The organism is Pseudoalteromonas sp. SiA1 (assembly GCF_018732205.1).
In the GTDB taxonomy this organism is placed as follows: domain Bacteria; phylum Pseudomonadota; class Gammaproteobacteria; order Enterobacterales; family Alteromonadaceae; genus Pseudoalteromonas; species Pseudoalteromonas tetraodonis.
This window is the reverse complement of sequence record NZ_CP076084.1, coordinates 1,570,147-1,627,817: the sequence shown is the minus strand read 5'-3', so window position 1 is coordinate 1,627,817 and position 57,671 is coordinate 1,570,147. Positions and strand designations below refer to the sequence as shown.

Below are 57,671 nucleotides of genomic sequence, written 5' to 3'. Positions count from 1 at the left end.
CATCATCATAACCACAGGTTTGGATTTCATTGATGTAGCGCATAATAAAAGCGTGAGCACCGAGCTCGTGCCATTGAACGACATGAGCCAGCTCATGAAAATGCACTCTTAAATTACGCGCAACATGAGGTAATATGTAATAAGTGTTTTTGTAGGTGATCCCTGCTACATCCATGTCAATAAAATCGCTTAAACCAATTTCACGTAAACCAGTAAAGTCAGGCTTGGGAATGTGTTCAACAACCACATAAAATGCAGTTTTCAAAAAATCATGTGGGTAAAAGCCAGCAAATTCGCTAACAAATGTATCACAACATATTCTTTGATCAACATACTCGCTATTCGTTTTATCAATCCATTGTTCTATTTGCGCTAGCATGTTTTCTCCAAAAAATTTGCTTAGTGACTTAATTTAAGCATAAACATTTAATGACGCAGAATTTGCTTTTATCAATAAAAAAGCGCCAATGGTATTATTACTGACGCTTATTAGAATGATAAATACAAAGTAACGCTTTAAACTAACCTTCTTCTTCAACCAATGATTCTAATAACTCATGGATCTCTGATTTTAATTCTTTGTCTTCAATTTTATTTGCACTGATTTTAGCATCTTGCAGATTTTTAATTGCCGCTTCTTTATCACCCAGCTCAAGCTGTAAAGTAGCCATAGAAAAGGCAACAGACGACATATGATCTTTGTTATTAATTTCTATCGACTTCTGTAACGCTTTTTCGTAAGTCTCGATAGCTTCTTCTAGCTCTTCGGTGAAATCAGCCAATGTTTCCCACTGAACAGGGTGATCTTTCGCTGTATTTTCGTTTTCAATACAAATAGCTTTTAGCTCAGCATATAAAGATTCAAACTGTTTAGTATCATTTTTATTAGCCGCTGCCATCAGCTTTTCCGCCAAATCGTGAACCGCTTTGTATACTTTAGTATTCATAATTACTCGCTACCTTATTAACGCGCCTTTTTTGACTTATTAAAGGCATCGTATTCGAAATATATTCCCTAATAGTACATTATTATTAAGCGCTGCGTTGTTACAAAAGTATTATAAGCGATAAAAACAGAGGTTTAATTTAAAAACCTGGATATTACAGTGCTACACTTAACGCTTAATTTAAGTCGCAATAGTAAATACCTACCCTATGCAAAATTGCAATCAATGCGGTAAATGCTGCACTAAATATGGTGCGGCAGATTTAGATACAAATCAGGATGAAATTGAAATGTGGGCGTTATTCAACCCAGAAATATTTCAATATGTTAAAAACGATCAGTTATGGTTTGATCCCAAAACAGGCGAGCAATTAACGCAATGCCCATTTTTAGTACTTAGCAGTAAAAAATATCCACAAGAAAAAGATAAATATACATGCAGTATTTACCATGACCGTCCTCAAGATTGCCGACACTACCCAAGTTTAATTTCAGAAATGATAAACGATGACTGTGAAATGCTTGAACCAATCGATAAACAAAATCCTTTCAAAGCACAAAAAAAATTAGACATACTAATGATAGACAGCCGCTCTTAAGCGAATAAATATAACAAATGCACTGATCTGTAATAATGAGCTGGTAATGTAAATTTAACGCGATTATTTTGCCATTCAACGCAAAATTAAAAGTTATAGTATAACATTGTTGATGATGCCATTTTGTAGTGTTATATTATATCACAACATAACAACCACGATTCGAAGTAATTATGACAAAGTTAACACTCATATCCTCAGCGCTACTGTCTGTTTTGTGTTCTCACTCTGCCCTAGCAGCAACGATTAACGGCACAGTAACAGATTCAAAAAAACAACCTATTGCTAATGCAACTATCCATGTTCATGGAAAGTCACAAAGCGTGAAAAGCAATGAACAAGGTCAGTTTAGCATCGACATAGATGCTAAAAGCCAATTACATATTAGTAAAGATAACTACATCGATTCACGTATATCGCTTGAGAATGTAGACGATACAATTACTGTTACATTAAAGCCGTCTTCGGTTGAAACTGTGGTTGTGTATGCCTCGGCACTGCATAAAAATAGCTTAGAAATGATTTCACCTGTGAGCGTACTATCAGGGGATGAACTAAAAAATAAAGCGAAACCGACCCTAGGTGAAACACTTAAAGGAATACCAGGAGTAAACGCGAGTTATTTCGGCCCAGTGTCTTCAAGTCCGATTATTCGTGGCCTAGGTGGTCCTCGTGTTAAAATTACTCTAAACGGTTTAGATAGCAGTGATGCATCACGTATTGGTCCAGATCACGCGACATCAAGTGATAGCTTAGCCGCTGAACAAATTGAAGTACTACGAGGCCCAAGCACCCTACTATATGGCTCTGGTGCTATTGGCGGTGTAGTAAATGTGGTTGATAACCGTATTCCAACCAATAATATTGACGCACTCTCGGGAGCGGCACAATACACACACGATACCGTTTCAAATGCGAACACCTATGCGGCAAAATTAGAAACAGGCAGCAATAACTTTAATTTTCATTTTGATGGCACCAAACGCAGTGGTGATGACTATCAAACGCCTCGCTTTAACCTACCAGATGAACATGAAGAAGGTGAAGTACACATTGAGGGCGATGAAGAAACAGCCACTTCAGTTGAAAATACTTTTATCGACAGTGAAACAGTGAACTTTGGTACCAGCTATGTCGGTGAGCATTTAACCGTTGGCTTTTCATACGGCAATATTGAAACAGACTATGGCATTCCAGGGCATTCACATGATCACGGTCATGCCCATGAAGAAGAAGGCGATCATGAAGATCATGCGGATGAAGAACATATAGAAACTCCCGTTTATGCTCATTTAGAGCAAGATCGTTGGCAAGGACTGGTAAGTTATGCATTTCATGATAACTGGATTGAATCGATTAATCTTCGTCTTGGCTACACCGACTACACTCACAGTGAAATTGAAGATGGCGCGATTGGCACCACGTTTAGTAACGAAACCACAGAAGCACGTTTAAATGTAGAGCATCAGTTAAGCCAATGGCATGGCATGATTGGCTATCACTATAGTGAATCTGATTACGATGCAATTGGCGAAGAAGCGTTTACGCCTGCAAGTGTCACTACCACCCATGCGTTATATCTACTTGAAGAACGCACATTTGGCGATGTCACCGTAGAGCTTGGCGCCCGCCTAGAAGATTATGATATCAAAAGTGATGTAGATACACATCAGCACAGCCATGATGAACAACCTGTATCGGCAGATGAGACTATTAACTACACCCAAAGCTTTACTAATGTAAGTGCCTCAGCAGGTGCGATTTGGGAGTATATGCCTAGTCACAATCTAGCCGTTAGCTTGTCACATTCAGAGCGTGCGCCACTTTCAGCTGAGTTACTCTCTAATGGTGTGCATGTTGCCACAGGTACTTATGAGCTTGGTTTGGGCTATCATATTGAAGGAGCAGAAGCGCATTTTGAACCTGAAGAAATTAAACAAGAGACCTCAACCAATCTTGATATTAGTTTACGTCGTTTTAGCGGTAACTTTGGCTACACCGTCAACTTTTTCTATAACGATATTAAAAACTTTTATTATCAACAAAACACCGGATTAGTGTTTGATGAGATGGATGGCTTTGAGTCTGCTGCCAATGGACACAGCGATGCAATTGATGTTTATCAATTTACCAGTAAAGATGCGCAGCTTTATGGTTTTGAATTTGATGCACATTATCAAATAAACCCCAGCGCCATGGTAAAAGTATTTGGTGACTCTACTCGCGCCAAACTAAAAGATAATGAAGGTAATTTACCACGTATCCCTGCCAATAAATTGGGCTCAGAACTACAATATACCCTAGGTAATGCGCAATTTACCTTAACAGGAACCCATTACTTTGAGCAAAATGATATTAGTGCTTACGAAACGGCAACGGATGGCTATACATTAATTGATTTACAAGCTAATTATCAGCTTGATTTAGGTGCCGTTGACACGCAGCTTTACCTAAGTGTTGATAACATTACTGATGAACTTGGTTTTGTACATAGTTCATTTATTAAAGATACGGCACCTCTTCCTGGACGTAACTTCCAATTTGGCGTTAGAGGCTACTTTTAAAACGCGCTCATTTTTAATCAGACAATAAAAAACCGCATTCGTAATAATGAATGCGGTTTTTTTACAACTAAATTCTAATTAAAGAATCGCGTGTAACTCAACGTCAAATACTAGAGTTGAGTAAGGTGCGATTGCAGCACCGGCACCACGTTCACCATAAGCAAGCTCATGAGGAACGTATAAACGCCATTTAGTACCTACTGGCATCATTTGTAATGCTTCAGTCCAACCTTTGATCACGCCACCTACTGGGAATTCAGCAGGTTGACCGCGCTCGTATGAGCTATCAAAAACAGTACCGTTTACTAAAGTACCGTGGTAATCAACACGTACTGTAGACTCTGCAGTTGGCTTTTCGCCTTCACCTGTTGCAAGTACTTCGTACTGAAGACCTGACTCAGTAACTGTAATTTCAGGACGTTTTGCGTTTTCTTCTAAAAATGCAATACCTTCAGCAGCCAATACTTTAGCTTCTTCTTCACGACGAGCTTGGATCTCTTCGTTGATTTTCTCAAATGCAGCTTGGATCTCAGGGATCTCTACTTGAAAAGCACTGCCTGCATACGCATCTTTCATGCCTTCAAATACTGAATTTAAGTTTAAACCTTCAAAAGGGTTAGCCTTAAGTTGCTCACCCATTTGTAAGCCAATACCGTAACTTGCTTTTTCAGCATCTGTAGTAAAATTATCTGACATAATGTGTTATTCACGTTTTGTTAGTTAAAAGACCCGTATATGCTATCACAAAATAAAAGCCGTTTGGGGCTAGTTTTTATTGAGTTTTTCTTTAATTAAACCAATAGCAAAGGTACATACAGGTAAACTGAGCAAAATTCCAACAAGTAAGCTCATCGGCAACAATCCGACCACGCCGATCAACAAAAAAGGCACAGCCACCAAACCGATAATGCCAATGTAAAACGCGCCCCACACTGGCCAAAAATGATCGTATTTTGTGATTAAATGCCCGGATAAAAGATTAAACCCGATGCCATATAAGAAAGTCATCATCAGCGCATTATCTGGGTATGCATCAATGGCCATTTTTTGCAATAACGATATGGCACTTTGGTAACAATAACCAAACACAGTCCATAGCAGGATGTGCTTGAGTAAACGTTTAGAAAAGGATAACTCCGGGGACTGTGACATAATAAAGCTCCAGATAGCAAAAAACCGCCAATAAGGCGGTTTTTTAAATAATGGTGGAGAGATAGGGATTTGAACCCTAGAGGGGCTATAAACCCCTGCCGGTTTTCAAGACCGGTGCATTCGACCACTCTGCCATCTCTCCGTACGGCGCGCATAATAAGATCATACGCTTAGCTTGTAAAGCCCTATTTTACTAAAACCGGTTAAATAGTTAAATATTAATCAGGATAGTCATAAACCCTAGTAATATTGTTTAGGTCTGCGGGCAATCCAAGAACATACTAAACACACCAATAAGCTGGCAGTTAAAAATGCAATACTTTGAAATATTAAATCGAAGCGGTTTAAGTCATCACTTGGGATCACAACTAACACAAACGAAGGTAGTACGGTGAATAATAGAACATAGCAGCATATTTTAAAGGCTCTGCCAAAATCAAATCGTCGAGACTGTTGCATCCACCATGTTAGCAGTACTAGCACACCCATCGCAGTTGCAGCAATAAAATGAGCTGCTTGTGTATTCATTGCAACATAAAATGTCGCAAGCGCGCCAACAACACCCCAGATTGACCAAGCAAACCAGTTTTCTTTTTCACGTAAAAATAAATTTCCCATCATTTTCGTCTTCTTTATCGTTATTATTGGTAAGACTTTCCATACATTACCAAAAAACAACCGATTAAAAAACAAACTGAAGAAGATTTATTGCGTATGGTGCTTCCGTGCGCTTCTCGCAGCTACAATATTAACCGCGGTAGTGTAACACGATTAACTTAATGAATTATGACTATATTGAATATAAAAAGTTCATCCTATTGCTACAAAAAACTAAAATAGTTTTCTGGTTTATGGCGCGGTGACTTTTTACACTCAACTGCTGGCGTCCCTAAATACAAATAACCCACTATTTCATCATCATTGTTTAAGTTAAGCGCGTGTTTAACACTGGGGCTTTGTGCAAAGTAACCTGTGCGCCAAATACCGCCAAGCCCTTGTGCAAATGCGGCTTGTTGCATAGCCAGCACGCCACAGCCTGCACTTTGAACTTGTTCTATTCTTGATACTTTTGGATGTTGTTGATATTTTGCAATGGCAATAATGATCATGGGTGCTCTAAGGGGTAACTCTTTAGCACGATTAATTACTTTTTCAGCTTGCTGCTCGGCCAAAGCGCTTTGATAATAAATTTCACCCAACTTATGACGTGCATCCCCTTGAACAATGATATATTGCCAAGGCGCAATACAGCCATGATCGGGAACTCTGAGCCCAGCCTGCTGAATAATGTTTAGTTGTTCTTCATTAGGGCCTGGCTCTGTCAGTTTTGCATCTGACTGGCGGGTTAATAAAAGCTCAATAGCATCCATTATAATTACTCAAAAGACAAAACAATAGCATACCATTGAAACCCTTAGGTTAAAATATAATGGGCACCCCGCTGTTATTATTTGCTTATCAAGAAAGTACCTAGGTTAAAAAAGCACACAAATAATATCGCAACCCAAATAGCCGTGTATTTGTGCCATTACAAAGTGGCGCTCGCCTTTTGCGTGTAAATAATTAGGTCGAACTAATGAGGGGCTTTATAGGTTTAATTTTGCCAGTTAAGCGTTGAAGCCGAGGCACCATTGAAAGTCGCAATAGCGTATTTATTAGCTATACAAGGAATGGGGTAAGGTAAAAAACAACAATATAAGGGTCTGATTAAAAGTTAACTATCTTTAAAAAATAATCAGACCCGTGTACTTACTTAAATTGCATATTAAATACTGCGTGCAACTTGTAAGGCTTCGAATATAGCGCGCTTGGCATCAATAGCCGCTGCTAGTTTAGCGCCACCAATAACATGAACCTTGGCATTCTCTGCTTGCGCCTTAAATAGTTCGTCATTAGACACTTGGCCAATACAAGCAATCACAGTATCAACTGGCAATACTTGCGTTTCGCCAGCAACACTGATAGTTAGGCCGTTTTTATCAAAACGATGGTATTGGCAATTGGCAATTTGCTTAACGCCATGTTGTTTAGCAACTTGACGATGTATCCAACCGGTTGTTTTACCTAAATCACCACCAAAGCGCCCTTCACTGCGTTTAAGCATATAAAGTTGACGATCATCTTTGTGAGGCTGAGCATCGCACTCTATTCCCCACTGGGTTTTAAAGTCGCTGATACTTTGTGATTTATGTTCACTTAAAAATGCCACCATATCAAAACCAATACCGCCTGCGCCTAAAATCGCAATCGAGTTACCAAGTTCAACCTCACCGCGAATGACTTCATCGTAGGCAAAAACACGTTTGTCATCACTACATTCTATAGAGGCTTCACGTGGCCTTACACCCGTGGCAAAAACCACATCATCAAACTGGCTTAGCATACCATCATCAAATGCTTTACCTAATTCAATAGTGACGTTTAAACGCTTAAGTTCATTGGTAAAGTAAGCCAATGTATGGTTAAAGTCTTCTTTACCTGGTATTTGCATGGCCAAATTAAACTGCCCACCCATATGCTGCTTTTGGTCAATAAGCGTTACATTGTGACCTTTTTGCGCTAAGTAACAACTTGAAGAAAGCCCAGCAGGACCCGCTCCAACCACTAATACATTTTTAGCTGTTGCGGCTTTTTCTAGAGGGTAATCAAGTTCAAAACCCGCTTGTGGGTTAACTAAGCAAGTGGCACGTTTACCTTTAAATACGTGGTCTAAACAGCCCTGATTACACCCAATACAAATATTAATATGGTCAGAGCGCTTGGCTTGGTATTTGTTAAAAAACTCAGGATCGGCAAGTAAAGGGCGCGCCATAGAGATTAAATCAGCTTCACCCGCCGTTAAAATATCATTGGCAATTTCTGGTGTATTAATGCGGTTTACGGCAATAACAGGCACGCTAATAACATCTTTCAACCGCTTTGACGCTTCTTTAAATGCGCCTGGGGGTACCATGCTTGCAATTGTCGGTACCCGTGCTTCATGCCAACCAATGCCAGTATTAAAAATATCAACACCTGCTTTTTCAAGTGCAATAGCTTGTTGTGTTACTTCCTCAGGAGTTGAGCCATTCGGAATTAAATCGATAACAGACAGTCTAAAAATAATTAGAAATTTATCTGAAACTTTAGCTCTTACTGCTTTTACAATCTCAACAGCTAAACGCATTCTGTTTTCAAGACTGCCACCAAACTCATCGTCTCGTTTGTTTGTATGCGGTGCCATAAATTCATTAATTAAGTAACCTTCAGAGCCCATCACCTCTACGCCGTCGTAACCTGCTTTTTCTGCTAAATATGCAGAGTGAGCAAAATCTTTAATGGTTTTTTTAATTGAACTTAAAGACATAGCCTTAGGTTTATAAGGGTTGATCGGTGCTTTTATCGCACTTGGAGCTTGATTGAATGGATGATAGGCATAGCGCCCAGCATGCAATAACTGCAGGCAAATTTTACCACCATGTTGATGAACAGCTTGCGTATAAGCACGGTGTTTAAAAACATCATAATAACTATTAAATGATGATGAAATAGGCGTTAACTTGCCGCGAAGATTAGGGCTATATCCCCCCGTAATGAGCATTGCTGTGCCACCTTTAGCACGTGCTTCATAAAAAGCACGTAGACGTTTACGATTATGCCATCCCTCTTCGAGACCGGTATGCATTGATCCCATTACTAAACGGTTACGTAGTTGTGTGTGTTTTAGTTCTAATTTTTGTTCTAACATCCTGTGCCCCAATAACTGGTCTAACCTGTGTGCATTTAGTCAATTCTGCTTTAATGACCAACAATAAGCAATATATGAGCAGATTAAACTTAATAATTTTTTAACTCAAAATCTGTTAACTGCGTTTATCTTGACCAATAGCGTGAGTTAAAAGTAGTGACTACAGCCATAATTTCAGTAATTATTTATTAAATAAACACGTGTTTAATTTCAAGTGTAATTGAATTTATAAATGTTTCGTTACGATTTAGCAGTTAAATTTATTTATATTCTACGCTAAGATGGCAATAACGTTTTAGCTGTACCAATTTAAGGAGCTATTTTGATAGCAAAGGTATTTAAAGGTATATGGACGGGGATCAACTTCTCACGTCGTTTAATACTCAACGTATTGTTTTTATTTTTGGTCGTTATTTTTATCGTATCGGTATCAAGTGACGGTGATAAAATTATTGTCGAAGAGGGCTCTGTTCTTAGACTTAACCTTAATGGCCCTATTGTCGAAGAAAAAACCTATATAGACCCTGTTGAAGCCGCTATTAATGATGCAACGGCCAGTGCTGACTCACCCAGTGAAATATTGCTCGACGATGTAGTTGAAGTAATTAATGAAGCAGCGCAAGACTCGCGTATAAGCGCTATTTTGCTTGATTTACAAGAAATGCCAAAAGCACATTTAAATAAGCTCAAACAAATTACACAGGCACTTGAAACATTTAAAGCAACCGGTAAAAAAGTGATTGCCTCAGGGTATTACTACACCCAAGCACAATATTACATTGCCGCGCATGCAGACGAAATTGCGATGCATCCTTATGGTAGTGTGCTTATTGAAGGCTACGGTATGTACCCGCTTTACTTCAAAGACGCATTAGAAAAATTAGAAGTCACTCAGCATATATTCCGTGTAGGTACCTTTAAATCGGCCGTTGAACCGTTTATCAGAAACGATATGTCAGAGGCAGCTAAAGAAGCAAACCGCGTATGGCTTGGTGCTTTATGGAATGAATATAAGCAAGACGTTAGTGCTGTACGTCCTTTTGATGAGTCAAACTTTGATGAAACAATGGATGTTTATTTAGCTAAAATGCAAGCCGCTAATGGTGATGCCGGTAAATATGCACTGGATAACCAATGGGTTGATTCATTAAAAACCAATCAGCAAATTCGCCAACAATTAATTGAATTGGTTGGAGAAAATGAAGATGGAAAAACATTTAAACAAGTCTCTTTTGGTGAATACTTAAGTTTAGTAAAACCGCCTATTGAGTTTGATAACCCTATGACTGAAAAAGTCGCTGTTGTGGTTGCTAAAGGCACTATTGTTGATGGTGAGCGCCGTGCTGGTGAAATTGGTGGTGATTCAACTGCAGCCCTACTTCGCAAAGCGCGACTTGATGACAAGGTTAAAGCGGTGGTTTTACGAATAGATTCAGGCGGTGGCAGCATGTTTGCCTCAGAAGTAATTCGTGCTGAAGTACTTGCACTTAAAGCTGCTGGTAAACCCGTTATTGCATCAATGAGCTCAGTAGCTGCATCAGGCGGTTATTGGATTGCATCGGCGGCCAATGAAATTTGGGCAGCACCGAGTACAATTACCGGTTCAATTGGCGTATTTGGTACCTTTATGACATTTGAAGATACCCTAGCTAAAATAGGCGTGTATTCAGATGGCGTAGCCACCACAGAATTGGCAGGTTTTTCAATCACTCGCCCACTTAACGAGAAAATGGCTAAAGTTATTCAAATGAGTGTTGAAGAAGCGTATGGACGCTTTTTAGATGTGGTTGCTGAGGCACGTAATATGACCCCAGAGCAAGTTGATAAAATTGCCCAAGGTCGGGTATGGATTGCATCGCAAGCTCAAGAGCTTGGTTTAGTTGATAAACTTGGTAATAAACAAGATGCGATTAAAGCAGCTGCTGAGCTTGCAAAGCTTAACTACTATGACGTTAAAACAATTAAGCAATCGCTTAGCCCACAAGAAAAAATGCTTCAAGATATCTTCGGCAGTGCCGCCGTTAAATCAGTACTTGGGCTTGAAACACAAAAAACAGCAGTATTAGCCAGCCAAGCTAATCTGCAAAGTGTTATTAAACAATTAAGCAGTGAAGTAGAAAACCTAAAAGATTATAACGATCCACAAGGTGTTTATGCCCGCTGTTTAGAGTGTACAGTTGCACAATAGTGCCTTAACAGGCTGTATTGATTAGCAGTTAGCGTTATACTAAGCCCAGTTTTTTTACTGGGCTTTTTTTATGAAACGTAAACGCATTTATATCGCTTACACTGGCGGTACCATAGGAATGAAAAAATCAATTCGCGGCTATATTCCTGCTGAAGGGTTTTTAACCGAAACCGTGGTTAATAACGCAGAGTTTAATCGTGAAGAAATGCCATTATTTGATATTCATGAATACTGCCCGCTTATAGATTCTTCAGATATGTCACCGGCTCATTGGCAACTCATCGCCGATGACATAAAAAGTAAATACCAAGATTACGATGGCTTTGTGGTACTGCATGGCACCGATACTATGGCCTATACTGCATCAGCTCTGTCGTTTATGTTTGAAAACTTAACTAAACCTATTATTGTGACCGGCTCACAAATTCCACTGTCTCAATTACGCTCAGATGGCCAAGTTAACCTACTTAATGCCATGTATTTAGCGGCTAACTACCCCATTGCAGAAGTCAGCTTATTTTTTAATAATCAGTTGTTCAGAGGTAATCGTGCCACTAAAGCCCATGCAGATGGGTTTGATGCATTCGCCTCACCTAACTTAGAGCCGCTTGCACTTTCAGGTATTAATATTCAGCTGATCAAAGGGCAATTAAGCCCGTATGTAGAAAATGAACTCCAAGTTACCCCTATTACACCGCAAGCTATTGGCGTGCTGTATTTATACCCAGGGATCAGCAAAGAAGTAGTAAAAAGCTTAGTTAATGGCAATATTAAAGCCCTTGTACTGCTAAGCTTTGGTGTAGGCAATGCGCCACAAGACCCTGAGTTTTTAGCGATTCTGGATGAAGCAAGTAAACGGGGTGTTATTATTACTAATTTAACCCAATGTTTAAAAGGCCAAGTGAACATGGGCGGTTATGCCACGGGTAATGCGCTGTTAAACATAGGCGTGATCAGCGGTTACGATATGACCTTAGAAGCATGCTTAACTAAGCTGCATTACTTGTTTAGTCAAAACCTAGAAATTGAAACAATTCGCCATTTAATGCAAGATAACCTGCGTGGTGAGCTGACCCGTTAAGTAATCAGTTAAGCGAATAACAAAAAAGGACGCTACTTAGCGTCCTTTTTGATTACTTAGATTTTATTAACGAACTTTTGCGTCAATATCAACTAAGTCAGTTAAATGACACGTTTCACCACTGTGGGTTTTAATGCCATGCTCACCAAAGTAATCACGCTGGGCTTGAACTAAGTGCCCATTACTTGGTGTTGTTAGCGTTGCTAAGTAGGTTTGTGTTGCACTAAGCACAGGAAACGCCAGACCCGTCATAACGGCTTGGCCAGTCACTTTTCGCATCGCTAATGACTCTTGTTCAAGCGTGTCAATAAACTCAACGCCTTGCGCTACACTATCAAGGTAATCAGCACGGATAATACACCCTGCACGCCATGTTTGTAGCGTTTTCGCTAAATCAACTTTCCATTGATGAGTTCGTGAAGCGCCTTTAATTAATGCAAGTCCTTGACGGTATGCCAACAGGCTCGCAAGGGTAAACGCATCTTTTAATTCATCTAAATCAATATCAACTTGCGTGGTATTTTGTGCGCTGTATGTCATTTCTTGTGCGGCAGTGGTATTACACGCATTGGTTAAATGACGAGCTTGTACAGCAGCCACTAGCGACGGTACCGCAATACCTAATTCAAGGGCGTTTTGTGCTGTCCATAAACCGGTGCCTTTTGCGCCTACTTTATTGTCAATTAAATCTACAAGCGGCACATTATGCGAATTTTCAAGTGATAAAATATGGCTTGAGATTGACAGTAAATAGCTATTTAGCTGCCCTTGAGACCATTCGTTAAATATCTCTGCAATTTCTTTAGGTGAGCGATTAGTGCCGTGACGCAATAGCTGATACATTTCTGCAATCAGTTGCATGAGTGCGTATTCAATTCCATTATGAACCATTTTTACAAAATGGCCGCTGGCTGACTGGCCCACACGCGCAAAACACGACTCGCCTTTATAGCTTGCAGCAACCTTTGTAAACCATGGCTCGACACGCTCCCAGCCACCTTCAGAACCACTGGCCATCATAGCTGGACCGTGACGTGCACCCTCGGCACCGCCTGAAATACCCATAGTGGCAAATTCAAACTTATCTTGGTATTTGAGCTTACGGTTAATACCGTCTTTATAATTACTGTTACCACAATCAACAATAATATCACTACACTGAACACCCGCTTCAATAAGCTCGTTGCAAACCGCATCAACTAACTCGCCAGCAGGCACAAGTAATAAAATAGAACGCGGTGCTTCTAAACGCCTAACCATATCCCCTAGATCAGAGACAATGTGAAGTTTATCAGCCATGCCTTGTGATTTAGCACAACTTAGTAATTCTTCACCCGCATTTGGGTTTTTGTCATAAGCGACAAGCGTTATCCCTTTTTCAATCAAGTTCAGGGCAAGATTTTTCCCCATAACGCCTAACCCTACTAATGCAACTTGCATTTAGTGCCCTCCTCGGTAACAACTATTTGGTTAGTAAATTAAAATAATACCGCGTGCATTATACTCAGACCGCAGCCATGAGCAAAGCTACATGCATTTATTACAGCTAAAATAAACGCCGCAATTATATCAAACAACCGCCCTCTCAGGGGAAGAAATAGCAGTGCTATTTAAATTTTTAGATCATTGACGCCCTGTGACACCGGTGTCATAATGATGACATATTCATTTTGTATATAATAGTCGCAATGTTATAAAAATTGCATAAAACTAAAGATTGCTCTTTATTAGTAATCGCTAAAAACAAAATAACCGTCAACTTGCTTAAAAAAAGCACACAGGAGAATTTAATGTTAAGACGTACAAAAATAGTCGCGACACTTGGACCTGCAACAGATAGAGATAATAACTTAGAAAAAATTATTCGTGCAGGCGCAAATGTCGTTCGATTAAATTTCTCACACGGTGTTGCACAAGATCATAAAGACCGTGCACAAGCTGTTCGAGATATTGCAACTAAACTTGGTAAGCACATCGCGATTCTCGCTGACTTACAAGGCCCAAAAATTCGCGTTTCAACCTTCAAAGAAGGCAAAGTGACCTTATCTGTTGGTGCAAAATTTATTCTTGATGCCAAAATGGAAAAAGGCCAAGGCGATATTAACGCCGTCGGTATTGACTACAAAGAGCTACCACAAGATGTTGCCCCTGGTGATTTATTGCTATTAAACGATGGCTTAATTCAACTCACCGTAGAAAGTGTTGAAGGTAACTTAGTTCATACCATTGTGACTGTTGGCGGCGTACTTTCTAATAATAAAGGGATTAACCGTTTAGGTGGAGGCTTAACAGCACCTGCATTTACGGAAAAAGATAAAGAAGATTTAATCACCGCTGCTGAAATTGGCGTTGATTACATTGCCGTTTCTTTTCCTCGCAGTGGCGATGATATGCGTTATGTGCGTTCATTAGCGGAGGCTGCAGGCTCTAATGCACAGCTTTTAGCTAAAATTGAGCGTGCTGAAGCAGTAGAAACACAAGAAGCAGTTGATGACATTATTTTAGCGTCTGACGCTGTTATGGTTGCCCGTGGCGACTTAGGTGTTGAAATTGGTGATGCTGCACTAATGGGTAAACAAAAACTCATTATTCGTCGTGCTCGTTCATTGAACCGTACCGTTGTAACCGCTACGCAAATGATGGAATCGATGATCGATAACCCTATGCCAACACGTGCAGAAGTTATGGATGTTGCCAATGCAGTACTTGATGGCACAGATGCAGTGATGCTTTCTGCTGAAACAGCCGCTGGTGATTACCCGGAAGAAACCGTTGCTACTATGGCGCGTGTTTGTTTAGGTGCTGAATCACAAAAAGAAACACACGTTTCTAAACATCGTTTAGACAGCCGTTTTTCTTCTAATGCCGAATCAATTGCCTTATCAGCTATGTATGCAGCTAACCACTTAGACTCTGTTAAAGCGATTATTACCCTTACTGAGTCAGGTAGTACGGCAAAATTGATGTCGCGTATTAGCTCTGGACTGCCTATTTATTCACTTTCACGTCATGCAAGTACATTAGGTCAAACAGCACTGTATCGTGGTGTTTACCCTGTATTTTTTGACTCTACAAAATGTGAAAAAGATAGCATGGTTAAAGATGCATTAAGCACACTTGTAGCCGCAGGCTCTTTACAAGCAGGCGATACCGTGATTATTACCCACGGTGATGCGATGGAAACGATTGGTGCAACCAACACGATGAAAATAGTCACGGTTTCGTAACTGTAACGCGCATAAAAAAACGCGAGCTAAAAGCTCGCGTTTTTTTATGCTATTTATTAAAGTTAGCTAGCTAATGCTGCTTTTACTTTATCACGGTAACTTCTACTTACTTTAAGCTCTTGTCCGTTATCTAACACTAATAAATATTCACCACTAACCTGAGTTACCAACTTGCTAATTTGTTTGGTGTTAACAATCGCGCTGCGATGAACACGTACAAATAAGCTTGGATCTAATTCTTGTTCAAGCTCTTTCATGGTTTTACGTAATATATGCGTTTGCCCATCTTGGCAATGCAGACACATGTAATCACCTGCCGCATCTACCCACTGTATAGTAGCAACGGGTACTCTGACAATTTCGCCCTGCTCTTTTACGGCCAATGACTCAGGATAACGACGATCCGTAAGGGTATCGCCTGTGGCTAATTTCTTTAAAATTTCTTCGCAGTTATTGCCTGTTATCCCTGCTACGAAGCTCGCTAGTTTTTTCTTATGGGCGTTATCCTGCTGAGTTTTTAAATAGGTATGCACTTTTTCTACCGCCTGTTTTAATCTGTTATCATCAACGGGTTTTAAAATGTAATCTAAAGCATGAATTTCAAATGCTTTAACAGCAAAGTGATCAAACGCCGTAACAAACACAATGGCAGGTAAATCTTTACTGCTTTCACTTAAAGCACGTGCGACTTCAAAACCGTTCATACCAGGCATTTGAATATCAAGAAAGACAAGATCAATTTTTTCGTTTTTACAACTTTCAATCGCATCAAAACCTGAACTACACAGTTTGATCACTTCAATATCAGAAAACTCTTCAAGCCTGACGGCTAAACCTTTACGTGCTAATGGTTCATCATCAACAATAAGCGTTTTTATTCTTGTCATTTCTTCACAGCCTTCTCAAACGGGACTCGCAGATTAACTTTTAATCCACTTGGCGTATTATGTGATAATACAAACGAGTAATTATTTTCGTAGAGCGTTTTTAATCTGTCTCGGGTGTTTGCTACCCCTACGCCTTGTGCATTAACTAACTGACCATTTTCAATATCAGTGCCAGGCCCATTATCGCCCACTTCAAGTAATAATTCATTAGCAAAAACTTGCGCTTTTATATCAATAACACCACCTTCTGACATATGGGCAATGGCGTACTTAATGGCATTTTCGATGATCGGTTGTAATATTAAGCTCGGCACTAATGCTTGTTTGGCCTGCTCACTCACGTCCACATTAACTTGTAAGCGCTCATCAAAACGTACACGTTCAATTTCTAAATAGAGCATTAATGCATGTAACTCTTGCTCCAGCGGCACTTTTTTAATTGGATCAGTATTAAGCGTATAGCGTAAAAAGTCACTCAATTTAGATACCATCAAGTTAGCATCTTTATTTTCTTTTACCAAAACTAAGGTTGATATTGCATTGAGCGTATTAAACAAAAAATGAGGATTTAGCTGGTATCTAAGCATTTTTAACTGCGCTTCGTGCGCCATTGTGGTCGCTTTTAAGGCTTTTTGACGTTCACTTTGTAATAACTGGTAATACTTAACCCCAAAGTACAAACCACTCCAACACAAAATAATATAAACAGAATCAAGTCCTTGTTGTAAATAATAAAACCATTCTTCAGGACGGTATCCGTGGCGATAAATTTCCCACAGGTTAAACTTTTGCACCACGGCCCATAATGTACCGGTTATATAAGAGGCGCCAAATACAACAATAATTAATACCCAAGGTGAGGCATTCCAAATTTTGCGATAAATATAACGCAGAGGCACAGTCATTAAACAGCCCGCATAGGCGTTTAGTAAAATAACGAATACGTAAATATCACGCATTTCGAATACTTTAGAACCAATATAGTTAACTAACGCATAACCTATCCAGCCTGCAATTTGCAAAAGCCAGAAAAAACGTTGTCTGTTATCAATTAAAGACTGCCAATTCAAAATTAATTATTACCTTGTAAATTTGTCACTATTATATCGATTTATCGTCGGGTATAGCACTACCAACTGTCTTACTTTTTAATAGCCCTATCGCAAACAATAAATTAAATAAATACAGGATGGATGTTCAGTTCTGGTTTAGTTGTTACGTTAAACAGGCTAAAACTCGTGTTGCAATTACCCCTTGCGGATGGTTTAAAGCGCATAAAAAAAGCGAAAGGCATCCACCTTTCGCTTATCAATGTTTACTTTTATTTTTTAAGCAAGCTTATCTGAAGCAACTTTATAAGTCGGATCTTCAATTACGTTCACTTCAACTAAGTCACGTGCTTTATGAAGTAGTTCTGTACAGTCTTTACTTAAGTGACGCAAGTGCAGCTTTTTACCCGCTTTATTGTATTTGTCAGCTAAGCTGTCGATGGCCTCAATCGCACTATGATCCGCAACGCGACTGTATTTAAACTCAACAATCACATCTTTAGGGTCATTCTTAACATCAAATAAATCAGCAAAGTTTTTAACCGAACCAAAAAATAAAGGCCCATGTAGCTCGTACACTTTTGAACCTTCTTTATCAATATAGTTAGTTGTGTAAATATGTTTTGCATGCTGCCATGCAAACACTAACGCAGAGACAATAACACCTACACACACCGCAATCGCAAGGTCGGTAATAACCGTTACACCCGAAACTAATACAATTACAAAAGCATCAGATAAAGGCACGCGTTTCATCATTTTAAAACTCGCCCATTCAAACGTACCCAGCACCACCATAAACATAACCCCAACTAATGCCGCCAGTGGAATCATTTCGATTAAGCTTGAAGCGAAGATAATAAATGCAAGTAACATCAATGCGGCACTAATACCTGATAAACGCGAACGCCCACCTGAATTAATGTTGATCATAGATTGGCCAATCATGGCACAGCCACCCATTGCACCAAAGAAACCACATGTGACGTTGGCCGCACCTTGGCCAATACATTCTTTATTAGAATGGCCACGGGTTTCTGTAATTTCGTCAATCAAGCTTAGCGTTAACAGCGATTCAATTAAGCCAATTGCTGCAAGAATAAGCGCATATGGAAAGATAATTTGTAGTGTTTCTAGGTTAAAAGGGACCATAGGAATATGAAACTGTGGTAAACCACCGGCAATGGTTGCAGCTTCATTTCCTGTCATGCCTTTTAAGAAATCAAGTACTGTACGCGCTTCTAAATCAAGACCAATCACTAAACCCGTTACAGTAACAATAGCAACCAGTGATGAAGGCACTGCGGTAGTTAATTTTGGTAAAAAGTGAATAATTGCCATCGTTAGCGCCACTAAACCTAACATGATGTAAAGCGCACTGCCCGACATCCACATTTGGCCGCCAGCACCATCAGGCACTTTAAACTGTCCAAGCTGGGCTAAAAATATAACAATCGCTAAACCGTTAACGAAACCGAGCATAACAGGATGCGGAACCATACGAATAAATTTACCAAGCTTAAATACCCCAGCCAATATTTGTAGTAGTCCCATCAGCAACACAGTGGCAAATAGGTATTCCACTCCGTGATCAAGTACTAAACTTACCATCACAACCGCTAATGCACCGGTTGCACCCGAAATCATACCCGGACGACCACCAAAAATAGCCGTAATTAAGCCCACAATAAATGCGGCGTATAAACCAACAAGAGGTTCTACATTTGCAACAAAGGCAAATGCAACAGCTTCTGGGATCAAGGCAAGTGCCACTGTCAATCCAGAGAGAATATCGTTTTTAGCAGAGCTTGGCGCTCTGCTGAGTAAGTTAAACATTGAGTTCCTCAGTTTTATTTCGCTAACAAAAAAAGCGCTAGATTTTATCAAATTAGCGCTCATTTCACAATTATAGTTAATTCAGCCTGTGTGTTTTTAGCTGCTTAGTAAAGTTTAAAGTGGCAGTGCCGTGCTTCGTTTAACACACGTCATGGTCACATTAGAATGAACCTCTTGCACATATTCTAAGCTAAGCAAGTTATCGCGTACAAAGTGCTCATAACCTTCTATGCCTTGAGAAATAATACGCAACATAAAGTCCATAGTGCCAGCCATGGTGTAACATTCAGTCACTTCATCATAGCTAAGTATTAATTTTTCAAACTCAGCTAAATTCTTTTTACCATGGTTTGATAAACGTACATGGGCGTAAACCAACATATCAAAGCCCAGCTTTTTTTCATCAAGCAATGCGACTTTACTTTTGATGTAGCCATCTTGTTCTAATTTAGCAATACGACGCCAACAAGGAGACTGAGAAAGTCCGACTTTGTCTGCAATCTCAGCAGTTGATAAACTTGCATCTTGCTGTAAAAGTGCCAATATTTGGCGATCTACGTGATTTAGAGACATTTTATTTCTTATTTATCTAATAAATTGGTTAAATTATACAGCCTTTTTAAAAAGCAGTCTGCTTATTTTTAACAAATATGCACATCAACCAAACTGGCCACTTACAAATGGGTTAGTAGCCTGTTCATGAGCAACATGGGTGTTGTCACCATGGCCACTTAAAATTGCAGTGTTCGGTGGTAATGTCATGATATGTTGCACTATAGAGTCGACTAGCTGCTTGCTGTCGCCTTTAGGAAAGTCGGTACGCCCTATTGAACCTTTGAAAATAACATCCCCGACGATAACCGTATTGTGTGCTTGTTGATAAAACACAACATGCCCTGGCGTATGTCCTGGGCAATGAAGTACTTTAAATTCAAGCTGCCCAACCTTGATACTATCACCATGGGCTAACCATTCATCAGGATAGAAGGAGTTGATCGGTTTAAAGCCAAACATAGTGGCTTGCATCGGTAAATTGTCGAACCAAAAACGTTCATCCTCATGAGGCCCAATCATCTTTACCTTGTGTTGCTCGCGTAAATTATGCGCAGCGCCTACATGATCTAAATGCCCATGGGTTAACCAAATCGCTGCTAATGATAAATTATGCTGCTTAAGTGATGCATTAATTTTTTCAGCATCACCGCCAGGGTCGACCACGACAGCTTGCTGGGTTTGTTCACATACTATAATGCGGCAATTTTGCATAAACGGGGTTACGGGAATAGTGATTATTTTCATCTTATATTTCTTTATCTTTTTGTGCTGGAATAACTATATTCTCTTGGTATGACATTAAAACTGGGTATTTCAAATAAGCTTGATCATAAAATGGGCTATGCTCATATAACCAATTTAAACGTGCTTCAGCGTTCTTAGCAAAGTCTTTATCCTGGTTTACTTTTTTATCAAATTCTTGGGCTAATTTGGGGTCATCAGCAAGCATTTTTTCAGCAAACGGTATCAAAGCATAATTTTCCATATATTCAGTGCGCTGAAAAATAGTATTAAACTCCCCCCAAGCAAAAAATGAATCTGGTGCTTCAGGATGTAGCAAGTGGACAGCTAACTCTCCTGCCTTTTGCTGCGTACTCACTTCAAACCAACCATCTAAATCCACATTTGTAGCTGGTACATAATCAAAACGTGCCGACACTCTAAAACGCCCTTCAAATGGCGCTTTATCAAAACTATATTGCGCTACTTTTGCCATTTTTAATGGCTGAGTGTTGGCACCACTGAGCTTATTAACTGACACCCCATGCAAGGCTAATTTCTCAATAATATCGGTGTAAACAGGTGGAATAAAAAATGATTTTGGTACTTCAACCGTGTGCTGCACCTCTTTTTGCCAAAAAATAGGCAGCTTGTCATAATCCTGTTTTTTACCCAAATAGCTTACTTCTTGTTGATTTGACAATGGGCTCAGGCTTTTAGAATAAGCAATACCTTTAAACGCGATATGATCAGGCTGCTCAGAATAACCACGCTTAACAATTAATTGCTTAGGAACAAATTCTTGTTCTTTTTTTACTGCATTAGCGAGTTTATCTTTATGCGCTGATAATGCTTCAATAGCACCATCTATAAACACATAAGTCCCTAACACGCGTTGTTTGTATGGCTTTAAAGAATGGTTTTCAACTAAAATGGTAGGCAATGACTTTAAATCACCCCACCCGTTTGAAAACCGCGGTGTGGCAACCCAACCGGCCAGCCCTGATTTAAATTCTTGCTTATCCATAACAAACACTAAAGGGCCCGGAATATGGCCTTGCTCAGTGAGGGTTTGATCAATCATTGGTTTAAAATAACGGTTAAGCGCATCTGAAATGGCAGGCGACTCGCTAGCAAATACCGGGTTATAGCCATAGGTTACATCGTATTGGTAATCAGCCCCATCAGTCACGTGTACGTCAATATACAAATTCGGATTATAGTCATTAATTACTTTAAGTACGCTTTTAACCTCTGGCGTATCAAGCTTAGTGTAATCACGATTTAAATTAAGATTATTTGAGTTTGTTCTAAAACCCATTTTGACAGGGCCACGCTGATTAATACGATTAAACGCACTACTACGCTCGTGACCATCAACGTTTAATATTGGGATAAATAAAATGTTTACCTTTTTTAATATATCGCGTCGTTTACCCGTAGCAATATCTCTAAGCAGCATAAACATCGCATCTTTACCATCAATCTCACCAGCGTGAATACCAGCCTGAATAAGCACGGTTGGTTTGGTGCTATTGGCCATTTGACCCGCATTAAAAAAACCTTGTTCGCTGGCAATCAACATTTTTATTGCTCGTTTACTATTACTATAGCCAATCGTTTTTGATTTAAATTGAGTGGGATTCGCCGCCACTAATCTATCAACAAATGCCATGGTATCAGCATAATTGGGAGACGAGACTCCTGCAGAAATTTCAAAGTCTGTGGTTAAGGGTCCCTGTTGTTGCAATAGTGAGGTACTACTACCTTCCCATGGTAATAATGGCGGTAAATGATTGCTATTTGCCATACTTGCAGATAAAACCAATAAACTTATAAACATATACTTCTCTAACAAACCCATTAATTAAGAAAATTATAGCAATTAAACTTTTCTAGTTGCCAAAACTGCGGTGGTTCAACAAAAAAATACAGCCAACGGCATTTTTAGTTGCAGCCCAGCCACGCTATCAACATCTACTGAATAAAAAGGGCTAATAAGTACCTAAAAAAACGAACACACAACGGTAATAAATAAAGGAAAAAGCCTACAAGCGCATAAAAAAGATAATAAATTACAGGCACAAAAAAAGGAGCCATGGGCTCCTTTTCATTACTTATACAAAAACTTAAGCTGCCGCTAGGCCTTCTTTTGCTTTTGCTACAAGCGCTGCGAATGCAACTTGGTCGTAAACAGCGATATCTGCAAGGATCTTACGATCGATTTCTACAGATGTCTTTTTAAGACCATTGATAAAACGGCTGTAAGACAGACCATTTTGACGTGAAGCAGCATTGATACGTGCAATCCATAGTTGACGGAAAGTACGTTTCTTAGCACGGCGGTCACGGTAAGCGTATTGACCCGCTTTAGTAACAGCCTGGAAAGCTACGCGGTAAACACGTGAACGTGCTCCGTAGTAACCTTTCGCTTGTTTTAAAACTTTTTTGTGACGTGCACGTGCGACAACGCCGCGTTTAACTCTTGCCATTTCTAAAAACCCCTATTAAGCGAATGGTAACATACGTGAAACTAGACCATGGTCATTTTTATGAACCATCATCTTAGGACGTAGGTGTAACTTACGCTTAGAAGTTTTCTTAGTCAGAATGTGACGAAGATGCGCTTGTTTACGCTTGAAACCGCCAGAAGCAGTCTTTTTGAAACGCTTAGCTGCGCCTCTGTGACTTTTTAGCTTGTAAGCCATTGCAATAACTCCAATTGTATTGCTTTAAATTTAGTAAGAAGGCGTGAGATATATTGCTATAGCTCCACTTTAAAGGCCTAACTTACTGCTATGTTCCGGTGAAAACCCGATATAAATACCGCAGTTTTACTTTAAAACCGGTTAACTCAGGTGGACATTTTCACATCACTTGCAAACCTGAGCTAAATTCGGTGCGTATTATCGCCTAATTATTACTTTTTAGCAACCGGTGCCATCATCATAACCATTTGACGACCTTCAACACGATTTGGGAAAGACTCAACAACTGCTAACTCTTCTAAATCGGTTTTAATACGGTTTAATAATTCGATACCAATTTCTTGGTGAGCCATTTCACGACCACGGAAGCGGATAGTTATCTTAGCTTTATCGCCAGCTTCTAAGAACTTACGTAAGTTGCGCAGCTTAACCTGATAATCGCCTTCATCCGTTCCCGGACGGAATTTGATTTCTTTAATCTGGATTTGCTTTTGCTTCTTCTTCTGCTCTTTTAGTTCTTTGCTTTTTTCAAAGATGAACTTACCGTAGTCCATAACCTTACAAACAGGCGGCTCAGCGTTTGGACTGATCTCTACAAGATCAACACCCGCTGCATCAGCCATAGCTTGCGCGTCTTTTAATGACTGAATTCCAGCTTGTTCGCCGTCGATGTCGATTAAACGAACTTCTAGCGCTGTAATTTCTTCGTTAATACGATTTTTTTGAGCTGTTTGTTGCCCTTTCTTGCCGCCTCTAATGGTACGTTCCTCCAAGAATATCAATAATATAAGCGTGTAGTTGGCTGTTTGTGATTGCCCTACACGCTCGATTTTTACTGTCGATTTTTGATTTCTTCACTGATTTTAGCGATAAAATCATCGACATTAAATTTGCCTAGGTCTTCACCTGTGCGAGTTCGTACTGCTACTTCTTGTTGTTCAACTTCTTTATCGCCAACAACCAGTAAGTAAGGAATACGCTTAAGTGTATGTTCTCGGATTTTAAAGCCAATCTTCTCATTTCTCAAGTCAGCAGCGGCTCTAATTCCAAGTTTATTTAATTTTTGTACAATTTCCTGCACATAAGGTGCTTGTTTATCGGTGATATTCATAATCACCACTTGCTTAGGCGCAAGCCACGTTGGGAATAAACCAGCGTACTCTTCTGTTAAGATACCGATAAAGCGCTCAATAGACCCTAAAATAGCGCGGTGTATCATAACAGGTGTGCGACGTTCGTTATTTTCAGCTACATAAGTAGCGCCCAAACGACCCGGTAATGCAAAATCTAGTTGCACTGTACCACACTGCCACGCTCTGTCTAAGCAATCGTACAAAGTAAATTCAATTTTAGGGCCATAAAACGCCCCTTCACCTGGTAAATAATCAAATTCAATGTCATTTGCTTTGAGTGCGTCAGCAAGTGCAAGCTCTGCTTTGTCCCACATTTCATCTTCGCCAATACGTTGCTCTGGGCGAGTTGAAAGTTTAACAACAATTTTTTCGAAACCAAATGTTTCATAGGTATCGTAAACCATTTTAATACAGGCCGATACTTCATCCATGATTTGCTCTTCTGTACAAAATACATGAGCATCATCTTGGGTAAAGCCGCGTACACGCATTAAGCCATGAAGCGCGCCTGATGGTTCATTACGGTGACAACAACCAAACTCTGCCATACGCAGTGGTAAGTCACGGTACGATTTTAAACCTTGGTTGAAAATTTGTACGTGGCCTGGGCAATTCATTGGTTTAATTGCGTATTCACGCTTTTCAGATTCAGTGGTAAACATTGCCTCTGAATATTTTTCCCAATGCCCTGATTTTTCCCACAAAGAGCGATCCATCATCATTGGACCTTTCACTTCTTCGTATTGGTACTCACGTAATTTTTCACGCACAAAGTCTTCTAGCTCGCGGTAAATGCTCCAACCATCGTTGTGCCAAAATACCATACCTGGCGCTTCTTCTTGCCAGTGCCATAAATCGAGTGCTTTACCGATACGACGGTGATCGCGCTTCTCAGCCTCTTCTAAACGCTTTAAATACGCTTTAAGTTGCTTTTTATCGCCCCATGCTGTGCCGTAAATACGCTGTAGCATTTTGTTTTCAGAATCACCGCGCCAGTATGCGCCGGCCACTTTCATAATTTTGAAGTTTTGACAAAACTTCATGTTTGGCACATGAGGACCACGACACATATCGATGTATTCTTCGTGATGATATAAACCTGGACGGTCATCTTGTGCGATATTTTCGTCTAGTATTTCAATTTTGTATGTTTCGCCACGCGCTGCAAAAGTGTCGCGCGCTTCTTGCCAGCTAACGGTTTTTTTCACTACGTCGTAGTTTGTTTTTGCAAGCTGTAGCATACGTTTTTCAATGGCATCAAGATCATCTTGAGATAACGAATGTTCCATATCAATATCGTAGTAAAAACCGTTATCAATTGTTGGACCAATCGCCATTTTTGCATCAGGAAAAAGTTGTTTAACAGCATGACCAATTAAGTGCGCACACGAGTGGCGAATAATCTCTAGACCATCGTCGTCTTTTGCGGTAATGATCTCAAGACGAGAATCGTCACTAATTAAATCACACGCATCTACGCGTTCGCCATTAACACGACCCGCAATGGTGGCTTTAGCAAGACCAGGGCCTATATCGTTTGCTACATCAAGAGTGCTTACAGGGTTTTCAAAACTACGCTGACTACCGTCAGGAAGAGTAATAACTGGCATTATAAATCCTTACATACAGTGGTGACACCTACAATGTATCACGTGTATTTTTAATTAATTAAATGAGAATGACTCGACAACGCTTTTACGAATAAGCATTGACTATTTTTCGCCAAAAATGGCTAATGTAGATGCTGAGTCTGCTCAACTACAAGAGAGTTATTGTCGCGTGCTGCAGCATTAATTACAAGTTTTAAGCTATTAAAAACCACCCTATTTTACCATAAAAGTGCAATTAATAACGTTTAATAAGAGTCTGTTGGCTTTCTTTATTAGGATTTGTTCAATCTAGGGGCGATTTAGTTAAAGCCCGGGAGCTATCACCTGGCGCTAAGTAAAAAATTGAGCAACGCTCACACCTATTTAAAGTAAACAAACCATAGCGCTGTCTTAGCTAAAAAAAGGAGGGCTGCACATTTAGCCGCAAAGATAAACAGACCTTGTTACATCAAAATGACGAGTGGACGTTAAGCGCTAACAAAAACACCACTGTAAGTGCTTAAACTCGCATTTTAATGCGTGTTGCGTATAATAACGGGTAATTAAGTTATAGTAGAGATTAGCAATGAGAACATGTGGTGTAGAAATTACCGGTAGTGATGTACTACTTTGTATTTTAAGTAAAGATAATGACGTTTTTGATATTCGTGATGTGCGCCAAACACGCTTTACCTTAGGTAACGGTAACGACACTGAAGTAATGCGTAAGTTTCAGTTTGATTTTGCCAAGTTAATGCAAGATTACCAAATTGATTCGGTTGCCATTCGCGAACGCCAACCTAAAGGTAAGTTTGCTGGTAGCGCTAAAGGATTCAAAATGGAAACCGCTATTCAGTTAATCGATAATCTCGATGTACGCGTGTTTTCAACCACCGAAATAAAAGAACAAGTAAAACGTAATCCGATACCTATCGCGTTTGAAGACACCGGTCTTAAAAAGTATCAAGAAAATGCATTTGTTAATGCTTACGTTTACATCATGAAAAAAACGTATCGCAGCGACGAAATGTAAATTAATTACATCCTTATAAAAACGCGTATTCGCTAGAGAGTACGCGTTTTTTTGTCTTTAAATTCTACATAAAAACAGTAATACCAATTCGCTTAACTAAGTGATCTAATTTGAGGGAGGAAAATCGTGTCGATATCAAAGCAAAAATTTCGTTAGTTAGTTGTTCTAAATGAGAAATTTTTAACACAGCTAGCGTCTGATTTGCCCCCTCAAATGATTTAGTATTATTGCCGATTGGTATAATACATTAGTCTAACCCTCTTTCTTTTGTCGACAATTCGTGTTTATTTAAACAGCAGGCCTCTCAAAAATAAAAACATGGAGTATGTCATGAAAGCGACACAAAAAGTGATAAAAGAAGTAGAGCAAATAAACACTATACCGCTATCAAGCAGCTATTTTAAAGGAATTCAGAGCACACCATTAGTAGAACAAACCATAGGCGATTACTTTGACGCCATTGTCGACAATAACCCAGACGCTCTGGCCGTAGTCGTTGCCCATCAAAATATACGTTTAAGCTATAAGCAATTTCAACAGCAGATTAATCAACTTGCTATGGGGTTACTGTCTTTAGGGGTAAAACCTGGTGAACGGGTCGGTATTTGGTCACCGAACAATATACAGTGGTGCTTAACACAATTTGCCACCGCTAAAATAGGTGCCATTATGGTATGCATTAACCCAGCTTACCGCCCTAGTGAACTGCAATATGCACTAAACAGTGTGGAATGCTCTACGCTTATAACCGCCACTGAATTTAAAGGCAGCCACTATATTAATATGCTGCAAAATTTAGCTCCTGAGCTTAGCGGTTGTAACAAAGGTGAGTTAACCGCAGTCAAATTACCCACTTTAAAAAATGTAATTTGTATTGGTGATGAACCCGTCGATGGGATGTTTTCCTTTAATGAGGTTATGAGCATGCCCACCGATGCACATAAATTAGAACTGCAAGCGGTGGCCAAAACCCTCGATTGCAATCAAGATATCAATATTCAATTTACCTCTGGCACCACCGGAAACCCTAAAGGGGCTACGTTGACGCATAAAAATATATTGAATAATGCGCTTTTAGTCGCACAAGCTATGCACTTTACTGAGCGCGATAAGCTCTGTATTCCTGTTCCGCTATATCACTGCTTTGGCATGGTATTAGGCAGTTTATTGTGTGTCAGTAAAGGGGCCGCTGCAATTTATCCAAGTGATTCTTTTGATCCAAAAACTACATTAGAGGTGGTACAACAAGAAAAATGCACCGGCCTTCATGGTGTACCCACTATGTTTATAAGCGAGTTAGAGCTTAATAACTTTAACGAGTATGACTTAAGTACACTGCGAACGGGTGTTATGGCAGGCTCAACTTGTCCTGAACAGGTGATGCGTAAAGTACAAACACTCATGAATATGAATCAGGTGGTAATTGCCTATGGGCAAACAGAATGCAGCCCAATTAATAACATTACCGAAACCGACTCTTCTATTGAGCGTCAAGTCACTACGGTTGGCCGAGCACTTGCACACACCGAAGTAAAAATTATTGATGAGGTTGGTGACATTCAAAAAATCGGGCAGCCTGGTGAAGTATGTAGCCGTGGGGCCGGCATTATGCGTTGCTACTGGAATGATGAAGAGAAAACCAAAGCAACCATTGACAATGAAGGCTGGCTGCACTCGGGCGATTTAGGGGTAATGGACAGTGAGGGCTTTGTCAGCATTGTTGGCAGAATTAAAGACATGATTATTCGTGGTGGTGAAAACATTTATCCGCGTGAAATTGAAGAAGTGCTTTACACCTATCCGGGTATACAAGACGCCGCTATTTTTGGCATTAGTGATGAAAAATTCGGTGAAGAAGTCTGTGCTTGGATCCAGCCTAAAGAAGGTGAAGTGCTTGATGAGCAAGCAATTCGTCTGTTTTTAAAGGACAAACTCGCCTACTTTAAACAACCTAAATACATTCGCTTTGTTGAAAATTACCCGATGACGGTAACCGGCAAATTGCAAAAATTTAAAATGCGTGAACAAATGCAAGAAGAGCTCGCCGAGTCTGCATTTTCGTAATCCGATTCAATGCGAAGCACTATCAGCTTAGTGCTTTGCATTGTCTTACTCAATTTCAGGTTGTTTAGGGTCAACAAAATCGGTAATACTGATATTTCGTCCTGCATTTTTAGCTTTATAAACCCCTACATCAGCTGTTGCTAACAATGATTTTATTGAAGGTCTGTATGTCGTGTATTGATCAATTGCAATACCGGCAGAGACAGTAATACGGTTAAAAGGTGAATATTGGTGTGCAATGGGGTCGTCTGCGAAGCGCTTAGGTAAGTCACTTAACCAATCTAGCTCATTCGCTTGCAATGTTTTTACCAATATGAATTCTTCACCACCAAAGCGCACCACAATATCAGCGTCACAATGTTTTAATCGGTTTGCTACTGCTATTAGTACGTTATCTCCCTCTAAGTGGCCGTAGTTATCGTTATATTTTTTAAAATAGTCGATATCAATCATGGCTAACCCTAAATATTGTGATGGCGCTAACTTGTTAATTAATGCTTTACAGCGCCGATCAAAACTATGCCGATTATGCATACCTGTTAACTGATCGGTGTTAGCTTTTTCCGTTTCAAATAACTCCGCTTTATATTGCTTTCTTAATAAGGTATCTAGTTGATATTGCACAATAGCCAATACAATCACCATGCTAAAATAAAAATAAAGTGTCCATACAATCGAAGTAGAAGAAAAAAGCTCAATAAATATCAAGGCAATGCCGATTATTGACCATAAAACCAGTTTATGTCCTAAGTGCAGCATCGGTATGGCTATAAATGCAGCCGCTACAAGCATAGGCCCTCCCTCTTTCAACTCACCGTAACGCTGAACATATACCCAGAAGAAATAACTAAATAAAAAACAAAATAAAACCGCATAAATAAAAAAGCGCGAATGTAAGTACTCTGAACTTAGTGTTTTATTTATAATAATCAGAACTATCGATAGCAATACCATAACTACACGTAAAATTGTTATGGTTGAATTAGCAGGCTCTTGTTGATTAAACCAAGCCATAAAAATAAAAGACAATAAAAAAAGTGTTACAAGGTAGAGTGATGCATCAGCAAGACGCATTGAGCTTTTATTAAGTTGATTTTGGAAGTCGTGCTCTGTCGCACTTGAAAAATAAAAAATTGCGGGAATAAGTCGCACCTGCACTCTCCTTAATAAGCTCACTGATCCTTATCCACACTATAGTTTATTGTTATTAATTAGCGAGTTAAATTTACCTTATTAAATAATATTATACGTTATTTTTGCTATATCCTGAACAATTCTTATTCAGGATATAACGAATAAAAGTAGAGAGTTAATTAAATAGCCGAGGCGCTACTATACAACGCCTTGTTCAATCATTGCATCGGCTACACGTCTAAAACCAGCGATGTTAGCGCCTAGTAATAGATTACCGGGCTGATCAAATTCTTTTGCGGTATCGCTTGCTGTTGTGAAAATATCTTTCATTATTTGCTTGAGCTTTTCATCAACTTCTTCAAACGTCCAGCTTTGCATACTGGCATTTTGCGCCATTTCTAGTTGGCTGGTTGCCACGCCACCGGCATTAGCCGCTTTACCCGGGCCATAAGCTATTTTTGCTTCAATGAAGCAATCAATCGCTTCTTTGGTTGAGGGCATATTGGCACCTTCGCATACTAATTTACAGCCATTATCAAGTAGCGCTTTTGCATCCGCTTCGGTCAATTCATTTTGCGTGGCGCAAGGGAATGCCGCATCCGCACTGTAGCGCCATACCGTATGACCATCCTCTGGGTAGTCATCGCGAGGCGTATACTTGGCTTGTGAATGACTATCTAAATAGTCACTTAAACACCCTCTTGATTGCTCTTTGAGCTGTTTTATCAGCTTTAAATCAATACCATTCTCATCATATAAAGTGCCTTTAGAGTCACTACAGGTAATTGGCGTTGCACCAAGTTGATATAACTTTTCCATGGCATAAATAGCCACATTACCAGAGCCTGAAATTAAACAGCGCTTACCTGATAAGCTATCGTTACGCTCTTCAAGCATATTATTAGCAAAATAGGCAGCGCCATAGCCTGTGGCCTCTTTACGGGCAAGCGATCCACCCCAAAGTAAACTCTTACCCGTTAGCACCCCTTCATAACGCCCTGTTAAGCGTTTGTATTGACCAAACATATAGCCAATCTCTCTGGCACCTACGCCAATATCGCCGGCAGGTACATCGGTAGTCGGGCCAATATGGCGGTATAGCTCGTTCATAAAGGATTGGCAAAAACGCATAATTTCGCCATCAGAGCGTCCTTTAGGATCAAAGTTCGCACCGCCTTTTCCCCCACCAATAGGCAAACCTGTTAGTGCATTTTTAAAAATTTGTTCAAAGCCTAAAAACTTTATAATGCTGGCATTTACACTCGGGTGAAAACGTAAGCCGCCTTTGTAAGGCCCTAACGCCGAATTAAATTCAATACGGTAGCCTTTATTTACTTGAATATTGCCCTCATCGTCAACCCAAGGCACACGAAACATTAGTTGGCGCTCTGGCTCTACCATTCTTTGAATAATTGCTTGTTGTTGGTAATGACTTGTTTGCGCAAATACAGGTTCAAGTGAGTCAAGCACTTCTTCCACTGCTTGATAAAACTCACATTGCGCAGGGCTCGTTTGTTTTAACTGCGCAATGGTTGTGTGTATATAATTCATATTTATTCTTCCATGTAGGTATTTTTTAATTTGAAATAGGAAAAATGATCAATGCTATTGTTAGTGAAGAAATTAATTATCCGATCATTATTTTCACACTTTAACATCATAGATAAACTGGATGCACGTGTTTGATGTTGAATTAAATTGTTGTTTCTTTTGTATAAAAACTCATTAAAAAAGAATTTATATGCTAAAAACACCCATTTTAATGAATAACACGTTAAAAGTATTAAAAAAATAGTAAAACAAAATACGACTCTACATTTTTACGAGAGCGACAAAATAAACTGCTTTATGAGACTGAAGTTGTAGAAGGATAGACTGATAATTGAGTAAATGTGGAGAGGTCAAAATGGAGGTTGTATTCAACCTCCATAAAATGCATTAAGCTTTTTCGCCATCTGGGCGAAAAGTACGCTGTACACCGGTTAAAAATAAACGCAATATTTGATCGTTACACACACGGTAATGCTTGTTTTCAACTTTACGTGAAAATGCGCTTAGCTCATGTTTACTTAAATCAAAATCAACCAACGCCAAGGTCGCGATCACGTCTTCTGCTTTCATGTTTAAAGCAATACGTAACTTCATAAAAATAATATTGTTGTTCAATTTACTTTCAGGCTCTGGCTGCTCACCTTCACGCTTGCCGCGCTTGGTGTTTATAAAGCCATTTAAAAATACCGCAAATTCAGTGTCACTTATTGGGGTATACCCAGGCTCGCCCTCTTTAGTTAACCATGCAATCACCTGCTCAGTGCTTACGCTCTGCGCTGCTGCGGCGAAAACATCAACCATAGCTGAATCAGTTAAATCAAAGGTGTAGCGAATACGGCGTAAAATATCGTTATTTGTCAAAGTAAATCCCAAGGTAAATAAGCGCTCAGCAAACAAAAGCTGTTTAGTAGCGGCGCAGTTTATCAGAGTTACACTAAGCACCCTATTAAATACTGTGTTTAATTACCCAATACCTTTGCCGGATCTACGCGTGTTGCTTGCCATGCTGGATATAGCGTCGCCAATATCGCAAGCACAAAGGTGGCTATAACGGTCAACACAATATCTTGCCAAACTAATTTACTGGGCAAAAATTCGATAAAGTACACACCTTCTAGCGGGTTTTCACCCAGTAACAAGCTCAGCCAAGTAAATAGCTCACTAATATTAATTGCTAAAATCACGCCAACAATTGAGCCTAAAAGTACACCCACAAATGCTTGGGTTAAGCCTTGCATGACAAAAGTAGCCAATATGGTACTGTCTTTGGCACCCATGGTTTTTAAAATAGCAATATTGCCTTCTTTTTCACGCACTTCCATTACCAGTGAAGACACAATATTGAAACTCGCCACCGCGATAATTAAAAACACCACAATATAAACAATCGTGCGCACCATTTGAATATCTTGATATAAGCTACCTTGCGTTCTAAGCCAACTCGAAATATACACATAATCGGTAATAGTCTGGCCAACACGAAGCGCTATTTGATGCGCCGAAAACACATCATCAACACGCAAGCGTAATCCTGTTACTTGGCTTTGATCGTAGCCTAAGGTTTGTTGTGCTTTGTTAAGATGAATAAAAGCAGCGCTGCTGTCGATTGGTCCGCCCATTTCTATAATGCCCGCAAGCGTGAGGGTAACGCGTTTTGGGGCAAGTAATGACTGGCCTTTTTCACTAATTTGTGGGATTAACAAGGTCACATTATCACCTAATGCGATGTTAAGTTGCTTAACAATTTGCTTGCCTAAAATAACATCATCACCAGCTAACTGGCTGACTAATTTACCTTGTGTAAATTGGTTAATGGCTGACACATCACCTTCCAACGAAGGCTCAACACCTCGAATCTCAACCGCTTTTAATTGGCTTTTAAATTGCGCCATACCATTAACGGCAATAAATGGGGCTGCGCCTGTTACGTGTGGTTGCTGTTTTAACTTTTCGACTTTAGTGGGCCAATCGGCAATTGGCCTACTTGGGGCAACATATTCAACTTGCGGCACTACACTTAATAAACGATGCACTAATTGCTGCTCAAACCCATTAATCACCGATAACGCCACAATTAACACGGCAACACCAAGTAAAATACCGATAGTGGATGCTTTGGCTATAAAACTTACAAAGGCATTTTTTTCATCTTTATGGCCTGAATAGGCTCTAAAGCGTTTACTAATAAAGGCACTAAGCAACATGGCTAGACTCTTTTATTGATAGTTTACCATCATCTAAGTACGCTATCTTACCCAGCTTATCAGCCAGCTCTAAATCATGAGTAACCACCACAAAGCTGGTATTTAAACTTTTATTTAACTCATTAATTAAATCGTAAATTTTAATCGCATTTTGCTTATCTAAATTACCCGTTGGCTCATCAGCAAGCACCAGCGCAGGCTCTGTCACTAAAGCGCGTGCAATGGCAACACGCTGACGTTCACCACCAGAAAGAGCCGAAGGCTTATGGCTACTTCTATGTGCAAGGCCTACCTTATCTAGCATGTTAAGTGCTTTCTTATTGGCTTCTTTTGCGCTCAACCCTTTTATGAGTAATGGCATGGCAACGTTTTCAACCGCACTAAATTCCATTAATAAATGGTGGAACTGATAAATAAACCCTAAGTTTTTATTTCTGAAAGCCGCTTGCTGCGAGCGAGATAACTTAGCAACGTCTTGGTTTTTTATTTTTGCACTACCCGCACTGGCCGTGTCTAAGGTGCCTAAAATATGTAACAAGGTGCTTTTACCTGAACCTGAGCTGCCTACAATTGCCAGCATTTCACCTTGCGTTAGGGCTAAATCAACGCCTTTTAATACCTCAACCTGATTTTGCCCGTCTTGGTACACTTTACTTATTTTTTCACAACTAATTACTAAATCATTCATAACGTAATACCTCTGCTGGGTTTACTTTAGCGGCTTGGCGTGCTGGGTATAAAGTCGCTAAAAAGCTCATTGCTAAGCTTAAAACGGCAATAACACTTAAACTAACCACATCAAATTTGACGGGGAGTGAAATTCCCGATAGTAAATTTAAACCAACCAAAGCCAGTAGTTCATTTATATATAAACTTAATAAAAGACCTAAAAAAGCACCCACGGCCGTGCCAATTACTCCGTTATAGAGCCCTTGTACCATAAATACGGTTTGCACTTGGCTTGGTGTGAGTCCTAATGTTTGCAAAATTGCTACTTCGCTTTGTTTTTCACTGACCATCATGGTCAGTGCCGATACAATATTAAATACCGCCACCAGCACAATTAAGCCAAGGAGCATAGACATGATGCGTTTTTCCATCGCAACGGCGGCAAATAAAGTGCCTTGACTGCTTCTCCAGTCGGTGAGTTTAAAGTCATTGAGTATGTGTTGGCTGTCTTGCATAAATTGGTCAAGTGCAAACGGCTCATGAAGTGACACGCTTAAATTAGGTACCGTATTGTTGCTAAGTTTTAAAACCCGTTGTAGTGATACGCCACTGGTAAATGCCAGTCCCATGTCTATTTCGGAGCCAGTTTCATAGATAGCAGCAATTTTAAATAAACGTTGGCTTGGCATGCGCCCAAGTGGGGTGTACGTAGATGCGTTAGGCATAATTACACGTAACTTATCACCTAAGCCAACGCCAAGTTTGCGGCTTAAATAACGACTTATTGCAATATTATAATTATTATTTAGTACGCTTTGCCAATTGCCTTGCACTATTTTGTCGGTGATTTTATACAGCGAGCCGTTATTGTCGTAAAGCCCTTGTAATAACACCCCGTGAAGATCTTTATTGGTTTGTAATATGGCTTCACCGTGGCGGTACAAACTAACATGATCAACATACGGTGATTGCTCAAGCGCAGATTTTAACGAATTCATTTGCGCTTTGGAGTGATCTTTGGCTTGCACTTCAACGTGTGGAATAAGCCCCAACATATTTGATTTTAAACTACTCTCAAAGCCGTTCATTACACTGCTGACCGTAAAAAGCGCCATTAAACCAATCGCTATACCTGCAATAGAAAAAAACGAAATGAACGAAATAAACGCATTGCCTTTAGAGGAGCGGCTATATCTGAGTCCGATAAACAGGCTAACAGGTTGAAACATATTAATTAAAACATTAATGCCAAAAGTGTGGCGTTATAGTAGCACGAACTCAGCGCAATTGAATATCACCATAAATGTAAGAAATAATTTATAAATCTGATACTTGGCTATATTTTAAACAAGCCAGTAAACCCTGCTAAACTTTCAGCCCTGTTACTAAGTAATCAAGTAATACCCGCACATTAGTAGCCACAAATTGCCGTGGCGGATATAGACCCCACACGCCCTCTTGTTGTGGTTGGTATGCAGTTAATATAGGCACTAAATGACCGGATTTAATTTCATTTTCAATATAGTAATCAGGCAACTGAACAATACCCAAACCTTTTTTAGCGCCGTCAACCAGTGCCCAGCCGCTATTACAATGCAATCGCCCTGCTACCTTAATATGTTTATCACGATTATTTTCATTTACTCGCCAATAACTACTATTTCCAATTAAACATTGATGATTATTAAGCTCCCCCAAAGTGTGAGGCTCACCAAAACGCGCTAAATATGCAGGTGAAGCACACATAATAAATCGTCGCGAGCTCAAGCGCCGCGCTTTTAAGCTTGAATCTTTTAAATGGCCTAGTCGAATGGCTAAATCAAAGCCTCCCTCTAATAAGTTTTCTTGCTCGTTAGAGAGCGTTGCGATTACTTCTACCTCTGGGTGATCATGCATAAATGAATGTACAATGGGCATAATAAAACTTTCACCATACATAACCGGTGCTGTTAATTTAATTTTACCTTTAGGTGAGGTTTGTACCGATGCTAATCCTTGAGTGGCCTCGTCCATTGCGTGCTGTAAATGTTTAACTTGGTGTAAAAACTGCTCGCCCTCTTTGGTTAAAACAACCTTGCGAGTAGTACGTGTTAATAATTGCGTATTTAACCGTTGTTCTAGCTTTGTAACATGGCGGCTAATATGAGCAACCGATAAACCTAACGTCTGTGCAGCTTGGGTAAAACTTCCCTCTTCGCCAACAGCAATAAACTCATCAATACCTTCCCAACGCATAATTATTACCATACTGTAAAAGTGTTTTATTAAATTGAAGATTATCATTGTCTGAGAAACAAATACAATAACCTCATCACCCAAACAGTATGGGTCTACAATTCATATTCAAACCACTACAAAGGATATACACATGTCTGAATTTATAAAATCAAAAGCAGCGATTGCCTGGGGCCCTAATCAGCCTTTAAGCGTTGAAGAAGTTGATGTGATGATGCCTAAAAAAGGCGAAGTAATGGTAAAAATCACTGCCACTGGTGTGTGCCATACAGACGCTTTTACTTTATCAGGTGAAGATCCTGAAGGTATTTTCCCCGCTATTTTAGGTCATGAAGGCGCGGGTGTGGTTTATGCTGTGGGCGAAGGTGTTTCAAGTGTAGAAGTTGGCGATCACGTTATTCCTTTATACACCGCAGAATGTGGTGAATGTAAAATGTGTACTTCAGGTAAAACAAACTTGTGTTCAGCAGTGCGCGAAACACAAGGTAAAGGCTTAATGCCAGATGGCACCACTCGCTTTTTCAAAGATGGCGAGCCTATTTACCACTATATGGGTACATCTACATTTTCTGAATACACAGTATTGCCAGAAATCTCATTGGCTAAAGTAAACAAAGAAGCGTCGTTAGAAGAAATTTGTTTATTAGGCTGTGGTGTTACTACCGGTATGGGCGCTGTAACAAATACGGCTAAAGTAAAAGCGGGCGATACGGTGGCTATTTTTGGTTTAGGCGGTATTGGTTTATCTGCCATTATTGGCGCTAAAATGGCTGGTGCAAGCCGTATTATTGGTATTGATATTAATACCTCTAAATTTGACTTGGCGACCAAACTAGGTGCTACCGACTTAATTAATCCAAAAGACTTTGACAAGCCAATTCAAGAAGTCATTGTTGAGATGACCGATGGCGGTGTTGATTACTCATTTGAATGTATTGGTAATGTTGATGTAATGCGCTCTGCGCTTGAGTGTTGTCATAAGGGTTGGGGAGAGTCTGTGATTATTGGTGTAGCTGGTGCTGGCCAAGAAATTTCAACTCGCCCGTTCCAACTTGTTACTGGCCGTGTATGGCGTGGTAGCGCATTTGGTGGTGTTAAAGGCCGCTCACAACTTCCTGAAATTGTAGAGCGTTACATGGCGGGTGAATTTGCGCTAAACGACTTTATCACTCATACCATGAGCCTAGAAGAAATTAACGATGCCTTTGATTTAATGCATGAAGGTAAAAGTATTCGTACTGTAATTCATTACTAATACGCTCATTTCACTTAATTACCATCACAAGCCGTTGCTATTAAGTAACGGCTTTTAAGGATTGTTATGTTAGAAAATATTTCAACAGCGAAAGTGGCTGGCGGATGGCATAAGCAATACAGCCATAGCGCTTCAAGCACTCGTTGCACTATGCGTTTTGCAGTTTTTTTACCGCCAGGCGCCAGTGAAACCAATAAGGTGCCGGTACTGTACTGGTTATCAGGTTTAACCTGTACCGATGAAAACTTTATGCAAAAAGCAGGCGCATTTAAAAAAGCAGCGGAGCTGGGTATCGCCATTGTAGCGCCAGATACGAGCCCACGTGGTGATAACGTGCCAAACGAAGACAGCTATGATTTTGCACAAGGTGCTGGGTTTTACCTTAATGCCACAAAAGCGCCCTACAACACCCATTTTAATATGTATGATTACGTTGTTAATGAGTTACCGGCACTAATTGAGCAACACTTTCCTGTTACAGATAAAAAAGCAATTAGTGGTCATTCAATGGGCGGGCACGGCGCATTGATGATTGCACTTAAAAACCCACAATCGTACACCAGCGCTTCGGCATTTAGTCCTATTGTTAATCCTATGGCGTGTCCGTGGGGTGTAAAAGCATTTACAGGCTACTTAGGCGACGACAAAACAACGTGGACACACTACGATACTTGCGAATTAATGCAACAAGCCGAGCAAGCTAACTATTTACCTATGCTGGTAAGCCAAGGTGATGCTGATAACTTTTTAGAAGAACAGCTTAAGCCGCAAAATTTGGTCGATATCGCTAATAAAAAAGCGTATCCGCTGCAGCTCGAAATGCACGCTGGCTACGATCATAGTTACTTTTTTATTAGTAGCTTTATAGACCAACACTTATTATTTCATCATCAGTTTTTATCGGCTTAGATTCATTACTGTGTAGAGTAGATTTATCTACTTCTACACATTCTTTTAAGACTTTAGGGTCTGTTGACCTTTGCGGATTAAAATTTGTTCAAACTAGGGGCGGTTTAATTGCGGCGCGAGGTTTGTAACCTAGTGGGCTAAGTAAAAACCGAGTAACAAAGAGTAAATCGCCCCTAGGCAGAACCCTTCGGGCAGCGCCTGATTAGCATTTATTCTGCGTTATCGCCTATTTATGGGGAATAACCACACCACATAGGCTCTGCCTTGCCTAAATACCAAACAGACTGCTGTAAATTTAACCTTGAAAGGTCAACAGACCCTAGTAACCTGCCTACATTTTTTAATCACACCGTTATCTTCTTTTATAAATTCAATTATGGCTTTATCAGTTTCGTAACCAAGTTTGCTAAAACTAAAACTATCTTTATCCTTTACAAAATTATTAGTGCTATTGATGTTTAACTTGGATCTCGCCTTTTCATCCAGAAATATACCCATTACTGTGCAACCACTTAATACATTTAAAAAGATAATAATTAATAAAATGCGCATGTAAACTCTCGTTGCAAATAAGCCAAATTATATACGACTTAAAAAAGGAGTGTTGTAAAAATATGTAAGCCCCACAATTTTACATAATAGAGTTTGCTTGTGTGGTACGCAGCTGAAATTCATTGCTGGGTAAAAACGCACTTTATTGTGTAAATATTGCTAACGCCACTCATCCCCCTCGATAAAACAAAGGTAACACAATGATTTTATTTAAATTAATACCTTGGTTCAATTTTTGCTACTTATTTAAAATTTATCCGTGGAAATAGCAATGGAAATTGATCTACAGTGGAGAGACATTATTGATAACTTGATTCATCTTGGCATGGCGTATTTACTTGCCCTGCCAATGGCATATGATAGAGAGCATAGCCATAATGGTGCAGGTCTGAGAACGTTTCCTTTAGTTGCCGTCGCATCATGTGGTTATGCACTGATTGCTATGTCAGTTTTGGAGGGCGCAGAGGCGCAATCTAAAATGTTACAAGGTATTATTACTGGTATTGGTTTTATTGGTGGCGGCGCTATTTTAAAAAATAACCAGTCTACATCTGGAACAGCAACAGCTGCGAGTATTTGGAATATGGGTTTAATTGGTATCGCTATTGCGTACAGCCGCTATGAAATAGCTATTTTGTTGGCAGTAATAAACTTCATAACGCTTAGGTATGTTAAAAAATTTAAATAATGAAAATTATAATTAATTGCATAGCGCTGACGCGATCACTCTGTTAAATTCAATCTTCAAACTCGCCTTTTGATATAATATAACATATAATCAAGTTCATTTTTTCATTCTTGTTAATTGTATTTTATGTCATTATCTTTATCGCAAAGTCGCTTGCATCATATTGATCTATTACGCGGCATTATCATCATATTTATGGTGATAGATCACGGCATGTATTATTGTCTAAATTATTCAGTAACTGATCCCATGACCATACCCGGAACAGATGCGCTTACTTTTTTCACACGCTTTATATCGCATTTCTGTGCGCCATTATTTGTATTTTTAGCAGGCCTCTCTGCCGCTATTACAGAGCATAAATACGCGTGTACTCGTCAGTTTGCTAACGCTTTAATAGTTCGAGGCTTAGTGCTTATTTTATTTGAGTTTACAATTGTGTCATGGTCATGGAGTTTTAACCCTCTTTTCCCGATGTTATATGCTCAAGTAATTTGGGCGATTGGCTGGGGCTTTGTGGTGCTTGGCTTGCTTCGCTTAACAGGTATATACCCTGTATTTATAGCTGGCTTATTACTGGTATTTGGTCATAACTTACTTGATGGCATTACCTTTGAAAGTAACACCATCGCGCATACACTGTGGTCTATCGTTCATCAAAAAAATGTATTAGCACTGCCGTTTGGTTTTTCTATTAGAACGACATACCCCGTTGCGCCTATTGCTGGACTCATGTGTTTGGCTTATTGTGCAGGTGTATATTATAAATCTCAGCATTATAGTAAAAAAGTGATGAATTACGCGTTTATTATGGGTATGAGCTGCCTAGCACTTTATTCAATACTACGCGGCTTTAATTTATACGGTGATATGTCACAGTTTTCTACACATACAGCTCCACTGCTGACTATTATGTCGTTTTTAAATCCGACTAAATATCCGTTGTCGTTACAATTTATGTTACTTACTGTAGGGCTTGGTTTAATTGCGCTAAAACTGTTGAGCCACTTAAAGGCTAGTTTTTCGCAAAATTTTCTGCAAGTACTAGGTAAAACCAGCATGTTTTCCTACCTCACTCACTTGTATTTGCTACATGCTATCAGTTGGCTTTTAATACCTGCTCTTGGTTTTAACTTTAGTGATATGACCTATGGTGAAACCCTTGTTGGCTTACCATCAGGGTATGGTATGAGTTATATTGCAACCATGGCGATGATAGCTGTAGTGGTTGTGCTTACCGCCCTACTCGCTAAGCGCTACTTAAACTGGAAATATCGTAATAAAAACAGCCTGATTGCTAAATATATTTAGTAATCGCCCCCACAATATATTGTGGGGGAAATACTCGATAAAATGTTTCGTCACTTTATCAGATATATTAATTTAATTTTTTGAGTGCTTTTTTTAATGCATCATAATCGACATTTATAAATGATAACGCTTTGGTTCGCTCTTGTTGTTAATTGAACTCTGAATTACTCCAGACCCTAACGAAATCTACTAGCATGTTAGCCTCAAAATCATCACTGATATTCTTTTCATTACCATCCCAACCACCTACTTGTAACGATAAAATAATATAAGAAGGTAAACTTCCAACTCGGTCGTCATAGTGCTCCCAGACTTTTTCACCATCTATATACATACCGACATAACCAGGCTGCCAATGCATGCCATATATATGGAAACCATCTGAGGAATAATTATGATAAAGCTCGCCGGAATTTACTGACTTATGTTGGCTACCGTAACCATCCCAATGCAGAGCTGAGATACTGATGTCTTCCCCCCAGATACCTAAACTCTCCATAATATCAAACTCCATTCCCTGATCGAATGTAGGTGAGGTATCTCCCCAAGTGTCTTTAATTAAAAGAAATGGTTCTTGACCATAATTAGTATCTGCATAATTACCTCCACGCACAAAAGCATCTTCAGTCGGGAATAAACTTTCTTCATTTACAATTAAAGCGGGCCTATCAGAAATATTATTCGCTTCACTGCTAAAAATTTTTATAAGCTGGCTACGCATATAATTGTCAATCAATGCAAAGCTCGCCTCTTTACCAGAACTTTTTTGCTCTCTTATATAACTGGTAACATCCACTTCAATTATGTTTCCCGTAACCTCTCCATAGCTATGACTAAACCATAAGGGATCAACCTGCGGTTTAGTATTCCAAGTTACAGTATCTTGGGACCAATCTGCGGAAAGTGTTTTATGCACAGCTATGCTGCTTTGAGTGTTTGCTTCAGAGATCTTAAATCTTAATAATGCAGAAGAAATAGTAGTAGATACATCATCAAGATTAAATTTTAATAATGACTGCCTCCTATAAGTATCGTTACCATAAATGCCTTTGTCAGGTAGTAACCAAAATGCAGGCCAAGCACCATGTACTGAGTCATACTTAATTTTGGCTTCAAAGTAACCATATTTTTGTCTAAATTTACGAAAAGTACTTACCTCAGCGGCTTTATAAAAGTAACGTTTGGTTCCTTGATTTAATGTGTTTTTTTCTGCTTCAAACCGTAACATTTCATTTTCAATGCGAATAGTTTCTCGCCCAGCATTACCTGCGATACCACTCATTCCTAGATATTGCTTTCCAACATGCCAATTATTAGGGTTTAATAAAGTTGAATTAAAAGTATCTTCAAAAGTCAGCTCCCAATTACCAGCTAACGGCGGAGAAATGTTATTATCTGGCTCTCCCTCAACAAAGGAAACCGAGTCCATGTAAAATCTACCTGTTCCAAGAGGGCCTTGAATACCAATAGCCAGGACTTTCTCATTTTCATCAAGATTAAAGCCATTGAGATTGATTCTAATCGTGTGCCATGTATCGTCTGAAAAATTATTATGGCCAGGCAAACCATCCAATGTCCAAAATTCGTTATTGGTTTCATCAAGATTTATTTTTAATGAATCGTTACCGCGACGAAACATTAAAGTGCCCTTATTTCCTGATTTTCTGTATATTTTTTCCTCAAGTATTGAATTTTTAAAAGGAGGTACTTGAGCAATACGTAATCCTGATTGAGTCCAGTAGTGTGCCTGCATTAATATAGCTCTTTCGCCATCAGCTACAGGCTCACCAATTTTAGTTAAAGTCGATTCACTAGATGAGGTTGACCACAATGAAGTACCATTACGTGGTTTGTCATCAAATAAAATAATAGACGCAAAACTAAGTTTAGACAGAAAGAGTAAAGTACATAAAGTGAGACTTTTTTGCCCTATAAGCCAGCGTTTTAATGGTATTAATTTCATCACTACTCCTAAAGTAATTAATAAAATTGAGTATTTAACCTATCTGAGCAAAAATTATAGTAACTATTTATAAAGTTCTTGATGCATAATAAATAATACTTTTTAACTCAATAAAATAAATAACATACTACTAATTAATTATTATATTGTATGCAACAAACCTAATATTTTCAATTTATCAAGGTGCTTTATTTTTAATGCGGAAGAAGAGATTAGTAATTTGAAGTATTTGCAAAGAGGTGAAGTTTTAATATTTTTGTTAAGGAACTAATTAGCGCATTAGTTAAACTACAATATGGGTTCATACATTAAAAAAGGCGCTTAAAAAGCGCCTTGCTAACAAGTATGTGTGCTTAGAACATATCTTGATAGGAATGTGTTGTATTGAATATAATTGCTTTTTCAAAGCCTGGCAGCTGAATGCTGTGCTCATCAATAACAATGTCATTTTCATCAATCAGCCCATCACCAAAACGATAAACTAGCGCGTATTGACCTAAATCTGCTTGTTGTTGATAGTGCTGTTGTGCTTCTTTTACCGCTGCATGTTTGCTGGTATAGAGCCCCATCATTTCATCGCCATATCGCTTAGCAAGCATCTGCATCGTTACTTTTGCTGAAAGCACTGTGGCTGTTGCATTATTACCACCAAACCCTTTAGAATTTATAAATGCAATATCCATATCACCACAATCATAGTGACTGTTACGAATATCTAAATGATCTGCATAAACATCATCAGCCACTTTATCTATAGTGGTAATACCCGGCATAATATTATGACTAAATACACCTAAGGCAATGGCAAGCTGATCGCCACTGGCAGGTGCTATAGTATGGCCAACATACGCTTTAGGGGCGGTTACTTTCCAATTATCTATTGCAAATGTTTGCGCTACTTTATGATAAATTAACGACTCAGTTACGCGGTTTTGTGGTGTGCTTGAACCATGGGCTAAAATAAAGCTACGTTGCTGTAATGCCTCTTTACCTAGTAAGCTACTGGCAAGTGCAGCCGATTTTGCCATGGTAATGTAGTTACCAGGCCCAGGTGAAGTAATTGATTTTTTTACTCCATCGGCGTTAACAAATACATCAGGCACACAGCCCATAATGTCTGCACCTAGTTCAAGTGCCAGCGCATCATCCATTAATATAGCCACTTGTGCGCCTTCACCTAAAGTAAAGCCACAGTTTTCGCCAAATGGGCGGCTGCTTCTACGATAATCAGGTTCATCGTCATTACTTAAATCATCTAAGCGGCGCAAACCTTCAATATTAGCCAGCGCACTCATATTGCCAAAGCCTTCAACCACTTCAGGGGTAATTGCACATTCTACACTTGCCACAATTGCAACACGTGTGCGCCCTGCTTGTATATCATTTACTGCTGCGCGCAAGTTGTATAAAAAAGTAGCACACGCACCCGATGTAGAAAAAGTAGTCCCTACATTGCCCGTAACATAGGCATTGATAAAATCGGTCGACATTGTATTTAAACCCAGTGCTAGCTGCTTAGTGCTGACGCGATCACCCTGCTGGCGCGCTTTGACTAACCCACCTAAGCCTTTATCGTCCATTTGGCCAATAACCGATGCTGAATAGGTACCAATTTTATCAGGCTCAACACTATTCATAATGTATTGCCAATCAAGTCCGGTTGATTTTATTGCATCGGTGGCAGCAAAAATAGTGGCTTGTAAACCACGAGGTTGGTAGCGGCTATTGTACATAATTGACGGATCAAACCCTGTGGGTAGTTGCCCAGCAGATTTAATTGGGTTATCACGAGTAGAATCATGTTTAATATCAAATTGAGCCGCAATAGTTACTTTCACTTTTTTATTTTCAAGCTCTTCTACGTGCCAACTTTCAGGAACTGGCGAAGGTAAATCACGACGGCGTGTTTCAAACACAATCGCGTTTTCATCCGATGCGGTTAACGTCATTTTTTGCTGCCATGGCGTGGCATCTACATCAAAATGTTGTTTTTCAATTTTACGAATTAATGTACCTGCAATAATTTGCTCACCAAAACGTGCTTCTATGTCGCTTTGCTCAACATTATTGCCTTGCATGTCTTGTAGTTGTCCATTCACAACACTCACTAAATTCATTAATGTGGCAAGGCCTAAAAATGTTTCTTGGCGAGCTTGAGACTCTAAGCTATCTAACACGATACGACGATAACCTTGATGAAAAGAAGTACGGCCAGCGGCATTAATGCCTCCCATGCCGACAATGACGGGTAATGCGGTCATAATTTACCTTTAAAAAAAACGTGTTATAAGAATATGGAGTCAGTTTAAATGGATTACGCACACAACTTTGTGCTTTAATAGCCAAATATTAAGCATAAAAGGCCAAAAACAACTGGTCGGAGCATTTGAATGAGCAATAACCCAACAAATCCACCATTAAATATAGCTATTGCTGTTTACTCGCATCTACTGGTAACTAGTTTAACCTTGCCAATTGAAATGCTCAGAGCAGGTGAAGCGTTCGCCAAAGGGCACACTAGTAAAAAAAACTTCAGAGCACTGAATATTCATTTAATTGCAAAAAATATGGCTCCTATTGCAACCAGAACAGGTTTAGCCATCGTGCCTGATTGCAGCAGTGATAACGCCCCCTATTGCGATTTAATCATTGTTCCGGGTATTTGGCGTAATCCACGGCCTGTTGTTAAAACGAATCAACCAATAGTTAATTGGCTCAATGAGAGTTTTACCATGGGTAGCCATATTATTGGTGTTGGTACCGGCAATTGTTTGCTCGCAGAAGCCGGTTTACTTGATGGTCACCCTGCAACCACTCACTGGCATTATGCCAAGCAATTTTCTCAAGATTATCCAAACGTTAGCTTAAAACCTGATTTTTTTATTACCCAATCAGAGCGTATGTATACGGTAGCCAGTTTAAATGCCTTAGCTGACGTTATTGTTCATATTATTAGCCAATACTATGGTAAAGAAGCGGCGCAGCATGTTGAGCGGAACTTTTCACATGAAATACGTAAACCCTACGAAGATCAACGCTACTTAGAAGGCGCCGTTAACCGACATGCTGATGAACTTATTGCACAAATACAATTTTGGTTAAAAACTAATTTATCTAGTGAGTTAGATTTACAAGAAGTCGCGGCACAATTTAGCTTAAGCTACCGCACGTTTACACGCAGGTTTCGACTTGCTACAAATCAAAGCCCTATAGAGTACTGGCAGCAGCTACGTGTTGAAGGTGCAAAAGAATTACTGGCCTCATCGAACTTATCAATTCAGGAAGTCGCGTTAGAAGTTGGTTATAACGATCAAGGGCATTTAACCCGTGTGTTTAAAAAGGTATTGAGCCAAACCCCGAGCGAATACAGAAAAGTAGTCAGACGAAAGTTATTTGGTTAATGTTTCTTTGCCCTTGTTTGATATTTTAGTCAGGCCGTTGACAACGCAGTTTCGACCGTTGTTTTTAGCTAAATATAAATAATTATCGGCTAATCTTAAAATTTCACTCAGGTGAGTATGCTCAAGTGCATCAATACCGACCAAGCCAATACTGATAGTGATGTTTAACGTGCTCTGCATATAAGTAAATTGATGATTTTGTATGTCAGTTCTTAGCTTATCCATTGTGATTATAGCGACCTCTATGTCGTCATTTACCACCAATGTAAATTCTTCACCGCCAAAACGATAAACATGTTCATCGCCTAAATGTTTTTTAAATAACTGTGTTAATTGTACCAGCACTGCATCACCGGCATCGTGCCCATATTTATCGTTTACTTTTTTAAAAAAATCCAGATCAGCTAAGGCAAAACAATAGGGGTTAGAAAAGTCGATATGGTTATGAAAATGGCTTTTAAAAGCACGCCGGTTATAAGCCTGTGTTAAGCTGTCGCGTAATGCTAAATTAATAATTTCCTCTTGATTAGAGGCTCTCATCGATTCAAAAACATGTGAAACACCCCACACAATAATATACGTCAGAGAAAGATTAATGATGAGCTTAAAATTTATTTCAACTAACCGTTTGTCGATAACATAAAACAGCAGTAACAACGTAATCAAAAAGCCAAAGCTGCTTATAAAGCCATGCTTTTTTCCAAACAATAAGTAAACCAATACAGGAAGAGTACACACCCAATGCGATATGCCAGTCTCTAAGTTAATTGCGGTGATAGCAAGCAACACAACCGCAAAGTAAATATAAATAACAGCATAGCGATGCCATAATTTAGAGCGGTTTGTTCTCGTTTGGTGATAGGTATAAATACAAAAAAAAGCTAATGCAAGTTCAATAAAGCCCAAAACATAATTTTTACTCATAAACACATTAACGTAAGCGACAACTAAAGCAACTAATGTAATTATTAAGCTTATATTTTTGAATACGGTTAATCTGACTGATTCTGTTTTATCAAATGAATGCTGATGCATTAATATCCCTTTAAATTATTACCTCCCATAAACTTCAAGCATATCAGCCTAGGATTAAAAAATAGATAATAACTACAACTTATATGTAAGCCTACTTACTATAACAGCTAATATTAGCCTAAATTTAAATATGCGTGAACAAAGATTGATAGGCCTTGATTAGATCTTTTTATATATATAAATTATAGTATTACTCATTAGGTGTAGTGGTATTAACATAGGGAGATAGCCGATGGATGAATTAACCAATTTGCTTGTCGAACAACACAACAATGCATCCATTAAGGCTAAACTAGCTAACTTACTCACTTTGGTTCGTAAACATTTAGATATGGATGTTGCTTTTATATCTGAATTTATTAACGATGAGCGTGTTTTTAAAGTGGTCGATAACCCCTCTGAAAACCAAATTGTTAAAGTGGGTAATGCCGATCCGATTAATGAAACGTATTGCCAACAAATCACCGACAACAAGCTAAGCCCTATTATTACTAATACCAAAGCAAACCCAATAACCAAAGCGATGCCGGTTACAAAAAAATTAGGTATAGGGGCATATATAGGTGTACCTATCAACCTGTCGAACGGGAAATTATATGGTACGTTTTGTTGTTATAAATCACACCATGATGAGAGCTTAAATGAGCGCGATTTATCTTTTTTAAATATTATTTCAGAAATAGCGACCGGATTAATTCAAAAGAGTTTAGATAAAAGCGTATCGTACAACCACACAAAATCAACTATTGAGCAAATTATTAGCGATAATGATATTAGTATCTATTTTCAGCCTATTTATAGTCAACTAAATAATAAAGTTGTAGGTTTTGAATCGCTTGCACGTTTTTTTACCACCCCTTATAAAACCCCTGATATCTGGTTTGAAGAAGCGAGTAAGGTGGGTTTAAGTGAATCATTAGAAATGCTGGCCATTAAAAATGCAATAGCCAATATGGCAAAGTTTAATAATACAACTTACATTGCCATTAATTGCTCGCCTTCGCACATTCTTAGCGGTGCACTTGAACGAACATTACAACAGATTGACTGCACTAGGCTGGTATTAGAAATTACTGAACATTCGCCAATTTCTAATTACGAAAAAATGCGAGCTCCACTTAGGCCTCTCAGAAACAAAGGTCTGCGCTTGGCCATTGACGATGTAGGCGCTGGCTTTTCCTCATTTCAGCACATACTAGAGCTTGAGGCCGATATTATAAAATTAGATATTAGCCTGACTCAAAATATAAACACAGACGATCGTAAATTTTTACTGGCAAAAGCATTGTGTGGATTTGCAAAAGCAATCGACTGCACCATTGTTGCCGAAGGGATCGAAACCGCAGAAGAACTAAACTCGTTAAGAATACTCAATGTAGACAGTGTACAAGGTTATTTTACTGGCCGCCCCGCACCAATTGAAGATGCGCTTAGCTTCCAAAACAAAGCACTACCCGCATAAAAACGCCACTAATTAGTGGCGCTCGGTATCAATACTGTCTTTTCGATAATAGCGTTTATGATAACTTTTCACTTTAGCATGCACACCTTTACTTAAGCTTTTAAACTTAGCTTCTAGCACGTCAACGCCGTATAAAATACCCACCACAAGCACCGAGAGCTTAATAGCAGCCCCGAGGTTTTCGGTTGCTATCATCACGCCAATGGAAGCCAGTACCCAAATGGTGGCAGCAGAGGTAACCCCGACTACCGCACCGTCTTTTGCGAGCATTACGCCTGCGCCTAAAAAGCCGATGCCGGTAATTATTTGCCCGACTACGCGAGAATGATCAATCACATCCCCTTGTAAATTAAACGCAGTCGATAAAAACAAGTAAGTACCTAAGGTGATCAGTGCAGAAGTACGGATCCCTACAGGTTTGCCACGCAATTGCCGTTCTATACCAATAATAGCCCCACAAAAAGCCGCCGTACCAATAGCTGCCCACGAGTATGGGGCTACATCGATAAAATCTAAAAATGTCACTTAAAATCCTAATCTATTATTTTTTACCAATAGCAACTGCCGTTCTAAGCCTTTGACTACCAAAAGCCGACATTTTACTAAAATCGCTGCGTGCAATTGGCACATATTGACAGTCAATCGCTAATTGATTGTCGTTACCTGGTTCGCAAAACGGGTCATGTACGTACACACAGTGCGCATCTAAATGAGTAACACATACCCAATGCGGTGATTTTTTTCCATCAAACCGATAAGTGCTTATTAACAGTAACACACTAAAACCTTGGTTTAACCACGTTTCTATATCAGTTAGTTCAACATCTTTATAGGTAACAGGAATATTAGCCGAGGCTATGCCTTCAACAAATTGCTGATGTACTGTCGCCAGCACCGTTTTTTTATTATCACTGCGTACCCCATCTAAAAATAATGGCTCTGAGGTATTAACAATGACCTCACTTTTAAATCCCCGTTTATTTGCAGCCAGTGCCAAACCAAACGGATGACAACCGCCATGTCCCGAGGTCATAAAAATGGTGGTGCCTTCACGCCATAAAGCTAATTCGTGTGACTGACTCAGCTCTGTGCTGTTATCAAGCGAGCCCATTGCCATTAATAATGCCGCAGGCCCACAGGTAAACTCGGTAGTTTGCTGATACCATGGCGTTAAACGCTCAACTTGCAACTCGCTGGTTTGACGGATGTTTTTTTGCATGCGCAAGGCATCACTGTGATCATCGTAATAATCACTGTACTGACCAAAAACACGATACCCTACACTTTTATAAAGCCCTATGGCGCTGTCGTTATTTACTGCCACTTCTAAACGCAAATAAATACGCCCACGCTCACTAGTGGCTTTTTCAAGGGCTTTAAGCAGCGTTTTAGCGATTCCTTTGCCCTGCATCGTCGGTAATACGGCTAACGAATACAAACGCGCTAACCGCGTGCCTTTATGGCACCACACCAAACCGTAACCACATAATTGCGCATTGTGCTCGGCAACTAATAAAATCCCATGTTTAGCACTAAGCCAGCGCTTTAAACTTCGCGCACTAAGCTTATCGTTACTAAAGCAGGCATTTTCAAGCGCCACTAAGGCGTTTAAATCACTCGCGCTTGCAGGGCGAATACTAATATCCGCCCCTGCAAAAATCGTTATATCAGACAATGCGTTAAGCATTAGCCGCGACCTCGTGCTTCAAGGCGCTGTTTAAACTCATCCATAATGATCATGTATAACTCATCACCTAAGTAACCATCTTCTACTTTGTGATCAATACTTGGGTTATCGTTTACTTCCAACACATACGCACGGCCTTGATGCTCTTTTACATCCACACCGTATAAACCCTTACCCACGGTTTTACATGCTTTTAAAGCAGCATCCAGTACAGCTTTAGGTAATTCAAACGTAGGTAATGTTTCAAAGCCACCCGAGAAAAACCGTTTCGCGTCATGGTTATATATTTGCCAATGGTTACGCGCCATTAAATAACGACACGCATAAATAGCACGACCATTAAGTACCCCTACACGCCAATCATATTCTGTGTACATGTACTCTTGCGCCAGAACTAACGCACTTAAAGCAAATAATTCACTAAGCTTAGCTTCTAATTCATCACGATTAGCAACTTTATACACGCCTTTTGAAAACGACCCTTCTGGCATTTTTAATACCAGCGGATAAGTAAACGACGCTTCTAATTGCTCAATTGTGTCTTTTGATTGATCTGCCACCACCACGGTTTTTAAACTCGGTACTTTTTGATAATTGAATGCATCATGTAAGTACACTTTATTACAGCATCGTAAAATAGACTCCGCATCATCAATCACCACTAAACCTAGGCTTTGCGCTTTACTTGCAAGGCGGTACGTTGGGTGATCAATCGCTGTTGTTTGGCGAATAAACAACGCATCAAATTGGGCAATATTGTCTATTTCCTCAAAGCTGAGTGCTTTTGCGTTAATACCATGTTTCGCTGCTGCTTTTATAAAACGGGCTATTGCATCTTTATCACTTGGCGGTACTTTTTCGTTATGATCAACCAATATCGCCATATCCCAACGAAAACGGCGCTCAACTTTACCAATACGCCATTGCGTTTGGGTAAACTCATTTAGCTTTTCAATAAACGCAGCATATTGCTGCTCGCTTAGGGACGCTAATGATCCTTGTTGTAATAGGCCTTGCTCATCAACAAATAAAATAGGTGCCGGATATTGTTTAAATACCGATTTAGCGGCTTTAGCTTGTTGATCATTTCCCGCATGACCAAAATAAACAGCACCATCAATATGGCCAATATTTTGTAATGACGCTTGATTGCTTCGAAGCGCGTTAATTGTTTTTACACTCGGTAATACTTGGTGCTTGCGCGCCTCAGCAAGTAACGAACAGTAATAGCCTTTACTTAAATACTGGCTAGCATCACATAGATTTATTATGCGGGTTTTTGGTTCGTTGCGTTTTGGGTAGTCACGCAAATAGGTGTTAAAGGTAATGACATTTTCAAATGAAAGAGCAAGCGTTTGCTCATTGTTATCAACCACAATTAAGGTTTTAAACACGACTTTTCCTAGTTAAGTCAAAATATACAAAGCAGCCTTGCTAATCAGTTAGCTCAGCGAATAAAACAGCAAATAGAAACACCTATCGCACTAAGTGCAGCATTTAGCAAATCACTTAATACGATAGGTGCTTTAACGAATATCTACTATAAACGTTAGCGCTTAAATTGCTTAAGCGACAGGTGATTTATATGCCCTTTTTTAGATGCGCACAAACGAGATATTTTTAGCGTAAAGATAAAAATTTTTGATGAACTTTTTTATTGCTAATTTGTGTTTTAAAATAGCCAAAATTTAATACTAAAAGTGATCATCATGTCTCTTCCCGCTTGTCCTAAATGCCAATGTGAATACGTTTACGAAGACCAACAGCTGCTTATTTGTCCAGAATGTGCCTATGAGTGGAACCCGAATGTTACTAATGACGAAGACGCTATTTTAGTGAAAGACGCAAACGGCACTTTACTTGCTGATGGCGACAAAGTAACCGTAGCTAAAGATTTAAAAATTAAAGGTAGCTCACAAGTTATTAAAATTGGCACCAAGGCCTTAGTAAGACGTGTACTTGATAAAAAAGATCATGAGCTTGACTGTAAAGTAGATGGCATAGGTGAAATGATGGTGACGGCTAAATTTGTTAAAAAAGCCTAAACCCATTGAAATAAACAATTAAATACAGCAATAACCTGCGTAATCTTGGCGCTTTATTGCATTAACAAACTGACATCCACTTTAACTAATTGATTTTCATCGCCTTTTAAAAATTGAAAATCTAAATTAAGTTCTCAAAGTGGTGTGTTAGTTGTCTAGTATTACTACTTCTGCTTTGTGAAAGTGTGTTTTTGCGCTTTGCAAAACATCGGCAGTAAACTTTGAGTTTGGCACTGGTATATCAATAACATTGCCACTTTTACAAAATAAAGTAACGGTATTTGACGCTAGCTGTATTTTAATTATCGCCCCTTTAGGAATAAGCTGCATTCTACTTTTATTATTATTGAACCAGTGAGGTTTTTTGCAAAGTAGAACGTTTTCTCCAATATCAGAAAAAACACGCTCAGGCCTAAACGTTAAGTACTTTATAATTAAAGCCGTGAGTAAAACACCCGTAATTGTGACGGTAAAAATCCCTATCTCCATAATATTCCTTTAAATTTATGTCCTTTATTTAACTGCTTATCCGTTAATGATTATCAGACTCAAGCAAATCTTATAAGTTCACGCTATAAATGCCTTAGTTGTGATTGAGTGAAACCGGCTAACATCGAGTTATAAACACTCCTTAACTAGTTTATTATATTAGCTTATTAGATAACACAGTTAATGTTTCATCGTAAGCGCGTTGATTAAAATTATTCGAATGCGGGTTCATAAAACCATGCAAATAATCAACACACTTAGCGGAAACATTAGGCTTTGTTGCCAACTTAGCCTGAAGTGCTTTCACATCAAAATGTTGCTCATAGTGAGGAAAAATTAACTCTATTTCAAATGCCGGGTTTAGCTCAGTATGGTGCCTAATTTGCGAGCTGTAAAAACAAATGCCCTTAGCTATCGTTTTAATCGCCGGATGTGCAGACATTGACCAAATTGCCGATGCGCCAACACTAAAACCAATCAATATGATGTTACCAGCGAGTGGTTTAATCGTTTTTTGTAAAATAGCTACATACTCATCAAGGCCAGTATGCTGACTAAAATACTCATAGGCCTGCTGTTCACTGTTAAATGCCATATCCACCCCGCCATAGGGATCGACAATAGACTGAGCGTTTAGTTCTTCAGCTAATGCTTTTAAAGCCGCTGTTTTACCAAATATATCACTAACCAAAACTAAGTTCATAAACGGCTCATCTTTAATTTTATTCTTTAAGTTTCAGGCAATTATTTAACAAAGAGGCCTACGAGATGCTGCGTCTCAGCGTAAGAGACAAATAAATACTACATTCAAAGCACTTTAACCACATCGTAACTATGTTTTACATCACCGAGTGTTAAACTAACTTCATCATCGACTTGTTTACCTAATAACTGTTGGCCTAATGGTGCACCAGAGGTAAGTACTTGAATAGTTGTGCCTTTAATATCAACGGTTAATCCACCAGCTGCTGGGCCTAAATAAAACCATTTTTGTGTGCCTGCATCATCTTCTAAACACACCAATGAACTGACTGCTATTGTGCCTGTAACGACGTCGTTGTAGATGGCTTCAAATAGTTGTATTTCTTTATAACACTCATTCACCCGATCAGCGTGACCTTGCGCTAAATACGCAGCTTCAAGCCCGAGCGTATCATATTGAGTTTCTGCAATGCTTTCTTCGTGGGTCGCGGTATCGTGGGCTGTTTGAGCTGCAATTTTCGCAGTATTAAGCTGCTCTTCTAAGGCAAAACGCAGGTGCTCTGTAACATGGGCTTTATTCATTTGGAAATTCACTAAATACGGTAAAATAATTTTGCCATTTTAGCATTGTTGCTACACCTAACACTATCCCTTTACTGTGTAACAACAATGCTGATTTAAGCCTATGGCATATCCATTAATGCCTGCGTTTGCTGATCCACTTGCTTATCGTAGTTTTTAGCACTTAACCCAAGTAGCTCGGGTAATGTTGCAGCAATACAAATGGACGATAACGTGCCTACGACTATTCCTGCAAACAGAGCAATTGCAAATCCCTGAAGCGGAGCCCCTGCTAACAGCCAAACACTTGCCACCGTTGCGAGCGTAGTCCCGGAGGTAATAAGCGTACGAGTTAAGGTGCTTTTAATAGCACTGTTGATAATACTGCTTGGTTTGAGTGTGATGTTTGTTGGTATGCGCAACAGCTCGCGCACCCTATCTCCAACTATTATTGAGTCATTTAGTGAGTAGCCAATAATCGCCAACAAACTGGCTAAAACAGTTAGGTTAAACTCTATTTGTAACCATGAGAATAAGCCAACCACCAGCACTAAGTCATGAAATAAAGCCACCACAGAGCCTAATGCCAAACGCCATTCAAAACGAACAGCTAAATAAATCATTACCGCGACCATCGCAGCAAATAATGCTAAGCAGCCTTGTTCAAATAGTTCATCACCCACTTGAGAGCCAATATAAGCCGATGATAAAACCTCAGCATTTATAGTTGGGTTTTGGCTAATAGCCGTTTTCCAGTCATTGTTATTGCCTGTATTATTGGGGCCTTGTGTTAGTTGAAAATGATTATTGCCCTGTGCTGTTAGCTCAAATTCACCCTGATGATTTTTAGCAATAAATTGCTCAAGCTGTTTTAGTTCAACACCTTGGCTGGTGGTAAACTCTGTTAAGTATCCACCCGTAAAATCAAGGCCAAAGTTTAGCCCTTTTTGTGCAATGGTGAATACCGACAACATCACAAATATGGCGCTGATCAGCATGCCTGTATAACGTATACGAGACCCTGCCTCACATTTTAAAAAAGAATTAAGCATGCGCGTTTACTCCTGCTTTTTTACCCAGCTTTAAATATAAGCTTTGGCTTAAATATTTCGATACATACACACCAGTAAATACCGATGTGATAAGTCCCAGCGCAAGCGTTATAGCAAAGCCTTTTACAGGGCCATAACCTATACCATATAAAATAATCGCGGTGATCATCGTGGTAATATTGGCATCTAAAATCGTATTCGCAGCTTGTTTATAGCCCTCTTGTATCGCTTGATATGGAGGGCGTCCTTTGCGGCGCTCTTCTTTAATGCGTTCAAATATAATCACGTTAGTATCAACTGCCATTCCTATGGTTAGCACCAAACCTGCAATACCAGGAAGTGTTAAAACCACCCCAGGTAATAATGACATTAACCCCACTAAAGACGTTAAATTTAAAACTAACGCAACATTTGCAATAAGCCCTAAACGACGATACCACAGCGCCATAAAGGCAAGCGTTAACCCCATGCCTAACATTAACGCCGCCAATCCATTGTTAATGTTGTCTTGGCCAAGGCTTGGACCAATAGTTTGTTCATGTACTATGGTCACTGGCGCCGTAAGCGATCCTGCACGTAGTAATAGCGCTAAATCGGCAGCCGCTTGCTGGCTTTGCATATTGGTTATACTAAAGCGTGAGCTTAAATGCTGGGCTATATTCGCTACATTAATGACTTCGCTTCTTTTAACCACTTCACCTTTAGCATTTTGTGAATACTCTGAATAGAGCGTTGCCATCGGCTTGCCTATATTCGCTTTAGAAAACGCCGACATAGCATCGCCACCTTGGCTATCTAGGCTCAGTTGTACTAAAGGTTTACCCCAGTCATCACGGCCAATATTGGCATTATTAATGTGCTCACCAGTAAAAATAGGCACAGGGTCGAGCTTAATAGTCCCACCCGATTGCAAATTAAATGTTTGCCCGCCAATCTCTTTAAGTTGATAAAATCCAAGTGACGCGGTAGCACCAATAATACGTTTTGCCTCGGCTGGGTCTTGGACGCCGGGTAGCTCAATGCGAATGCGCTGCTTACCTTGGCGCTGTGTAACCGCCTCGGTAATTCCTAACTCTTCAATGCGTGAGCGAAGCGTAGTGAGTGTTTGGCTCATGACTTGTCTATCAAATGCGCTGCGCCCTTGCTCAGAATAACTCACTTTAACGACCTGTAAGTTGCCATGAGTTGATGTGGTTATAGTTAGATTTTCAAAGCGGCTTTTAAGGTCGCTAATAACTGAGGTTAGCTTTTCAGCTGCATTTTCTAATGCACTTATTTCAAAGCCTTGGTTAGTTTGCTTTGCTTTAACACCATAGGCTTTTTGTTTAACAATAATGGCTTTCGTTTGCTGGTAAGCACTGAGTAATTGCTCATCAATGGCTTTATCTAAATCAACATCAAGTACAAACAATACCCCGCCGTTTAAATCAAGACCCAGCTTTATGGGCGATAAACCAAACTCTTGTAACCAAACAGGGCTGGTTGCATGTTCTACAATTTTAACTTGTGTATTTGGGTAATTCGATTTTATAGCCGCTTGAGCTTGGGCACTTTGCGTAGGTGTATTTAAAAGCACATTAATTGTTGCTTGGTTTTCTACCCCTTGGCTGACCTCAAAACCTTGGCTATTTAAAAAGCGCACTATGTTTTCAGTACTTGGTATTGCTTGTGTTTTAACCTCAGGTGCGGCACTAATATGCAACCACGA

General features: G+C 39.5%; 50 protein-coding genes and 1 tRNA gene (2 of these 51 only partly in view). 14 read left to right on the top strand and 37 right to left on the bottom strand.

Annotation, left to right across the window (positions count from 1 at the left end):
* A protein-coding gene (locus KK487_RS07480; RefSeq protein WP_036956452.1) for a hypothetical protein crosses the window boundary here: on the bottom strand, positions 1-379 show its 5' portion. 95 nt of this gene lie to the left of the window's left edge; the window shows 379 of its 474 coding nt (coding positions 1-379); it begins with the start codon at positions 377-379; its stop codon lies beyond the left edge, outside the window.
* A gap of 142 nt (positions 380-521) precedes the next feature.
* Complete coding sequence (locus KK487_RS07475) at positions 522-947, bottom strand: tetratricopeptide repeat protein (RefSeq protein WP_008112472.1); 426 nt, start codon at positions 945-947, stop codon at positions 522-524.
* Positions 948-1,155: 208 nt separating this feature from the next.
* Here KK487_RS07475 and KK487_RS07470 point away from each other — a divergent pair, with 208 nt between their 5' ends.
* Both KK487_RS07470 and KK487_RS07465 read left to right on the top strand, forming a co-directional pair.
* Positions 1,156-1,545: a YkgJ family cysteine cluster protein gene (locus KK487_RS07470; protein ID WP_008465669.1), complete on the top strand. Its 390-nt coding sequence runs from the start codon at positions 1,156-1,158 to the stop codon at positions 1,543-1,545.
* Positions 1,546-1,718: 173 nt separating this feature from the next.
* The gene (locus KK487_RS07465; protein ID WP_036956451.1) at positions 1,719-4,109 is read left to right on the top strand and encodes a TonB-dependent receptor; all 2,391 of its coding nucleotides are present in this window, start codon (positions 1,719-1,721) and stop codon (positions 4,107-4,109) included.
* A gap of 78 nt (positions 4,110-4,187) precedes the next feature.
* Here KK487_RS07465 and bamJ read toward each other — a convergent pair whose 3' ends face one another.
* The 6 genes from bamJ to KK487_RS07435 all read right to left on the bottom strand — a co-directional run bounded on the left by bamJ (position 4,188) and on the right by KK487_RS07435 (position 8,988).
* Entirely contained in the window at positions 4,188-4,805 is a 618-nt protein-coding gene (gene bamJ, locus KK487_RS07460) for a BamJ family beta-barrel-assembly machinery protein (RefSeq protein WP_008112467.1), read from the bottom strand.
* 69 nt (positions 4,806-4,874) lie between these two features.
* Positions 4,875-5,198 carry a hypothetical protein gene (locus tag KK487_RS07455; protein WP_036956450.1) on the bottom strand — a complete coding sequence of 108 codons (324 nt, stop codon included), beginning with the start codon at positions 5,196-5,198 and terminating at the stop codon, positions 4,875-4,877.
* A 114-nt stretch (positions 5,199-5,312) separates the two neighbouring features.
* Positions 5,313-5,403 (bottom strand) — tRNA-Ser (locus tag KK487_RS07450).
* 98 nt (positions 5,404-5,501) lie between these two features.
* Positions 5,502-5,879: a hypothetical protein gene (locus tag KK487_RS07445; RefSeq protein WP_024601029.1), complete on the bottom strand. Its 378-nt coding sequence runs from the start codon at positions 5,877-5,879 to the stop codon at positions 5,502-5,504.
* Positions 5,880-6,082: 203 nt separating this feature from the next.
* Positions 6,083-6,631 carry an NAD(P)H nitroreductase gene (locus KK487_RS07440; RefSeq protein ID WP_036956449.1) on the bottom strand — a complete coding sequence of 183 codons (549 nt, stop codon included), beginning with the start codon at positions 6,629-6,631 and terminating at the stop codon, positions 6,083-6,085.
* Between the two features lie 395 nt (positions 6,632-7,026).
* Positions 7,027-8,988: an oxidoreductase gene (locus tag KK487_RS07435; RefSeq protein WP_036956448.1), complete on the bottom strand. Its 1,962-nt coding sequence runs from the start codon at positions 8,986-8,988 to the stop codon at positions 7,027-7,029.
* 322 nt (positions 8,989-9,310) lie between these two features.
* Between KK487_RS07435 and sppA the strand changes: the two genes are divergently transcribed.
* Positions 9,311-11,176, top strand: a complete 1,866-nt coding sequence (sppA, locus tag KK487_RS07430) for a signal peptide peptidase SppA (RefSeq protein WP_008112457.1) — start codon at positions 9,311-9,313, stop codon at positions 11,174-11,176.
* Positions 11,177-11,246: 70 nt separating this feature from the next.
* Positions 11,247-12,257 carry an asparaginase gene (gene ansA / locus KK487_RS07425; RefSeq protein ID WP_024601031.1) on the top strand — a complete coding sequence of 337 codons (1,011 nt, stop codon included), beginning with the start codon at positions 11,247-11,249 and terminating at the stop codon, positions 12,255-12,257.
* A 66-nt stretch (positions 12,258-12,323) separates the two neighbouring features.
* Here the strand turns inward: ansA and gnd are convergent, their stop codons facing one another.
* Positions 12,324-13,697 carry an NADP-dependent phosphogluconate dehydrogenase gene (gene gnd, locus KK487_RS07420; protein WP_036956446.1) on the bottom strand — a complete coding sequence of 458 codons (1,374 nt, stop codon included), beginning with the start codon at positions 13,695-13,697 and terminating at the stop codon, positions 12,324-12,326.
* A 350-nt stretch (positions 13,698-14,047) separates the two neighbouring features.
* Here gnd and pyk point away from each other — a divergent pair, with 350 nt between their 5' ends.
* On the top strand, positions 14,048-15,484 hold the full coding sequence (gene pyk / locus KK487_RS07415; RefSeq protein WP_036956445.1) for a pyruvate kinase: 1,437 nt from the start codon (positions 14,048-14,050) through the stop codon (positions 15,482-15,484).
* A 62-nt stretch (positions 15,485-15,546) separates the two neighbouring features.
* Here pyk and KK487_RS07410 read toward each other — a convergent pair whose 3' ends face one another.
* The 10 genes from KK487_RS07410 to thrS form a co-directional block, all read right to left on the bottom strand.
* Positions 15,547-16,371, bottom strand: a complete 825-nt coding sequence (locus tag KK487_RS07410; protein ID WP_008110464.1) for a LytR/AlgR family response regulator transcription factor — start codon at positions 16,369-16,371, stop codon at positions 15,547-15,549.
* Entirely contained in the window at positions 16,368-17,441 is a 1,074-nt protein-coding gene (locus tag KK487_RS07405; protein WP_008110465.1) for a sensor histidine kinase, read from the bottom strand. Before KK487_RS07405 ends, KK487_RS07410 begins: the two co-directional genes overlap by 4 nt.
* Before the next feature lie 258 nt (positions 17,442-17,699).
* Positions 17,700-19,256 carry a SulP family inorganic anion transporter gene (locus tag KK487_RS07400; protein WP_033103251.1) on the bottom strand — a complete coding sequence of 519 codons (1,557 nt, stop codon included), beginning with the start codon at positions 19,254-19,256 and terminating at the stop codon, positions 17,700-17,702.
* A 114-nt stretch (positions 19,257-19,370) separates the two neighbouring features.
* Entirely contained in the window at positions 19,371-19,829 is a 459-nt protein-coding gene (locus KK487_RS07395) for an Lrp/AsnC family transcriptional regulator (RefSeq protein WP_008110469.1), read from the bottom strand.
* 84 nt (positions 19,830-19,913) lie between these two features.
* The gene (locus tag KK487_RS07390; RefSeq protein WP_036956444.1) at positions 19,914-20,555 is read right to left on the bottom strand and encodes an MBL fold metallo-hydrolase; all 642 of its coding nucleotides are present in this window, start codon (positions 20,553-20,555) and stop codon (positions 19,914-19,916) included.
* A 1-nt stretch (position 20,556) separates the two neighbouring features.
* A complete protein-coding gene (locus tag KK487_RS07385) occupies positions 20,557-22,374 on the bottom strand; it encodes a M14 family metallopeptidase (RefSeq protein WP_036956443.1) in 1,818 nt (605 codons plus the stop codon).
* 286 nt (positions 22,375-22,660) lie between these two features.
* The gene (rplT, locus tag KK487_RS07380) at positions 22,661-23,023 is read right to left on the bottom strand and encodes a 50S ribosomal protein L20 (protein ID WP_008110477.1); all 363 of its coding nucleotides are present in this window, start codon (positions 23,021-23,023) and stop codon (positions 22,661-22,663) included.
* Positions 23,024-23,038: 15 nt separating this feature from the next.
* Positions 23,039-23,239 carry a 50S ribosomal protein L35 gene (gene rpmI, locus KK487_RS07375; protein ID WP_004587840.1) on the bottom strand — a complete coding sequence of 67 codons (201 nt, stop codon included), beginning with the start codon at positions 23,237-23,239 and terminating at the stop codon, positions 23,039-23,041.
* 212 nt (positions 23,240-23,451) lie between these two features.
* Positions 23,452-24,012, bottom strand: coding sequence for a translation initiation factor IF-3 (gene infC / locus KK487_RS07370; RefSeq protein ID WP_008110479.1), 561 nt, complete (start codon positions 24,010-24,012; stop codon positions 23,452-23,454).
* Positions 24,013-24,071: 59 nt separating this feature from the next.
* On the bottom strand, positions 24,072-25,982 hold the full coding sequence (gene thrS, locus KK487_RS07365; RefSeq protein WP_024601037.1) for a threonine--tRNA ligase: 1,911 nt from the start codon (positions 25,980-25,982) through the stop codon (positions 24,072-24,074).
* A 565-nt stretch (positions 25,983-26,547) separates the two neighbouring features.
* On the opposite strand from thrS, the gene KK487_RS07360 reads away from it, so the two are divergent.
* On the top strand, positions 26,548-26,994 hold the full coding sequence (locus KK487_RS07360; RefSeq protein WP_008110482.1) for a DUF3010 family protein: 447 nt from the start codon (positions 26,548-26,550) through the stop codon (positions 26,992-26,994).
* Between the two features lie 330 nt (positions 26,995-27,324).
* Entirely contained in the window at positions 27,325-29,058 is a 1,734-nt protein-coding gene (locus KK487_RS07355) for an AMP-binding protein (RefSeq protein WP_215522113.1), read from the top strand.
* A gap of 45 nt (positions 29,059-29,103) precedes the next feature.
* Here the strand turns inward: KK487_RS07355 and KK487_RS07350 are convergent, their stop codons facing one another.
* From KK487_RS07350 to KK487_RS07320, 7 genes are all read right to left on the bottom strand, one after another.
* On the bottom strand, positions 29,104-30,210 hold the full coding sequence (locus KK487_RS07350; RefSeq protein ID WP_215522112.1) for a GGDEF domain-containing protein: 1,107 nt from the start codon (positions 30,208-30,210) through the stop codon (positions 29,104-29,106).
* Between the two features lie 180 nt (positions 30,211-30,390).
* Positions 30,391-31,743 carry an NADP-specific glutamate dehydrogenase gene (gdhA, locus tag KK487_RS07345; protein WP_028835295.1) on the bottom strand — a complete coding sequence of 451 codons (1,353 nt, stop codon included), beginning with the start codon at positions 31,741-31,743 and terminating at the stop codon, positions 30,391-30,393.
* A 387-nt stretch (positions 31,744-32,130) separates the two neighbouring features.
* Positions 32,131-32,604, bottom strand: coding sequence for a YehS family protein (locus tag KK487_RS07340; protein ID WP_024601041.1), 474 nt, complete (start codon positions 32,602-32,604; stop codon positions 32,131-32,133).
* A gap of 98 nt (positions 32,605-32,702) precedes the next feature.
* The gene (locus KK487_RS07335; protein WP_215522111.1) at positions 32,703-33,947 is read right to left on the bottom strand and encodes a lipoprotein-releasing ABC transporter permease subunit; all 1,245 of its coding nucleotides are present in this window, start codon (positions 33,945-33,947) and stop codon (positions 32,703-32,705) included.
* On the bottom strand, positions 33,937-34,635 hold the full coding sequence (gene lolD, locus KK487_RS07330) for a lipoprotein-releasing ABC transporter ATP-binding protein LolD (protein ID WP_008110493.1): 699 nt from the start codon (positions 34,633-34,635) through the stop codon (positions 33,937-33,939). The genes KK487_RS07335 and lolD overlap by 11 nt, the downstream gene beginning before the upstream one ends.
* Entirely contained in the window at positions 34,628-35,845 is a 1,218-nt protein-coding gene (locus KK487_RS07325; RefSeq protein WP_024601043.1) for a lipoprotein-releasing ABC transporter permease subunit, read from the bottom strand. The genes lolD and KK487_RS07325 overlap by 8 nt, the downstream gene beginning before the upstream one ends.
* A 136-nt stretch (positions 35,846-35,981) precedes the next feature.
* The gene (locus KK487_RS07320) at positions 35,982-36,854 is read right to left on the bottom strand and encodes a LysR family transcriptional regulator (RefSeq protein ID WP_171046528.1); all 873 of its coding nucleotides are present in this window, start codon (positions 36,852-36,854) and stop codon (positions 35,982-35,984) included.
* A gap of 130 nt (positions 36,855-36,984) precedes the next feature.
* Between KK487_RS07320 and KK487_RS07315 the strand changes: the two genes are divergently transcribed.
* From KK487_RS07315 to KK487_RS07300, 4 genes are all read left to right on the top strand, one after another.
* Complete coding sequence (locus tag KK487_RS07315) at positions 36,985-38,106, top strand: S-(hydroxymethyl)glutathione dehydrogenase/class III alcohol dehydrogenase (RefSeq protein WP_013464850.1); 1,122 nt, start codon at positions 36,985-36,987, stop codon at positions 38,104-38,106.
* Between the two features lie 66 nt (positions 38,107-38,172).
* Positions 38,173-39,015: an S-formylglutathione hydrolase gene (gene fghA, locus KK487_RS07310; protein ID WP_036956439.1), complete on the top strand. Its 843-nt coding sequence runs from the start codon at positions 38,173-38,175 to the stop codon at positions 39,013-39,015.
* Between the two features lie 823 nt (positions 39,016-39,838).
* On the top strand, positions 39,839-40,255 hold the full coding sequence (locus KK487_RS07305; RefSeq protein WP_013464847.1) for an MgtC/SapB family protein: 417 nt from the start codon (positions 39,839-39,841) through the stop codon (positions 40,253-40,255).
* A gap of 126 nt (positions 40,256-40,381) precedes the next feature.
* Positions 40,382-41,566, top strand: coding sequence for an acetyltransferase domain-containing protein (locus KK487_RS07300; protein ID WP_036956438.1), 1,185 nt, complete (start codon positions 40,382-40,384; stop codon positions 41,564-41,566).
* Between the two features lie 148 nt (positions 41,567-41,714).
* Here the strand turns inward: KK487_RS07300 and KK487_RS07295 are convergent, their stop codons facing one another.
* A complete protein-coding gene (locus KK487_RS07295) occupies positions 41,715-43,529 on the bottom strand; it encodes a CBM96 family carbohydrate-binding protein (protein ID WP_138764090.1) in 1,815 nt (604 codons plus the stop codon).
* A gap of 353 nt (positions 43,530-43,882) precedes the next feature.
* Positions 43,883-45,790 (bottom strand): beta-ketoacyl synthase, encoded by a 1,908-nt coding sequence (locus KK487_RS07290; RefSeq protein ID WP_036956436.1) that lies wholly within the window; start codon positions 45,788-45,790, stop codon positions 43,883-43,885.
* A gap of 129 nt (positions 45,791-45,919) precedes the next feature.
* Between KK487_RS07290 and KK487_RS07285 the strand changes: the two genes are divergently transcribed.
* Entirely contained in the window at positions 45,920-46,930 is a 1,011-nt protein-coding gene (locus KK487_RS07285; RefSeq protein WP_013464843.1) for a GlxA family transcriptional regulator, read from the top strand.
* Here the strand turns inward: KK487_RS07285 and KK487_RS18530 are convergent.
* Entirely contained in the window at positions 46,919-47,965 is a 1,047-nt protein-coding gene (locus KK487_RS18530; protein WP_244152565.1) for a GGDEF domain-containing protein, read from the bottom strand. The two genes, KK487_RS07285 and KK487_RS18530, sit on opposite strands and share 12 nt — an antisense overlap.
* Positions 47,966-48,197: 232 nt before the next feature.
* On the opposite strand from KK487_RS18530, the gene KK487_RS07275 reads away from it, so the two are divergent.
* Entirely contained in the window at positions 48,198-49,427 is a 1,230-nt protein-coding gene (locus KK487_RS07275) for a sensor domain-containing phosphodiesterase (RefSeq protein ID WP_215522110.1), read from the top strand.
* Between the two features lie 12 nt (positions 49,428-49,439).
* Here KK487_RS07275 and KK487_RS07270 read toward each other — a convergent pair whose 3' ends face one another.
* Genes KK487_RS07270 through KK487_RS07260 form a run of 3 tightly spaced genes read right to left on the bottom strand, consistent with a single transcriptional unit; the run spans position 49,440 to position 52,508 of the window.
* The gene (locus KK487_RS07270) at positions 49,440-49,952 is read right to left on the bottom strand and encodes an MgtC/SapB family protein (protein WP_013464839.1); all 513 of its coding nucleotides are present in this window, start codon (positions 49,950-49,952) and stop codon (positions 49,440-49,442) included.
* 16 nt (positions 49,953-49,968) lie between these two features.
* On the bottom strand, positions 49,969-51,114 hold the full coding sequence (locus KK487_RS07265; RefSeq protein ID WP_024601052.1) for a GNAT family N-acetyltransferase/peptidase C39 family protein: 1,146 nt from the start codon (positions 51,112-51,114) through the stop codon (positions 49,969-49,971).
* Positions 51,114-52,508: a RimK family ATP-grasp domain-containing protein gene (locus KK487_RS07260; protein ID WP_028835308.1), complete on the bottom strand. Its 1,395-nt coding sequence runs from the start codon at positions 52,506-52,508 to the stop codon at positions 51,114-51,116. The genes KK487_RS07265 and KK487_RS07260 overlap by 1 nt, the downstream gene beginning before the upstream one ends.
* 315 nt (positions 52,509-52,823) lie before the next feature.
* Between KK487_RS07260 and KK487_RS07255 the strand changes: the two genes are divergently transcribed.
* Positions 52,824-53,159 (top strand): zinc ribbon domain-containing protein YjdM, encoded by a 336-nt coding sequence (locus tag KK487_RS07255; protein WP_013464836.1) that lies wholly within the window; start codon positions 52,824-52,826, stop codon positions 53,157-53,159.
* A 147-nt stretch (positions 53,160-53,306) separates the two neighbouring features.
* Here KK487_RS07255 and KK487_RS18525 read toward each other — a convergent pair whose 3' ends face one another.
* The 5 genes from KK487_RS18525 to secD all read right to left on the bottom strand — a co-directional run.
* Positions 53,307-53,648: a hypothetical protein gene (locus tag KK487_RS18525; RefSeq protein WP_231485830.1), complete on the bottom strand. Its 342-nt coding sequence runs from the start codon at positions 53,646-53,648 to the stop codon at positions 53,307-53,309.
* 154 nt (positions 53,649-53,802) lie between these two features.
* Positions 53,803-54,351, bottom strand: a complete 549-nt coding sequence (locus tag KK487_RS07245) for a dienelactone hydrolase family protein (RefSeq protein WP_138764088.1) — start codon at positions 54,349-54,351, stop codon at positions 53,803-53,805.
* Positions 54,352-54,455: 104 nt separating this feature from the next.
* The gene (locus KK487_RS07240; RefSeq protein WP_013464833.1) at positions 54,456-54,932 is read right to left on the bottom strand and encodes a GreA/GreB family elongation factor; all 477 of its coding nucleotides are present in this window, start codon (positions 54,930-54,932) and stop codon (positions 54,456-54,458) included.
* A gap of 101 nt (positions 54,933-55,033) precedes the next feature.
* On the bottom strand, positions 55,034-55,963 hold the full coding sequence (gene secF / locus KK487_RS07235; RefSeq protein ID WP_215522109.1) for a protein translocase subunit SecF: 930 nt from the start codon (positions 55,961-55,963) through the stop codon (positions 55,034-55,036).
* On the bottom strand, positions 55,956-57,671 hold the 3' portion of the coding sequence (gene secD / locus KK487_RS07230; RefSeq protein ID WP_215522108.1) for a protein translocase subunit SecD. The gene runs 123 nt beyond the window's last position; 1,716 of the gene's 1,839 nt are visible here — the last part of the coding sequence; its start codon lies beyond the right edge, outside the window; the stop codon is at positions 55,956-55,958. The genes secF and secD overlap by 8 nt, the downstream gene beginning before the upstream one ends.

Excerpts from the sequence above, each read along its gene's own strand:
- KK487_RS07475 (WP_008112472.1), bottom strand. The coding sequence starts at position 947 with ATGAATACTAAAGTATACAAAGCGGTTCACGATTTGGCGGAAAAGCTG.
- KK487_RS07470 (WP_008465669.1), top strand. The coding sequence starts at position 1,156 with ATGCAAAATTGCAATCAATGCGGTAAATGCTGCACTAAATATGGTGCG.
- KK487_RS07465 (WP_036956451.1), top strand. The coding sequence starts at position 1,719 with ATGACAAAGTTAACACTCATATCCTCAGCGCTACTGTCTGTTTTGTGT.
- bamJ (WP_008112467.1), bottom strand. The coding sequence starts at position 4,805 with ATGTCAGATAATTTTACTACAGATGCTGAAAAAGCAAGTTACGGTATT.
- KK487_RS07445 (WP_024601029.1), bottom strand. The coding sequence starts at position 5,879 with ATGGGAAATTTATTTTTACGTGAAAAAGAAAACTGGTTTGCTTGGTCA.
- KK487_RS07440 (WP_036956449.1), bottom strand. The coding sequence starts at position 6,631 with ATGGATGCTATTGAGCTTTTATTAACCCGCCAGTCAGATGCAAAACTG.
- KK487_RS07435 (WP_036956448.1), bottom strand. The coding sequence starts at position 8,988 with ATGTTAGAACAAAAATTAGAACTAAAACACACACAACTACGTAACCGT.
- ansA (WP_024601031.1), top strand. The coding sequence starts at position 11,247 with ATGAAACGTAAACGCATTTATATCGCTTACACTGGCGGTACCATAGGA.
- gnd (WP_036956446.1), bottom strand. The coding sequence starts at position 13,697 with ATGCAAGTTGCATTAGTAGGGTTAGGCGTTATGGGGAAAAATCTTGCC.
- pyk (WP_036956445.1), top strand. The coding sequence starts at position 14,048 with ATGTTAAGACGTACAAAAATAGTCGCGACACTTGGACCTGCAACAGAT.
- KK487_RS07410 (WP_008110464.1), bottom strand. The coding sequence starts at position 16,371 with ATGACAAGAATAAAAACGCTTATTGTTGATGATGAACCATTAGCACGT.
- KK487_RS07400 (WP_033103251.1), bottom strand. The coding sequence starts at position 19,256 with ATGTTTAACTTACTCAGCAGAGCGCCAAGCTCTGCTAAAAACGATATT.
- KK487_RS07395 (WP_008110469.1), bottom strand. The coding sequence starts at position 19,829 with ATGTCTCTAAATCACGTAGATCGCCAAATATTGGCACTTTTACAGCAA.
- KK487_RS07390 (WP_036956444.1), bottom strand. The coding sequence starts at position 20,555 with ATGAAAATAATCACTATTCCCGTAACCCCGTTTATGCAAAATTGCCGC.
- KK487_RS07385 (WP_036956443.1), bottom strand. The coding sequence starts at position 22,374 with ATGTTTATAAGTTTATTGGTTTTATCTGCAAGTATGGCAAATAGCAAT.
- rplT (WP_008110477.1), bottom strand. The coding sequence starts at position 23,023 with ATGGCAAGAGTTAAACGCGGCGTTGTCGCACGTGCACGTCACAAAAAA.
- rpmI (WP_004587840.1), bottom strand. The coding sequence starts at position 23,239 with ATGGCTTACAAGCTAAAAAGTCACAGAGGCGCAGCTAAGCGTTTCAAA.
- thrS (WP_024601037.1), bottom strand. The coding sequence starts at position 25,982 with ATGCCAGTTATTACTCTTCCTGACGGTAGTCAGCGTAGTTTTGAAAAC.
- KK487_RS07360 (WP_008110482.1), top strand. The coding sequence starts at position 26,548 with ATGAGAACATGTGGTGTAGAAATTACCGGTAGTGATGTACTACTTTGT.
- KK487_RS07355 (WP_215522113.1), top strand. The coding sequence starts at position 27,325 with ATGAAAGCGACACAAAAAGTGATAAAAGAAGTAGAGCAAATAAACACT.
- gdhA (WP_028835295.1), bottom strand. The coding sequence starts at position 31,743 with ATGAATTATATACACACAACCATTGCGCAGTTAAAACAAACGAGCCCT.
- KK487_RS07335 (WP_215522111.1), bottom strand. The coding sequence starts at position 33,947 with ATGTTGCTTAGTGCCTTTATTAGTAAACGCTTTAGAGCCTATTCAGGC.
- lolD (WP_008110493.1), bottom strand. The coding sequence starts at position 34,635 with ATGAATGATTTAGTAATTAGTTGTGAAAAAATAAGTAAAGTGTACCAA.
- KK487_RS07325 (WP_024601043.1), bottom strand. The coding sequence starts at position 35,845 with ATGTTTCAACCTGTTAGCCTGTTTATCGGACTCAGATATAGCCGCTCC.
- KK487_RS07315 (WP_013464850.1), top strand. The coding sequence starts at position 36,985 with ATGTCTGAATTTATAAAATCAAAAGCAGCGATTGCCTGGGGCCCTAAT.
- fghA (WP_036956439.1), top strand. The coding sequence starts at position 38,173 with ATGTTAGAAAATATTTCAACAGCGAAAGTGGCTGGCGGATGGCATAAG.
- KK487_RS07305 (WP_013464847.1), top strand. The coding sequence starts at position 39,839 with ATGGAAATTGATCTACAGTGGAGAGACATTATTGATAACTTGATTCAT.
- KK487_RS07300 (WP_036956438.1), top strand. The coding sequence starts at position 40,382 with ATGTCATTATCTTTATCGCAAAGTCGCTTGCATCATATTGATCTATTA.
- KK487_RS07295 (WP_138764090.1), bottom strand. The coding sequence starts at position 43,529 with ATGAAATTAATACCATTAAAACGCTGGCTTATAGGGCAAAAAAGTCTC.
- KK487_RS07290 (WP_036956436.1), bottom strand. The coding sequence starts at position 45,790 with ATGACCGCATTACCCGTCATTGTCGGCATGGGAGGCATTAATGCCGCT.
- KK487_RS07285 (WP_013464843.1), top strand. The coding sequence starts at position 45,920 with ATGAGCAATAACCCAACAAATCCACCATTAAATATAGCTATTGCTGTT.
- KK487_RS18530 (WP_244152565.1), bottom strand. The coding sequence starts at position 47,965 with ATGCATCAGCATTCATTTGATAAAACAGAATCAGTCAGATTAACCGTA.
- KK487_RS07275 (WP_215522110.1), top strand. The coding sequence starts at position 48,198 with ATGGATGAATTAACCAATTTGCTTGTCGAACAACACAACAATGCATCC.
- KK487_RS07265 (WP_024601052.1), bottom strand. The coding sequence starts at position 51,114 with ATGCTTAACGCATTGTCTGATATAACGATTTTTGCAGGGGCGGATATT.
- KK487_RS07255 (WP_013464836.1), top strand. The coding sequence starts at position 52,824 with ATGTCTCTTCCCGCTTGTCCTAAATGCCAATGTGAATACGTTTACGAA.
- KK487_RS18525 (WP_231485830.1), bottom strand. The coding sequence starts at position 53,648 with ATGGAGATAGGGATTTTTACCGTCACAATTACGGGTGTTTTACTCACG.
- KK487_RS07245 (WP_138764088.1), bottom strand. The coding sequence starts at position 54,351 with ATGAACTTAGTTTTGGTTAGTGATATATTTGGTAAAACAGCGGCTTTA.
- KK487_RS07240 (WP_013464833.1), bottom strand. The coding sequence starts at position 54,932 with ATGAATAAAGCCCATGTTACAGAGCACCTGCGTTTTGCCTTAGAAGAG.
- secF (WP_215522109.1), bottom strand. The coding sequence starts at position 55,963 with ATGCTTAATTCTTTTTTAAAATGTGAGGCAGGGTCTCGTATACGTTAT.